The organism is Enterococcus sp. FSL R5-0957, assembly GCF_038008005.1.
Lineage (GTDB): Bacteria > Bacillota > Bacilli > Lactobacillales > Enterococcaceae > Enterococcus_B > Enterococcus_B faecium.
In genome coordinates this window covers 288358-346028 of the sequence record NZ_JBBOYG010000001.1, presented here as the reverse complement: position 1 = coordinate 346028, position 57671 = coordinate 288358, and the positions used below count along the sequence as shown (strand labels likewise).

At 35.9% G+C, this 57671-nt stretch carries 54 protein-coding genes and 1 pseudogene (2 of these 55 only partly in view); 8 read left to right on the top strand and 47 right to left on the bottom strand.

From position 1 onward, the window contains the following. Together MKX69_RS01690 and MKX69_RS01685 are read left to right on the top strand one after the other, a co-directional pair. Positions 1-204: the 3' portion of an alcohol dehydrogenase catalytic domain-containing protein gene (locus MKX69_RS01690; protein WP_002299903.1), read on the top strand. It extends 930 nt beyond the left edge of the window; 204 of the gene's 1134 nt are visible here — the last part of the coding sequence; its start codon lies beyond the left edge, outside the window; it ends in the stop codon at positions 202-204. Positions 205-234: 30 nt separating this feature from the next. Then, the gene (locus tag MKX69_RS01685; protein ID WP_002287574.1) at positions 235-555 is read left to right on the top strand and encodes a YrhK family protein; all 321 of its coding nucleotides are present in this window, start codon (positions 235-237) and stop codon (positions 553-555) included. Positions 556-583: 28 nt separating this feature from the next. Here the strand turns inward: MKX69_RS01685 and MKX69_RS01680 are convergent, their stop codons facing one another. From MKX69_RS01680 to MKX69_RS01630, 11 genes are all read right to left on the bottom strand, one after another. Next, positions 584-1048, bottom strand: coding sequence for a GNAT family N-acetyltransferase (locus MKX69_RS01680; RefSeq protein ID WP_002299899.1), 465 nt, complete (start codon positions 1046-1048; stop codon positions 584-586). A 130-nt stretch (positions 1049-1178) separates the two neighbouring features. Continuing rightward, positions 1179-2432, bottom strand: a complete 1254-nt coding sequence (locus MKX69_RS01675) for a PTS sugar transporter subunit IIC (protein ID WP_002287577.1) — start codon at positions 2430-2432, stop codon at positions 1179-1181. Between the two features lie 28 nt (positions 2433-2460). Next, positions 2461-2778 carry a PTS lactose/cellobiose transporter subunit IIA gene (locus MKX69_RS01670; RefSeq protein WP_002287579.1) on the bottom strand — a complete coding sequence of 106 codons (318 nt, stop codon included), beginning with the start codon at positions 2776-2778 and terminating at the stop codon, positions 2461-2463. Between the two features lie 25 nt (positions 2779-2803). Next, complete coding sequence (locus MKX69_RS01665; protein WP_002287582.1) at positions 2804-3124, bottom strand: PTS sugar transporter subunit IIB; 321 nt, start codon at positions 3122-3124, stop codon at positions 2804-2806. A gap of 463 nt (positions 3125-3587) precedes the next feature. After that, a complete protein-coding gene (locus tag MKX69_RS01660) occupies positions 3588-5003 on the bottom strand; it encodes a glycoside hydrolase family 1 protein (RefSeq protein ID WP_114635023.1) in 1416 nt (471 codons plus the stop codon). 16 nt (positions 5004-5019) lie between these two features. Beyond that, a complete protein-coding gene (locus MKX69_RS01655; protein WP_002307860.1) occupies positions 5020-6336 on the bottom strand; it encodes a PTS sugar transporter subunit IIC in 1317 nt (438 codons plus the stop codon). Between the two features lie 149 nt (positions 6337-6485). Then, a complete protein-coding gene (locus tag MKX69_RS01650; RefSeq protein WP_002287585.1) occupies positions 6486-7184 on the bottom strand; it encodes a FadR/GntR family transcriptional regulator in 699 nt (232 codons plus the stop codon). A gap of 288 nt (positions 7185-7472) precedes the next feature. Further along, positions 7473-8429 carry an aldo/keto reductase gene (locus tag MKX69_RS01645; protein WP_180812902.1) on the bottom strand — a complete coding sequence of 319 codons (957 nt, stop codon included), beginning with the start codon at positions 8427-8429 and terminating at the stop codon, positions 7473-7475. A 113-nt stretch (positions 8430-8542) separates the two neighbouring features. Continuing rightward, complete coding sequence (gene msrA / locus MKX69_RS01640) at positions 8543-9376, bottom strand: peptide-methionine (S)-S-oxide reductase MsrA (RefSeq protein ID WP_002338584.1); 834 nt, start codon at positions 9374-9376, stop codon at positions 8543-8545. A 174-nt stretch (positions 9377-9550) separates the two neighbouring features. Further along, the gene (locus MKX69_RS01635; RefSeq protein WP_341008534.1) at positions 9551-11185 is read right to left on the bottom strand and encodes a 6-pyruvoyl-tetrahydropterin synthase-related protein; all 1635 of its coding nucleotides are present in this window, start codon (positions 11183-11185) and stop codon (positions 9551-9553) included. Further along, the gene (locus tag MKX69_RS01630; protein ID WP_341008532.1) at positions 11172-12860 is read right to left on the bottom strand and encodes a hypothetical protein; all 1689 of its coding nucleotides are present in this window, start codon (positions 12858-12860) and stop codon (positions 11172-11174) included. Before MKX69_RS01630 ends, MKX69_RS01635 begins: the two co-directional genes overlap by 14 nt. 145 nt (positions 12861-13005) lie before the next feature. Between MKX69_RS01630 and MKX69_RS01625 the strand changes: the two genes are divergently transcribed. After that, the gene (locus MKX69_RS01625) at positions 13006-14643 is read left to right on the top strand and encodes a membrane protein (RefSeq protein ID WP_002297448.1); all 1638 of its coding nucleotides are present in this window, start codon (positions 13006-13008) and stop codon (positions 14641-14643) included. A 144-nt stretch (positions 14644-14787) separates the two neighbouring features. Here the strand turns inward: MKX69_RS01625 and truA are convergent, their stop codons facing one another. From truA to sstT, 3 genes are all read right to left on the bottom strand, one after another. After that, positions 14788-15528 carry a tRNA pseudouridine(38-40) synthase TruA gene (gene truA / locus MKX69_RS01620; protein ID WP_341008529.1) on the bottom strand — a complete coding sequence of 247 codons (741 nt, stop codon included), beginning with the start codon at positions 15526-15528 and terminating at the stop codon, positions 14788-14790. A gap of 191 nt (positions 15529-15719) precedes the next feature. Continuing rightward, on the bottom strand, positions 15720-16355 hold the full coding sequence (locus tag MKX69_RS01615; protein WP_341008528.1) for a DUF998 domain-containing protein: 636 nt from the start codon (positions 16353-16355) through the stop codon (positions 15720-15722). A gap of 151 nt (positions 16356-16506) precedes the next feature. Continuing rightward, positions 16507-17727: a serine/threonine transporter SstT gene (sstT, locus tag MKX69_RS01610; protein ID WP_341008526.1), complete on the bottom strand. Its 1221-nt coding sequence runs from the start codon at positions 17725-17727 to the stop codon at positions 16507-16509. A gap of 254 nt (positions 17728-17981) precedes the next feature. Here sstT and MKX69_RS01605 point away from each other — a divergent pair, with 254 nt between their 5' ends. Beyond that, on the top strand, positions 17982-20975 hold the full coding sequence (locus MKX69_RS01605) for an LTA synthase family protein (RefSeq protein ID WP_341008524.1): 2994 nt from the start codon (positions 17982-17984) through the stop codon (positions 20973-20975). Between the two features lie 59 nt (positions 20976-21034). Here MKX69_RS01605 and MKX69_RS01600 read toward each other — a convergent pair whose 3' ends face one another. From MKX69_RS01600 to MKX69_RS01575, 6 genes are all read right to left on the bottom strand, one after another. After that, the gene (locus tag MKX69_RS01600) at positions 21035-21745 is read right to left on the bottom strand and encodes a DUF4767 domain-containing protein (RefSeq protein WP_341008522.1); all 711 of its coding nucleotides are present in this window, start codon (positions 21743-21745) and stop codon (positions 21035-21037) included. A gap of 11 nt (positions 21746-21756) precedes the next feature. After that, positions 21757-22716, bottom strand: a complete 960-nt coding sequence (locus tag MKX69_RS01595) for an IS30 family transposase (RefSeq protein ID WP_000222573.1) — start codon at positions 22714-22716, stop codon at positions 21757-21759. A gap of 320 nt (positions 22717-23036) precedes the next feature. Then, the gene (locus MKX69_RS01590; RefSeq protein ID WP_002312676.1) at positions 23037-23579 is read right to left on the bottom strand and encodes a ferritin-like domain-containing protein; all 543 of its coding nucleotides are present in this window, start codon (positions 23577-23579) and stop codon (positions 23037-23039) included. Between the two features lie 4 nt (positions 23580-23583). Next, positions 23584-23811 (bottom strand): heavy-metal-associated domain-containing protein, encoded by a 228-nt coding sequence (locus tag MKX69_RS01585; RefSeq protein ID WP_002328330.1) that lies wholly within the window; start codon positions 23809-23811, stop codon positions 23584-23586. Positions 23812-23889: 78 nt separating this feature from the next. After that, positions 23890-25770, bottom strand: a complete 1881-nt coding sequence (locus MKX69_RS01580; RefSeq protein WP_341008518.1) for a heavy metal translocating P-type ATPase — start codon at positions 25768-25770, stop codon at positions 23890-23892. A gap of 189 nt (positions 25771-25959) precedes the next feature. After that, on the bottom strand, positions 25960-26574 hold the full coding sequence (locus MKX69_RS01575; RefSeq protein ID WP_341008516.1) for a GNAT family N-acetyltransferase: 615 nt from the start codon (positions 26572-26574) through the stop codon (positions 25960-25962). 141 nt (positions 26575-26715) lie between these two features. On the opposite strand from MKX69_RS01575, the gene MKX69_RS01570 reads away from it, so the two are divergent. Beyond that, positions 26716-27276 (top strand): TetR/AcrR family transcriptional regulator, encoded by a 561-nt coding sequence (locus MKX69_RS01570; protein WP_086319603.1) that lies wholly within the window; start codon positions 26716-26718, stop codon positions 27274-27276. 176 nt (positions 27277-27452) lie between these two features. Here MKX69_RS01570 and MKX69_RS01565 read toward each other — a convergent pair whose 3' ends face one another. From MKX69_RS01565 to licT, 5 genes are all read right to left on the bottom strand, one after another. Further along, positions 27453-29906 carry a family 78 glycoside hydrolase catalytic domain gene (locus tag MKX69_RS01565; protein ID WP_341008514.1) on the bottom strand — a complete coding sequence of 818 codons (2454 nt, stop codon included), beginning with the start codon at positions 29904-29906 and terminating at the stop codon, positions 27453-27455. Between the two features lie 44 nt (positions 29907-29950). Continuing rightward, the gene (locus MKX69_RS01560) at positions 29951-30076 is read right to left on the bottom strand and encodes a CAT RNA binding domain-containing protein (RefSeq protein ID WP_341008512.1); all 126 of its coding nucleotides are present in this window, start codon (positions 30074-30076) and stop codon (positions 29951-29953) included. Between the two features lie 184 nt (positions 30077-30260). Beyond that, positions 30261-31733 (bottom strand): glycoside hydrolase family 1 protein, encoded by a 1473-nt coding sequence (locus MKX69_RS01555; RefSeq protein WP_341008510.1) that lies wholly within the window; start codon positions 31731-31733, stop codon positions 30261-30263. Between the two features lie 21 nt (positions 31734-31754). Beyond that, complete coding sequence (locus MKX69_RS01550; RefSeq protein ID WP_086317318.1) at positions 31755-33590, bottom strand: PTS beta-glucoside transporter subunit IIBCA; 1836 nt, start codon at positions 33588-33590, stop codon at positions 31755-31757. Then, positions 33587-34444, bottom strand: a complete 858-nt coding sequence (gene licT / locus MKX69_RS01545; RefSeq protein ID WP_002337037.1) for a BglG family transcription antiterminator LicT — start codon at positions 34442-34444, stop codon at positions 33587-33589. The genes MKX69_RS01550 and licT overlap by 4 nt, the downstream gene beginning before the upstream one ends. 308 nt (positions 34445-34752) lie before the next feature. Here licT and MKX69_RS01540 point away from each other — a divergent pair, with 308 nt between their 5' ends. Continuing rightward, a complete protein-coding gene (locus MKX69_RS01540; protein ID WP_341008506.1) occupies positions 34753-35943 on the top strand; it encodes an IS256-like element ISLgar5 family transposase in 1191 nt (396 codons plus the stop codon). Positions 35944-36258: 315 nt separating this feature from the next. Here the strand turns inward: MKX69_RS01540 and fic are convergent. The 9 genes and pseudogenes from fic to MKX69_RS01495 all read right to left on the bottom strand — a co-directional run bounded on the left by fic (position 36259) and on the right by MKX69_RS01495 (position 42196). Beyond that, positions 36259-36866 (bottom strand): annotated as a pseudogene (gene fic / locus MKX69_RS01535) (protein adenylyltransferase Fic). Positions 36867-37466: 600 nt separating this feature from the next. Then, positions 37467-38387 carry a DUF4767 domain-containing protein gene (locus tag MKX69_RS01530; protein ID WP_341008504.1) on the bottom strand — a complete coding sequence of 307 codons (921 nt, stop codon included), beginning with the start codon at positions 38385-38387 and terminating at the stop codon, positions 37467-37469. Positions 38388-38461: 74 nt separating this feature from the next. Beyond that, complete coding sequence (locus tag MKX69_RS01525) at positions 38462-38758, bottom strand: peptidase (RefSeq protein WP_002304106.1); 297 nt, start codon at positions 38756-38758, stop codon at positions 38462-38464. Next, positions 38751-39044, bottom strand: coding sequence for a Mor transcription activator family protein (locus MKX69_RS01520; RefSeq protein WP_311818050.1), 294 nt, complete (start codon positions 39042-39044; stop codon positions 38751-38753). Before MKX69_RS01520 ends, MKX69_RS01525 begins: the two co-directional genes overlap by 8 nt. 145 nt (positions 39045-39189) lie before the next feature. Then, positions 39190-39741, bottom strand: coding sequence for a DUF1643 domain-containing protein (locus tag MKX69_RS01515; protein WP_002344691.1), 552 nt, complete (start codon positions 39739-39741; stop codon positions 39190-39192). Between the two features lie 173 nt (positions 39742-39914). Further along, positions 39915-40214 (bottom strand): 4'-phosphopantetheinyl transferase, encoded by a 300-nt coding sequence (locus MKX69_RS01510; protein ID WP_104681261.1) that lies wholly within the window; start codon positions 40212-40214, stop codon positions 39915-39917. A 26-nt stretch (positions 40215-40240) separates the two neighbouring features. After that, positions 40241-40549: a DUF960 domain-containing protein gene (locus MKX69_RS01505; RefSeq protein ID WP_002324315.1), complete on the bottom strand. Its 309-nt coding sequence runs from the start codon at positions 40547-40549 to the stop codon at positions 40241-40243. A 303-nt stretch (positions 40550-40852) separates the two neighbouring features. Next, positions 40853-41374 carry a hypothetical protein gene (locus MKX69_RS01500; RefSeq protein WP_169062656.1) on the bottom strand — a complete coding sequence of 174 codons (522 nt, stop codon included), beginning with the start codon at positions 41372-41374 and terminating at the stop codon, positions 40853-40855. Positions 41375-41812: 438 nt separating this feature from the next. Beyond that, positions 41813-42196, bottom strand: a complete 384-nt coding sequence (locus MKX69_RS01495) for a GntR family transcriptional regulator (protein ID WP_002331215.1) — start codon at positions 42194-42196, stop codon at positions 41813-41815. A 202-nt stretch (positions 42197-42398) separates the two neighbouring features. Between MKX69_RS01495 and MKX69_RS01490 the strand changes: the two genes are divergently transcribed. Beyond that, positions 42399-42959: a TetR/AcrR family transcriptional regulator gene (locus MKX69_RS01490; RefSeq protein WP_098049624.1), complete on the top strand. Its 561-nt coding sequence runs from the start codon at positions 42399-42401 to the stop codon at positions 42957-42959. A gap of 109 nt (positions 42960-43068) precedes the next feature. Here the strand turns inward: MKX69_RS01490 and lacD are convergent, their stop codons facing one another. From lacD to pfkB, 4 genes are read right to left on the bottom strand one after another with little or no spacing between them, the layout of a single operon-like run. Beyond that, positions 43069-44043, bottom strand: a complete 975-nt coding sequence (gene lacD, locus MKX69_RS01485; RefSeq protein WP_128251693.1) for a tagatose-bisphosphate aldolase — start codon at positions 44041-44043, stop codon at positions 43069-43071. Between the two features lie 18 nt (positions 44044-44061). After that, positions 44062-44517 carry a fructose PTS transporter subunit IIA gene (locus tag MKX69_RS01480; protein WP_002336650.1) on the bottom strand — a complete coding sequence of 152 codons (456 nt, stop codon included), beginning with the start codon at positions 44515-44517 and terminating at the stop codon, positions 44062-44064. A gap of 27 nt (positions 44518-44544) precedes the next feature. Beyond that, a complete protein-coding gene (locus tag MKX69_RS01475) occupies positions 44545-45990 on the bottom strand; it encodes a PTS fructose transporter subunit IIC (protein ID WP_002331210.1) in 1446 nt (481 codons plus the stop codon). Further along, positions 45987-46922, bottom strand: a complete 936-nt coding sequence (gene pfkB / locus MKX69_RS01470) for a 1-phosphofructokinase (protein WP_002331209.1) — start codon at positions 46920-46922, stop codon at positions 45987-45989. The genes MKX69_RS01475 and pfkB overlap by 4 nt, the downstream gene beginning before the upstream one ends. A gap of 167 nt (positions 46923-47089) precedes the next feature. Between pfkB and MKX69_RS01465 the strand changes: the two genes are divergently transcribed. Then, positions 47090-47842 (top strand): MurR/RpiR family transcriptional regulator, encoded by a 753-nt coding sequence (locus MKX69_RS01465; protein ID WP_128251691.1) that lies wholly within the window; start codon positions 47090-47092, stop codon positions 47840-47842. Positions 47843-48342: 500 nt separating this feature from the next. Here the strand turns inward: MKX69_RS01465 and MKX69_RS01460 are convergent, their stop codons facing one another. The 9 genes from MKX69_RS01460 to MKX69_RS01420 form a co-directional block, all read right to left on the bottom strand. Continuing rightward, entirely contained in the window at positions 48343-49542 is a 1200-nt protein-coding gene (locus tag MKX69_RS01460; protein WP_341008494.1) for an MFS transporter, read from the bottom strand. 442 nt (positions 49543-49984) lie between these two features. Then, positions 49985-50476 (bottom strand): hypothetical protein, encoded by a 492-nt coding sequence (locus MKX69_RS01455; protein WP_002331206.1) that lies wholly within the window; start codon positions 50474-50476, stop codon positions 49985-49987. Between the two features lie 26 nt (positions 50477-50502). Beyond that, the gene (gene dgoD / locus MKX69_RS01450) at positions 50503-51648 is read right to left on the bottom strand and encodes a galactonate dehydratase (protein ID WP_341008491.1); all 1146 of its coding nucleotides are present in this window, start codon (positions 51646-51648) and stop codon (positions 50503-50505) included. Positions 51649-51662: 14 nt separating this feature from the next. After that, positions 51663-53030, bottom strand: a complete 1368-nt coding sequence (locus MKX69_RS01445; RefSeq protein WP_002386123.1) for a PTS galactitol transporter subunit IIC — start codon at positions 53028-53030, stop codon at positions 51663-51665. A gap of 24 nt (positions 53031-53054) precedes the next feature. Next, entirely contained in the window at positions 53055-53333 is a 279-nt protein-coding gene (locus MKX69_RS01440; protein ID WP_002331203.1) for a PTS sugar transporter subunit IIB, read from the bottom strand. Positions 53334-53351: 18 nt separating this feature from the next. After that, positions 53352-53810, bottom strand: a complete 459-nt coding sequence (locus MKX69_RS01435) for a PTS sugar transporter subunit IIA (RefSeq protein WP_002326530.1) — start codon at positions 53808-53810, stop codon at positions 53352-53354. A gap of 11 nt (positions 53811-53821) precedes the next feature. Beyond that, positions 53822-54442 (bottom strand): bifunctional 4-hydroxy-2-oxoglutarate aldolase/2-dehydro-3-deoxy-phosphogluconate aldolase, encoded by a 621-nt coding sequence (locus MKX69_RS01430; RefSeq protein ID WP_002331202.1) that lies wholly within the window; start codon positions 54440-54442, stop codon positions 53822-53824. Positions 54443-54452: 10 nt separating this feature from the next. Beyond that, positions 54453-56495 (bottom strand): BglG family transcription antiterminator, encoded by a 2043-nt coding sequence (locus MKX69_RS01425; protein ID WP_341008486.1) that lies wholly within the window; start codon positions 56493-56495, stop codon positions 54453-54455. Between the two features lie 377 nt (positions 56496-56872). Then, positions 56873-57671, bottom strand: partial view of an IS256 family transposase gene (locus MKX69_RS01420; protein WP_341008484.1) — the 3' portion only. It continues 341 nt past the right edge of the window; only the last 799 of its 1140 coding nucleotides appear in the window; its start codon lies off the right edge, out of view; its stop codon occupies positions 56873-56875.

Genomic DNA, 57671 nt, shown 5'->3' with positions numbered 1-57671 from the left:
TTTTTTATGCGGGATATCGCTGTCAAGCATGGACAGGCACCAATTATCCATCTAATGCCAAAAATTTACGAAATGATTGCAGAAGGACTATTCGATCCTACACAAATCATTACTCATTCGCTGCCACTATCAGAAGCAGCACAAGCATATGAGATCTTTGACAAAAAAGAAGATAAAAATATAAAAGTTGTTTTGAAACCTTGAATTCAGTAAAAAATACAGGTGATTTTCTTTATGCCCAAAATCAAACGAAATACCCATGAGATCGAAATAGGAAAAGAAGAAGATATCGAAATACGAGGACGTCGCTTCCGCTTCTATTTCCAAAATCGTTACACATTGATCTCACTGGCTGTCGATTTATTAACCGGGATTTTCTATATTTTTGGAAGCCTTGCTTCCTTAACTAAAATCCCCGATCGATATGGCACCTATTTTTATTTGGCTGGTGCTATTTTCTTGACGATTCGTCCTATTCTCAGAATCGTAAGGAACATTTTTATTTACGACGAAAAAAAAGCAATGAAGAGAACAAGCAAAAAAAAAGAGGCATGAGAATTTTTCAAATCTCATGCCTCTTTTTTCACCCTATCGTATCACTTTGATACAGACGAGCGGTCGTCCCACTTTCTTCCTTGACCATTGTCAAAAATGTCCACTCGTATCGTTCATAAAACGTGGTATGATCTGTAATTAAGTAAAGTTTTTCGTACCCAAGTTGATGCATTTCTTTTCTGATTTCCGCTAATATCCGCTTGGCTATCCCCTGCTTACGCTTTTCCGGTTCAACAAACAGGGCACAAAGATTTGGTGTCAAATCAGGGCGGTTATGGAAGTCGTTTTCAATAACGCCCGCTCCTCCGACGATGGTTTCTTTTTCATCTAAGACCACATACCATTGAGGAATACTTTCCTTATTAGCGATTCCAGTACGAATACTTTCCTCATACACAACAGCAGGAACTCCCCATTTTGATGAAAACCACTTCGCACTTTGTTTTACTAATTCTGGGTGTTCTCTTAATTTGATCCAGTTATATGTAACCAATGTTTAAACCTCCGACTAAAATAAAACGTTTACAAAAATTATACAAGTCTTTATGAAAATTAGCAATGACAACAATAGTGATGTAAAAAAAAAACGGAAAACAATCACTTGTTCTCCGTTTTTTGATTAATCAAGCATCTAAAGCTTCTTTTCTTCTTTCTTGGATCGTAGCTACCTTGACGAACGGTAGATAGATCAAAATAGAAAGAACCAAATTGACAGCGGCTAGTACACCACCTGCAATACTTTTTGTTGCCAATACACCGCCAATAATTGGTGGAGTTACCCATGGAGGCATAACGGTAGCTGCTGGCACTAAACCTGTAGAAGTCGCAAAGTAAGCAACACTAACTAAGACCATTGGTGTCAAAATAAATGGAATGAACATGATCGGGTTCAACACGATAGGTAACCCAAACATCGTTGGTTCATTAATATTGAAGACACCTGGCGCAATCGACAAGTTTGTTACAACCATATATGGTTTGTTTTTACGTCCTACTAAATAAATAGCTAACAGTAAACCTAAAGTTGCACCTGTTCCTCCTAAGTTGACAAAGCTGTCAAAGAAAGGTTTGTTCACGATAAACGGTGCGCTATGTCCAGCTGCGATTGCATTAACATTTGCTTCAATGGCTGGCGCATTGATTGTTTGCATCAAAGGATCGACCATATTCGCTCCGTGTAAACCAAAGAACCATAAGAATGGTGTGATAAATGCAAGCAGTAAGGCAGATGGATAAGAGTTTGCAAGTCCCATAAATGGTTCTTGGACCACTGTATAGAAAGAACCTACGATATCATCAACACCGAATGCAGCAAAAATTGCAGCAACTAAAGCAAACGCAGAGATAGTGATCATTGCTGGTAGTAATGAAGCAAATGCTTTTGCAACTGCCGGTGGCACACCATCAGGCATTTTGATGATCAATTTTTCATTTCCGCTTAAACGTACAAAGATTTCTGTTGAAATAATCCCAACAATAATAGCAATAAACAAACCGTTTGAGCTCATACCTAATGCTCCGCCTAAAGCGAAGAAAGAGCCTAAAGAAATCACACCTGCGGAAACACCGTCTTTTCGGTAGCCGTTAGCTAAATGATAAGCAAGCAAGAAAGCAATCAAGACAGAAAGAATGGCAAATGTACCGTTCCAAGCAGCAGCCCCGAATCCTTTCCATGATTCACCACCAAAAATTGAGTTCATCAATTCTTGGAACCCGGGAATCGGTAAGTTATTGATCATTACTGCTAATGCTCCTAAGATCATTAACGGCATACTCACCATAAATGAGTCCCGAATCGCAACTAAATGCCGTTGTGCACCAATTTTTGATGCTACAGGTATAAAATGTTTCTCCATAAATGCAACAAATTTATCCATAAATCTTCCCTCTTTTCTTTACTGTAGATTACGCGTTCAATCGACGATACAGATCAATGATCTCTTTTGCTAAATCTGTAAAAGCTATGGATGTCATCAGATGATCTTGACTGTGGACCGTCAAAAGCGTGACTTCAACGTGATTTCCTTGTGCTTCTTGTGTCAGCATCTCTGTTTGAGAGTGATGTGCTTGGACTAAAGATTCCTCTGCATCTTTGATTTTTTCATCTGCTAAAGTGAAATCACCTTTTTTCGCAGCAGCAATCGCTTCCATTGCATCGCTTTTTGCATTTCCGCCAAACATGATCAGACCCATGATGGCTTCTAGATTTTTTTGATCTTCCATTTATTGTATCCTCCGATAATTTTTATTATTTGTTTATTAGTTTTTCTGCTTGGTCGAGTACTTTTTCACCATTCATCATGCCATAGTCAGCCATATTGATTACATCTAAAGGAATGCCTTTAGGTGCTAGCTTTTCAGCAAATTGATTTTGCATAAAGCGTACTTGCGGTCCTAAAAGTAAAACGTCTACATTTTTAGATTCTAGTTGATTATCCGCATCTGAAGCAGATACAGCAAAGATGTCTGCTTCCATTCCTTTTGCTTCTGCTGCCTTTTGCATTTTTGTGACTAGGAGACTTGTACTCATTCCAGCTGAACATACAAGCATGATTGTTTTCTTTTCCATTTTAAACACGTTCCTTTCTATACTTACACTTGTATATAAGCAAGTAGCGTGCCAACTTTAAAAGCGCTTTAAAAAGTTGATATCATCACATTTAAGGTCTATACCAAGTTGCATACACACTAAAAAAGAAAGCGCACACTAAACACACAAATTAATTTTTATTACCTTTTTTCTTTTAACGTGCACAAAAAAAGTTGTGACACAAAACTTGTCACAACTTTTTTCGAATAAACGGTATTCAAAAGCTTGCATCTGCGGTAATAAGTCCAACCAAGTTAAAAACATAAGATGTTGTTTTTACTTTGCTGTTCTTATTACTTGTTGCAGGACAGCTTTTTCACAACCTCTCAATAAACGGTGTTCAATCAGCTGACCCTGGGTATTAGCTCAAAACGCTGGATTCACAACCTCTTTTATTTCAAATAACCAGTAAATACAATGAACGTCTACAAAAAACTTCTATTTATTTATAGATTTCGTCAGGCAAATCCAATTCTCTCTTATCAATCAAAGTCTGATACCACGAAGCAGATTTTTTCAATGTTCTGCTTCGTTCATCGTTCAATTCGATTCGAACTAATCCATATCGATTCTTAAATGCATTCATTGGTGACACACAGTCAGTGAATGCCCATAACATATAGCCTTCGCAATTTGCGCCTTCTTCTGTTGCTTTGATCAAATAACGCAAATGCTGTCCGATAAATTCGATACGGTAATCATCTTGCACGATTTCTTTCTCATCCATATACCGTTCTTCATGTTCTCTTCCCATACCGTTTTCTGTTATCAGCCAAGGGATATTATGATAATTTTCTTTTAGATACATGGCTATATCATACATGATTTTCGGATAGATTTCCCATCCCCTGGAATTATTCATTTTCTTCCCAGGTAAATCAAAGACTTCATAATATCGTTCTGGATGGAAAGGTGTCTCTTCATTCCATTGATAACGAGGAGCGCGAACGCGTTTAGGATAATATTGATTGATTCCAAGGAAATCTACTGTATGATGCTGAATCGTTTCTAAATCCTCTGTTGCAGGATCGAAATAAATCGATTGTTTTTGACACAACTCCAGGAACTCTTCTGTGTAATACCCTTTTACCATCGGATCAAAAGATACTCGATTATAAAACAAATCATACATATAAGCAGCTTTTTGGTCTTCTGGAGAATTGGATCGAGCATAGACCATTTCAGGATTTAAAATACAGCCAATCCTTCCACCATAATTTCCGCTGCGGTAAATCTCTACTGCTTTAGCCGTTGCTAAAACTTTATGATAATTCCACATCATCCACTTTTTTGTGTTTTGTTCATGCGGCCAGCGAACAGCATCCAAATAGCAACGCGTTTGGGGAACGATTGGTTCGTTGAATGTAAACCAGTTTTTTACCCTATCACCGTAACGATCAAAGGCAATTTGAGCATACTTAGCATAAAAATCAACTACTTTTCTTGAAGACCAGCCATCATATTTTTCCAAAAGAAAAGCTGGGACTTCATAATGTTCCAAACAAATCATCGGTTCTACGTCTGCTTCGATCAAAGAGTCGATCATTTCACTTATATGCTGAGCATATTCTTCATCTACTATACAGTTCTCATAATCAGTAAAAAAACGAGCCCAATTGATAGAAGTCCGATAATGTGTCAGATGGATGGATTTCATCAGATCCACATCCTGCTGGTATTGTTCCATAAAATTAGTTGCTACGGCTGGGCCATACCCATTATGCCAAACAAAATGTTCATTTTTATACCAGCTATCTATAAACGAATCCTGTCCTTCTTTTTTTCCTTTCCAACCTTCCGTTTGCCAAGCAGAAGATGCAGCACCAAGAATAAAATTTTTTGGAATAGTAATTTTCATGATTTCCTCCTGTTTTTTAGACCCCATCATTTTCCACACGATTTGCTACTTTTACGAATGGCAGATAGATCAAAATAGAAACAATAATACAAACAAGTTGCGTAATAACTGCACCGATATTTCCTGCTGTTGCCAGATAAGCATTGACGATCGGCGGCATCGGCCAAGGGACCATTACAACTGCTTTCGCCGCAAATCCTAAAGCGGTTGCAAAATAACCAATCGTTCCGGTGATAAGAGGCGTTAAGATAAACGGAATAGCTAAAATTGGATTCAGCATGATCGGCATACCAAAAATAACTGGTTCATTGATGTTGAAGATCCCAGGAGCAAGGGATAACTTGGTGATTTGTTTCATATCTTCCCGTTTTCCAACTAACAATACTGCAATCAGTAAACCGATCGTGACTCCAGACCCGCCCATACTCATATACATATCCCAAAATGGCATAGTAATAATGTTAGGTACTTCTTTTCCAGCTTCAAAAGCTTCCGTATTTACAGCAATTGCCGCTAAAAGCAACGGTTCCCGTATCGGCTTCACCATTTGATTTCCATGGATACCAATCACCCAAAAGACTTGCGCAATAAACATCAATAGCAAAATACCCGGTAACCCTTGTACGACACCTTCTAATGGGCGTTGTACGACATTGTAAATGATATCATAAAGGTACATTCCTGTAAGTTCTTTGATGATAAATCCCGCAGCCGCGATACCCGATACAGTCAGAATCGTCGGGAATAAAGCAGAAAAACTAGCAGAAACATTCGTTGGCACGGTATCAGGCATTCTCAGCTGTAGTTTCTTCTGTTTCCTCAACCAGCAATAAAGTTCAATAGAAAGGATGGAGACCAACATTCCCAAAAATAACCCTTTCGTGTCTGTATATTGTTTAGCCAATACGTTTTCTACTATAACAGTCTGATTTTCATTCACTAATTCATAAACAGTTGGATTAACAGATAAATAAGACATCACTGCGATGATACCAGGGAATACACCATCCACTTTATTCAGCTTGGCTAATTCGATCCCTATCAGAAAAACAGCATAGATGGTCAAGAAACTTAGTGTGACATAGCTGATGGCAGATGCGATAGGCTTTAATTCTTCTAAAAAACGCAAGAAACTTATCTGTGCTAAGCCATTTTCCGAGTCAAAGACCATTGCTGAAAACAATGTGCCAAAAGCACCCGTAATAATTACCGGAATCAATGCAGCAAATGCGTTTTTTATCACCATGATATACCTTAAATTATTGATTCTCGTTGCCACGTTCCCTAAAACATTGGCTAATTTATCCATAAAACTCATTCCAGATCCCCTCATTCCTGCTTCTTCTCCTTGACGTCATCTCTTTTTGACTATTAGTCAGCGTTTACATTTCGATGAACAGAAACTATTTACTCCTCTTTTTTACCAAATATAAAACAAAAATTCATCTGATGTATTTATCATAAAATACATCAGATGAACTGTCAATTAGTTTCTTTTTCTCCTATTATTTTCTGTAATTCTCTCCGATTTATTGCCATATGGACAGTCATTGCGTCAAACGCAGCAAGTGCGTTCCGCCTTTCGATGGCCTGAACGATCTCTGTATGAATATCGATCGTCTCGATTTTCAGATGCTGGATATCATAATTTTTATTAAACAAAGCAATTGATTCATTAATGATTGGGATAATATGCAGCAAGGCTACGTTTCCGCTAGCTTCTGCAATCATCGTATGAAAATCGATGTCTAATTGAACATGTTCTTGTGTGCCTTCTCGAAAAGAAGTTTCAATCTTTTGCGTTAATTTTTTCATTTGGACGATTTGATTCTTCGTTGCATATTCCGCTGCCAAACCTGCCATCTTAGGCTCCAATAAATATCTCAGTTCAAATAAGTCTCGTATCATCCGATCCTGGTCTTCAATCAAAGAAAAACCGAGTGGGTCATTGGCAATCCCTCGCTTATCACTGACAAATGTCCCCGCTCCTTGCCGAACTTCAAGGATATTCCTGGAAGCTAGAGCCCGCACAGCTTCTCGCACCGTGCTTCGCCCCACCTCTAAATAATCGGACAATTCATATTCATTCGGCAGTTTATCTCCTACTTGCAACTGCATTTCCTTTAAATATCTAAGGATCTTGTCAGTAGTTACTTCTACTAGGGTTTTATTTTCTTCCAAACCACATACCTCCTTTTCATCTGATGTATTTTTTCGTAATTATTATAACACGTTTGAATCATCTGATGATTTTTTGTATACAAAATTGATTAATCCGTTCATAGACATACAAACGAAGAAGATATTTACCATAAAAAAGACTAGGATAAAATTCACTCCTAGCCTTCGATCATTTTTATTTTGAACGACAAAAAATATGATGTTCAATAACAGACGATCTTCATTCGATTCTTGATGTCATCTTTTGTTTTTTTTAATATATGGATAAAAAGTTTGATTACATCGTTTCTATTCTAGAATTTGGTCGATTCTCAATTCTTCTTCTGGTGAGAAATCTAAATTATCCATCATTCGAACACTTTCTTGTAACTGACTTAACCGACTTGCTCCGACCAGTACACTTGTAACAGATTTTTGTCGCAAATTCCATGCAAGGGCCATTTGCGCTAATGATTGTCCTCGTGATACGGCGATTGTTTGCAGTGCTTTGATTTTTTCCAGAGTTGATCCAACTTGTTCTTCTGAAAGGAATGGTATTTCCTTACGATGTGCTCTAGAATCTTCAGGAATACCATGTAGATAACGATTTGTCAGCAACCCTTGAGCAAGCGGACTGAACGTGATTGCCCCTAGCCCTTCTTCTTCTAATACTGGAGATAGATCGTCTTCTAGTAGTGCACGAGAAAACATATTGTAGCGCATCTGATGAATAATGAACGGTGCTTCCTTTCTTTTTAAAATTTCAGTCATTTTTTTTGTATCTTCTCCATTATAGTTGGATATACCAATATATAATGCTTTTCCTTGTCTTACAAGTTGCATCAAAGCTTCTGCTGTTTCTTCCAAAGGTGTATCAGGGTCTGGGCGATGATGATAGAAGATGTCAACATAATCTAGCCCCATTCTTTGGAGACTTTGGTCACAACTTGAAATGATGGATTTACGAGAGCCCCATTCCCCATATGGCCCTTCCCACATATGATAACCTGCTTTGCTAGAAATAATCAGTTCATCACGGTAGGCTTGAAAATCTTCTCTAAAAATACGCCCAAAGTTTTTCTCTGCAGCTCCAGCAGAGCCTCCATAATTATTCGCAAGGTCGAAATGGGTAATTCCCATGTCGAATGCGCCTCTTAAAATCTCTCTTTGATTATGGATAGGATCATAATCACCAAAATTTTGCCATAATCCGAGAGATAAAATCGGTAATTTCAAACCTGAATGACCGGATTTACGATATTCCATTTTTTCATAACGTGCACTATCTGCAATATACAATTTTTCTCCTCCTCATCAAATCTTTTTAAAACGCTTTCTTGTTTTCTATTTTTAGTTTACTACATTTTAAAGAAAAGGAGTTACTCAAAATGATTTTTTCGTATATTTTTTTGCCATTTGTTTTTTACTCGTTGATAGATCAGAAATTGATTACGTGCTTGCTGGATTTTTTTATAACGTTTCGGTTGTTTTTTGTAAAATTGCTGATGATAGTTTTCTGCTGGCCAAAACGTACCGGCTGGTTCGATTTTTGTGACGATTGGTTGGTGGAAAGTTCCTGAACTGTCTAGTTTCTGTTTTGATTGTTCCGCTAATTCTTTTTGTCGTTCGTCTTGATAAAAAATCACTGGACGATATTGCTTCCCTCTATCTTGAAATTGTCCAAATGTATCTGTGGGATCAGTAATTTGCCAATAGATTGTCAGCAACTCGCTATAACTTATTTCTCTTGTGTCATAAATGATCTCCACAGCTTCCACATGACCTGTGTAACCACCACTTACTTGATCATAATTTGGTTTTTCAACATGTCCGCCCGTGTATCCTGACAAAACAGATAGGATCCCTTTTTTCGATTCAAACGGCTCGACCATACACCAGAAACATCCCCCTGCAAATACTGCACGTTCTTGATAGTCAGCATCTTGCATGGCATGCTTGGAAAAGTCATATTTTTGCTCCTTATCAAATCCTTCCGTAATCAATAAATAAAAGTCCATTACATCAGGCGTCAGATTCATTCGGATAGCTAATGGACGTAGTGTTGCTTCTAGTTTTGATAACTGTTCTTTAACGGATATATTTTCTCTTGTGTCATTCTTTGTCTGAATCAATACTTTTCGTTCCCAATCTCGTGTATTCGGATTCAAAATCAGATTATAAAGTGTTTGAATGAATATTTGTTCCTCATCCATAGATTCTCCTCCTTTCCGAAGAAGACAAGCTAGTGACTTTAGCTGTAATTTATCATAAAGTGAGGAAATAAGCGATTACTTCATCCCCCTACAGATTTTTCGTATAAAAAAGAGAGAATCCTTATCGACAGATTCTCCTTTTTAATCAATTTATTTTATAAATGAAAAGTTAATTTACCTTTTATGGAAAACTATTTTAAAAAATAAACATAAATATGCAGTTAATGTAACAAGATAAGAAATAATAGTCGTTACTGTATAATTTGTGCTTACTTTAATATCAGCAACTCCTTTGACTCCGCTTATTTGTACCAATCCATTAGCATTCACCTGCTCCTTTACAGGTTGATGATTTATTTCTACATTCGTTCCTAAATAAGCATATACAGGAAGTGTGATTACTTGGCTCTTCTCATTAGTTACTCTATATATGATAGAACTACCAGTTGTTTTATAAGGAAGGTTTACCCATTGACTGCCAATCTTTGCTTCGTGTTTTATTATATGCTCCTTATTCTCCAATGAAGCGATAGGAGAATAATCATATAAAAAATAATCCATTCCTTTAGTGGTATACGTCTCTACTGTTTCTTTGTTTACAACAATATGTCCCGGCTGAGAAATTATTTTTTGATTGAAATTTTTTTTACTAGAAACAGTTAAAGTGATTAATAACAAAACAGTCATAAATAAATAAAATAGTTCTCTTGTCTTATTGTATCTTCTATTTTTGAAAAATATCATCGTTAATATCAGAGAAGAGAATATTATTTGCAAGCTTAAGATCCGCCAAGGAAATTGTAACAATTTGGCTGGCGTATTTTGCAGAAGATACCATGGCACCAAACTAGTTGTAGCTAGCCAAGTCAAACACGTACCATAATAAATCTTTTTTTCTATGTTTGTTAATTTTTTAAATAAAATCAGGGGAATACATAAAGATAACAGACCAACTAGTCCCATTGAGTAAGTAGTTAAGTCGTTGTTCATAGCTTCAGTCAGACTATCGAACACATTAGATGCATGAGCATATAAATTTGTCACGCTAGGTTTGTTGATTTTTTGGTAGAGCATTTGTTCAAACATCGGATACCAAAAAGCACTCGTCAGAACCAATGTCATTCCTGCCGCACTAAATAATTTTTTAAATATAGCAATAAAATCTGCATTCTTGAAACCTTTAGAAACCAAACGAATAAAAATAAAAATGATAATTAATGCTGTACTCATTAATGTTGATAGTACATGGCTGTACACTAGCAAACTCATACTCAATGCTAGCTTTACAGACGGATACTTTTCTTCTTTTCCAGAGATGATTTGATAAGCATAAAATAATACAGGGATAACAAGTGTTATTGCGATAGCTTCGGCAATTGCGGAACGATAGTAGATGTCTACTGTCCGATAAGCAGAGAAAATATAGAGACAACTAAATAAAAATGCCGCTTTTTTTTGTTTTAAAAACCGCTCGCCATAATGATAAGCTACGAGTGTTGTACACAAGTTCAATAACCAAACGTAAATAATATAGCTTACAATCAAATTTTTTGTCATCCAATATAACATTACAGCTGGAAAAAAAGTCAGAAAGGGATAAAAATAATTTACACCATATCCAGTATAATTGAATGTCTCATAATTAATCGGACTGGTAAAAATAGTCGATAACCCCTTGATTCGAGATAAGTGAAAAGAAAGATCTCCAGTGGTATAAATACTCTGTGTATTTTTGAAAAAGATGAAAGAATATATACTACTAACTATAATTAATCCACTCAATATTACTACTTTTTTATTTATTTTCATTCTTCTTGTTTATCTCCTTTTTAGTCACATATCGAGAATCTTTCAACTTATTAGGTGCAAATCGTTTAAAACTTGAATACACCACTAAACAATAAGTCAGAATACTGATCCATAAAGCCATGAGAGCAGTTGGAGTATATTTTGTTGTAATTTCTATCTTATTTTCTCCAGCATTTACATCCACATTCACTAAGCCATGTTTTTTATAAGAGTCATTTACGACTTTACCGTTTACTTTTACCTGTGTACCTAAATAAGCATATACTGGTACTGTCACTTTTTGCTTTTTGTTGCTTGCCACTGTGTAAGTAATGTTATTATCTGCAGCTTTATACTTCCCTTTTTCCCACGATTCTCCTACTTTTACTTCATGTTTTTCTAAGTGAGACCTTTCTTTTATCGCTTCTGTTGGGGCGTAATCGTATAATCCTCCCATATCTGATGTTGTATAACGTGGGAGTGTTTCTTCATTGATAACAATATGACCGTGTTTTGATTGGATAACTTTTGCGTAATTTTCTTTTGCTGCTATAGACGTGACGAGTAGAAACACCACAGTAGCGCCAATGATTAACCATGAATATTTTTTATTCATAGTCTTTTTCATAAAAACAAGCGTTATGATCATTGAAGAAAAAAAGATTTGGATACCTAAGATACGCCAAGGAAACTGGAGCAAGCTTATCGGTGTTTTTTGAAACAAAAACCATGGAAATAAATTAGTTACGCATACCCATGTAGAAACTACGCCAACATAGATGATTTTTTCTTTTTTCTCCATTTCTTTCAGTATGAATAAAGGAAAAATCAACGCAACCAATCCTAATAACCCCATAGTGTATGTTGTAATATCGTTATTTAACGCTTGAATGATACTATCTGAAATAGAAAGTGCTTCTAGCTGCAAATCTGTTTTGAAGGGACTGTGTATTTCTTGATAATTCATCTGCTGCAACATAGGATACCAAAAATAGCTAGTTAATGCACAAGTCAAAAAAACAGCCTTTACTAAATTCACGACCACAAATTTTATATCGTTTTTTATTTGCTTGCTTAAAAACAAACGAACTATAATCATACAAGCAATCAATGCACTACACAATAGTGTAGTTAAGACATGAGTATACACAAGTAGACTTATACTGACAGATAAAGCGATGACTTTTTTTTCTCTATTGAATATCAATCCATAAGCATAATATAAAACAGCTGGGATAATCGTAAGAGCGATTGCTTCTGCAATTGCGGATCGATAATAGATATCAACTGTTCGATAAGTTGCAAAAGTATATAAACAACTAAATAAAAAAGCAGCATCTATCTTTTTAAAAAACTTTTCTCCATAATAAAAACTAATCAGAATCGTACAAATATTTAATAACCAAATATATAGAACATAACTTAATATTAAGTTATTTGAAATTCCATAAAAAACGACTGCAGGAATTATTGTAAGAAAAGGATAAAAATAGTTCAGTCCATCTCCATAATTGTTAAATGTTGTATAGTTGATTGGCCCTTCAAAAATAGAAGATAACCCTTTGATTCGTGAAAGATGAAAAGATAAATCACCAGTTGTATAAATTTCTTGAGCATTTCTCATAAAATTTACTGAATATAAAGTACTAAGTAAGATAAGAACTACTAAAAGAAATGCTTTTTTACTTATTTTCATAGATTTGTTGTTCTCCTTTTTTAATTCTATTTTAAGTATACTAGAATTGTCTTTTTTTAATAAGCTTTGCGTTAAATTTTTCATAGCACTAGTATGATATACTAGAAAAGAATCAATTTTTATTACTTTTAAATAGGAGAAAAAAATGAAAAAAAACAAAAACCAAATAATAGATATCATTTTTATGTTATTTCTAAGTTTTGCTTACGTCATCCCTCTATTCATGTCTAAGGGAATCTATCATAGTGTCAATCAGGATACTTACTTTCATTTATCTCGAATCATAGGACTAGATAATGTATGGAGTTCTCCAGTAAACTTCAATAACTTCGATCATCATGGAACAATGATGAATATTTTTTATCCATGGCTTACTCTTTATCCAGCTTTTTTATTTTATAAAATGATGGGAAATCTTGTTTTAGGTTATAATATCTACTATTTTTTTATCACTTTTTTAACAATGGTCGTTTCTTATTTTTCTATGAAACAAATAAAAAACAATCGTTATATTTCGCTGTTATTTTCGATTATTTATACATTTTCCGCCTATCGTGCCATTGACATATTCCATCGTGCTTCATTGGGAGAAGCTGTCGCTTTAACATTTTTGCCTTTGATACTAATGGGGTGTTACGAAATTTATATTAGAGATTACCAAAAATGGTACTGGTTGTCTATTGGCATGACGCTAGTAGTGTATACTCATTTACTTTCTGTCGCTATGGTTTCTGTATTTATTGGAGGAACGTTGTTTCTTTCTTTTTATTTTTGGGACCAAAAAATCGCTAGACTCTTAAGTCTTTTAAAAGCTACCGCCCTCACCTTTTTTTTAAGTGCGGGATTCTTAATTCCTTTTATTCAACAATCTAGAGCACAAGAATTAAAAGTCCCACTGGGAAAAGAATTAAGTGGTATGGCTCCTAGTGATATGCTGACACATATTTTAAATAATAACTATAACAACTATACTATTGGATTATTCTTATTTCTCGGATTGATTGGTGCTTTTATTTTTATAAAAAAATTAACTGCTGATGATTTATTTATTTTCTTTCTTGGTGTATTTGTTCTTTTTTGTTCAACCAATTTATTTCCTTGGCAACTTTTTAACCATACACCAGTTAAGAGTCTACAATTTGTCTGGCGGTTAAATGGTTTTTCTTCTTTATTTATAGCCTATACGATGAGTATAGTGATCTATTATATTTTTTCTACTAAAAATAATTCATGGAAAATAATGGTCTTTACGTTTCTTGCACTAATATTGCATCTCTCAGGAGTAAGTAATTCTATCCATGCTAACAAAGATTCATTAACACTTATAGCACCTGAAGACGCTGTTGCTATAGCTGAAAATTACAATCATACTGATTATGCAAACAAAGAGTCAATCTATCATCCTGATATGATTAATAATGATCAATATTTACTAGGTAACCAGGAAATAAATCCAACAACTCATTTTATGAGTAACAAACTTACAATTGAATTAGATAATTCGAATAATAAAAATACTGTCTTGACGACACCTATTTATCGTTATAAAGGGCAAGTGGCTTCTATTAATGGCAAACTAGTACAAACAAAATTATCTAAGTTTGGCACAACTGAATTAACTATTCCTCCAGGTATAAATAAAGTCGTTATTACTTATCAGTACACAAAACTAGCAATTGCTTCAAGATATTTATCTATCGTTACTTTGATTTTATTTTTACTTTATCGATTTACTTTTTCTAAACAAAAACAACCGAGAAGAGAAGTACAACATTCTCACTAGATTTTTATTTAAGAAAGACTTTTTAGCTGTACACATAAACAGGCTAAAAAGTCTTTTTTTATATTTCTTTAATTTGCTTCATACATTATTTAACATCGATATTTATACTGTGAAACATGCGTTTCATCCATTATCAAAGTATTTTTATCGATAATAAACTTCATCCAAAAACAGACCTTGTGCAGGGACGGTTTCTCCTGCATGTTGCCGCACTTTGCTTTCAAATATTTCATCGATTGTTTCTATCGGCATGGCACCTGTGCCGATTTCTAGTAATGTCCCCATGATAATCCGCACCATTTTATATAAGAATCCGTCTCCGACAAAAGTAAAATGAAGCATTTCTCCCTTTCGTTCGATAGATAATTCATCAATCGTACGCACTGTGGATTTTTTTGATTTTTTCAATGCAGAAAAACCAATGAAATCATGTGTACCCACTAATTTTTCGCAAGCTGCATTCAGCTTGTCCATATCCAACTCTTGAGGGAAATAAAAGTTGTGGTTTCGCTCAAATGCTGAAGGAATCACGTTGTTCCAAACATAATAGCTGTATTTTTTGCCCACCGCATTATATCTTGAATGGAAGCGCTCAGGCATTTCTTCGATTCTTTTGATGACAATATCCCGCGGAAGGTAACGATTCATAAAGTCGATCATTTCTGCCAGTCCAATTTCTGTGTTTGTTTTGAAATTTGCTACTTGTCCTCGCGCATGGGTGCCAGCATCTGTTCTTCCTGATCCAATAATTTCTATCTCTTCATTTGTCATCTGATGCAATACTTTTTCGATTTTTCCTTGAATGGTTTTATCGTCATCTCCAAGTCTTTGCCAGCCTGAATATCTTTTTCCGTCATATTCGATTGTCAACTTGATGTTTCTCATATTTTAGTGGCTCCTCTGTCTTCCATTTGGTCTTCTCACTACCTTTTTAAGATTGTAGCATAAAATATAGCTCCTTGCTTCTCTAAGACAGAAGCTATACAAGAAAACTGTGGAAATATATATTTCAGAAAAACAAAAAAACAGCCACCGGATGAAGTATCCGCTGACTGTTCAATTTGACGGCTCAAGTTTTACTGTTTGAGATGCAAGATACTCAACCAGGCAATGGGCACATAATTAAAGAAAAAACTGATTCTTTGGCAAAATCCTATTTTATTCAGTAATGGCCAAGAATTTATAGAAGGAATTCTTGCCAGACCATAAATCGCCGCAAAAAGCAAACTGATCACAGACAGTCCAAGGTATATGTGGCTTACGTCCATTTGCCCATTTTTTCGATAGATCAATAAAAGAAGAACTGGAAACAATAAAAAACCACTGTAACCTAAACCTGATCCGATATTATGGACCCATGTCGAGACATTCCACGAAGATTCATGGGTATTGATACTGAACAAACCTGTAAAGATACAATCACCTATACCATAGAACGCGATGGCTGCTGTAACTAGGGTAGCTAACACACGAGATGTACTTACAAATGCAGCATACAATGCAGGCAATGACAGGATGAAAAAGATCCCTGAAACCACAGACCAAATAAGAAACGCTTTTCTTACAGGACTGGAAACCTCTCCAAATACACTGATCACGCTCTTCATTTGATCTAATTCAGGATAATACAATCCTAATACGTACGGAGTCAAAAAATCACTCAGCACGCCTAATAATAAAAAGAAAAAACCAAATTTACGTAAAAAATCCATGATACGCCTCCAATAACAATTACCTATGCTTTTAATTGTTATTATAAACGACTTTATCTTGATTTAACAGAAACCTCTATTCTACAGGAACATCTATATAACTCATTAAAAACTTGAAGCGTCTTAAGGTTCATCCCTAAATATCTAATGTTCAACGTTCATTTAATCCGTCTAATCGGTCTTTCAATTTGATTTTTTCTCCACTTCTTTTACGCGCGCCTAGCTCTCCTATTGCAGTAAACAACAGATCACTTGACGAATTTAAGGCAGTTTCCATTGAATCCTGGATAACACCGATAATAAATCCAATACCGACGATTTGCATCGCGACATCATTAGAGATACCAAACAAACTACAAGCTAATGGAATCAATAACAGTGAACCGCCCGCAACGCCTGAAGCTCCACAAGCAGCTAAAGCAGACAAAATACATAAAAGGACTTTCAAAACAAATGGTGCTTCAATCCCTAAAGAATGTACAGCAGTCAACGTCATCAAGGAAATGGTAATCGCGGCACCGCCCATATTGATCGTAGCACCTAACGGGATCGATATGGAATAAGACTCTTTTGTCAATTTCAATCTTTCAGCCAACATCATGTTTATCGGGATATTTGCGGCAGAACTTCGGGTAAAGAAAGCGGGAAGTGCGCTTTCTTTCAAACAAAAGAAAATCAATGGATAGGGATTTTCTTTAATAAACAAAAACGTGAGGAATGGGTACACAACTAATGCGACAAACAGCATCGTACCGATCAAAACAAGTAAAAGCTGCAGATACTCTGCCAATCCAGCGATTCCAGTCGTAGCAATTGATTGATAAACCAATCCTAAAATCCCTATCGGAGCAAATGCAATAATCACTTGTACGACTTGTGACAACGCTATAGATATCTGATCCACCAACTCTTTTGTCGATTCTGAACGTGCTCGAAAAGCTAGTCCCAACAATACAGCCCAGAATAAGACGCCAAGGTAATTCGCATCAATAAGAGATTGAACAGGATTTTGTGTGACATTCGTCAACATAGTAGATAAAACACTTTCCAAACTTTGCGGTGCTTTTTCAGATACTGTTTCTTGTAAAGTAATAGGAACAGTAAAAATTGAACTTACAATAACTGCTACAAGTGCAGAAAGCAATGTTCCCACTAAATATAAGATCAAAATAGGCTTCACGAATGTCTTATTCCCAATTTTGTGCTTGGCAATTGACGCCATCGTCAAGAAAAAAACCAGAATAGGTGCGATTGCCTTCAAGCAACTGACAAACAACGTTCCCAATATTGAAATAAATGTCCATGTGGGGAAAAAGATACCAAACAATATTCCGACTAAAATACCAACAACAATACGTTGAACTAACGACATATTCAAAAACTTCTCTAACAAATGACCACCCTTTCACAATTTTAACAATCATTGTATCATTTTATGCAAAGAAACTAAAGATATAATTTTCTAAAAATTCTAACAATACAAACAACCATTACTTGCTAATTTTGCACTTTTTCTGTCTACACGTTGTTTTTTGAGATATTCTAAGTTAGGATGTTATTAATGGGCAACTTATCAGGAAACGTTTTCTTATGTTTTTGTTCAATTTTTTTGTGAGGTGTTTATTCTTGAAAAAAATAAAGAAGGAGAGTTATGGCTTCCTGACAATCTTTGTCGCTTGTATAATGATGGTTTTACAGCGTATATTGATTTCAGCAGTCACTATTCCTACATATGCAACAAACCCTGGTCGATTCTACATCTATACATTTTTACAAACTTCCGTTGTTATTGGTACAAATTTGATCCCACTTTACATGGGTTACCAATATCAAAAAATCGCCCGTTTAAAAGTTTTACATTATTTAAGTCGTTTTGCCTTTATATTCCTAATAGCCACACTAGTTTGCAATATCTTTTTTTACGTACAAGCTGGCAGCTTGAATATTCGTGATTATTGGCTTATCCTAACACCTATCAGTCAGAACTACTTTACTTATGCTGTTTCTTGTACTTTGCTTTTTTGTAGTATTCCTTATACAGTTGGATTTTTAAATAAATTATCGAAAACAACAATTAAATATCTACTATTATTTTTAACAATTGGATTAGTTGGCTGCTCTACTCTATTTAATAAAGACCCGTTTGCATTACAGAATGGACAGAGTATTTTATGGATTTTTTATTTATTTTTAATGGGTTATGGTTTGAAAGAATGGAACTGGAAAGAAAAGGTCCGCTATAAGCTTCCTCAAGTATTTATCAGCTTGATTGTTTTATTCGGTTTGATTATTTTGATGACACAAATTTCACTCATCATCAGAGGAAATACAGATACAGCGCTGAGGTTTTCTAAACCATATTCTCTCTTCGCAATGTATTATACTTTCTCTTCGTTTTTATTTTTAGAAATGCTATCTGATAAATTAGGTATAAAAGGAAGAGGAAATTTTCTTGCTGTATTTTTGATTGTCACTCAAGTTATATGTAATTTCCCTTTAGTTTCTTATCGCGTATCTACATTTATGAAACGTGAATTTCCAAACTCAGGGAAGGCATGGCTGATAAATATCGGGCAGTTTTTTATTTACTATTTATTAGCAGTGTCCCTCCTAGTTATCTTTTTATTTTATATACAAAAAATCCGTTTCATTCATCGTTTCATCGAATACTTCGCTTTTGATTCGATTGAACAATTAACACAACGTTGGAAAAAAAGAATTCATTGGCTTTTTGTTCATAAAAGTTATTTTTTAGTTGCAGCATTTTTTTACTGCTTTACCTTCGTGCAGATTTTCGTTTTAGAACCAAAAGAAGGTTGGAAAGAAACTATCCAGGTTGCCTTAAAAATATTTACTCAGCGACAAGCACCCATGATCCTGACAATCATCATTATTATGGGATTTTTCTTCTTACTATTGTTGATTTCCAATCGTTTTTGGTACGCCTTGACTGCTACCTTGATCATTAACTTACTGCTCACTATTTCGACAGTAATCAAAATGGAAATGCGGGAAGAGCCTGTCTTTCCTTCAGATTTAAAAATGCTGACCGGATTGTCAGAACTATTATCGATGGTTAGCCCAGTCTTATTAATCGTGGGCGGATTGATCCTTCTCCTATTATTGATTACTAGTATTATTGTACAACGTAGACTACAAAAACAGTATTCCTTGAAGATTCATTGGAAACGTCGATTTATCAGTATCGCTGTATTATTAGGATGTTTTTCGGGTGTCTTTTTCATTAATCACAAAAATTCACCTTCTTTCTTGCTGTTTAATTTATTTAAAGTAAACAAGACTTTCTTTAACCAGCAAGGCGCCGTAAAAGATAACGGACCAGTCATTCAATTCCTAAACAATATCGACATTAAAATCATGGAAGAACCTGCTGGCTATTCGAAAGAAAAAATTAATGGAATAATGAAAAAGTACAACACAAAGGCAGATGAAATCAACCAAACAAGAAGTGACTGGTTAAACAATCAGACGATCGTTCTCAATTTAAGTGAAAGCTTCAGTGATCCTGCACGTGTCCCTAATCTGACAGTACCTACAGACCCTATTCCTTACATCAAAAGCATTATAACAGAAGGAACAGGAGGATTGATGTTATCCGTCGGTTATGGTGGCGGAACAGCTAACATGGAATGGGAAGGACTGACAGGCTTGAGTATCAGTAACCTGTCTGCTTCGTTAGTTACACCTTATACCCAGCTAGTGGAGCGTCAGAAAATAAGTCCAAATATTACCGATCTATTCGATGAAAAAATAGCCATCCATCCTTTTACAGCTGCTCTTTATCGCAGAAAACAAGTGTTTGATAAATTTGGTTTTGACAGGTTCTATTATTTAGACAGTCCGAATAAATTAACTTATACGGATAAAATAGAACAAAGCCCACGCATATCGGATGATTCAGCATACAAAGAAACCTTGAAAGCTTTACAAAGCAATACAGAAACGTCGCAATTCATCCAATTATCCACTATGCAAAACCATATGCCTTATGATGATTACTATAGTGAATTGAACTACACTGCTGAAGGAACTGCTGTCATTCCTAATAGAAGAAAAGAATTACAAACTTATATGCAAGGCCTTCACTATACCGATACAGCAGTAAAAAAATTCATCCAAGAAATCGACAAAATCGATAAACCGATTACCTTTGTTTTTTATGGTGACCATTTACCCGCAATCTATAGTGGGAATGATTCGAAAAAATATGGATTAGAACAGCACCAGACAGATTATTTCATTTATAACAACAAGTATAGTCGTGAACAAGCAGCTACGTTAAATAAAGAAGTTGTTGCTCCTAATAACTTTGGTGCTATGGCTCTTGAGCATGCGAATATCAAAGTAACTCCTTACTATGCGTTGTTGACAGAAGTATCTAATCATCTACCTGCATTAACAATTGATCCTACAGAAAGCTTGTCTAATCGTTTTAATGGAAAACAGGTCTTTGTTACAGAGAATAGTCAAATTATCCAAGAAAAAAATTTAACTGAGAAACAAAAAGAAATTCTAGAAGATTATCGTCTGATACAATATGATCTTGTTGCAGGTAACCAGTACAGTGCAACATGGGCGACACAAAAAATAAAAGACTAACAAATAAACTGAGCAAGGGGTTGTGATAAAAGACATGTCACAACCCCTTGTTTATCTCATTAATTTGCTTGTCCATAAACGATTTGATTAAAACCATTTTTCAATTCATTATTCGCTGTCTCGTTAAAATAAAGATAATTATCGGGATTCCCCTGATTTTGTTGTGTCACCAATACTTTTGGCTGATTTTGCTGAAACCCGAATAGATAGACGTGCTTTTTCAGATATGGTTCTGTCTCTGCATCGGAATAGACGGCTGTGATTTGATAGTCTGCTTGACCTGTCCCACTTTCTGACCATTCTGCAGAAACAGGCACTCCACCAATAGCCATCTTCCACTCCCCGTTCAAAATAGCTTGAGGGACTTTAAGACCATATAAGTCCACACTCATTTGATTCGTATAGCTTTTGTATTGTTGTCCCATTGTTTGGCCCCATGTAGCCATAAATGCCTCTAATTGTGCGGATTTGTCTGCATTCCACAGTGTTTGTTCGACTTGTTCGCTGCTTTCTGAAGATGAAGCCTCTACAGAAAAACTTGAAGTAGATGTTTGAGTTGTTTCAGTCGTTTTGGAAGACTCTGACGAAGTAGAGGTATCTGCTGTTTCCGTACTTGCTGCAGTTGGCTTGCTCTCTGTGCTAGTTGTTGTAGTAGTTGCAATTGTTGCTTTTGATGTTTCTTTTGTTGATTCTTTTTTCGATTCATTCCCGTTGGTACAACCAGCTAACAAAAAAGCTAGACCAATTGTTACTAAAATCCTTTTTTTCAATTTCTTAATTGTCAAATTAAGTTAGACAAATCATCAATACTTACGTAACTCAAAAATACTTCCAAAGGTGTTCGATAATTCAGTGATTTTCTAGGAATATTATTTCGTTTCGATGCGACAGATTGAATAAAAGATTCATCTACTGAATTGAAATCCATAGATTTCAATAAACCATCTCTACGTAACAATCCGTTAGAATTCTCGTTTAGGCCTCTTTGAGACGGCGTTCCTGGATCAGCGAAATAAATGGCAATATCATTGGCATTACTGATCTGTTTCCAATTTGAAAATTCCTTTCCACAATCAAAAGTGATGGATTTGAATAGATTTTTCGGTACAGATTCAAACCAATGATTTAATTTGTTTTCAATATCAATCGCTTGTCTACCACACGGTTTCAATGTGATGATAACTTTTGATAATCGCTCAACTAAGGTAATTACAGCACTTTTATGTTTCAAACCTACGATAGTGTCACCTTCAAGGTGACCAAACTCATTTGAGAATTGGCTATAATCTTTTTCACGTTCATGAATAGAGCGACGGAAAGCTTGTTTTCCACGTCTTTCTTGATGTCCATTTGGTTTACGCTTGCCTTTCATCGGTAAGTCAGAAGGATTAAATAGCCCCTTTTTGAACATACGATAAATGGTACGAGCAGAACAACGAATAGGAAACGCTGCACGACCAACAATCACATCGGGTGTCCATCCTTGAACAACCTTTCTTTGAATATATTCTGATTGTTCCTCAGGTAAAACAAGCGGGCGTCTACCACAGTTTGATTTGTTTTTCTTATACTGTTGATAGTACTCTAAGGCTGATTTTCCTTGCTTGAAGAACAGGTATACTTTATGGATCGTTTGTCTTGAACGATTCAAGCAATGCGCAGTTTTCGCAACAGATTGATTTATTTTGAAATAAGACTCTATCATTACAAGTTCATCCGTTGTAAGATGGGTATAGGTCATTTGTACTCACTCCTTATAATTCTTTGGACGGAACTATTTTGAGTGTAGCACAAATGACTTTTTTAGTTGTCTAGCTTAATTTTACAATCGGCGATTAAAAAACTCCTTTCGATTACTCCCACTTCTTTATTCTATCAAATAAGCAATGTGATTTTATTGATTTTTTGTATTTTCTCATCCATCTTTTAAACCTTTTAAAAACTAAGAAGCACCCGCTGATGTTGTCTGTAATACATCAGCGGGTGCTTCTTTTATTTTAATCTTCGTGATTTTCCAATTTACCTCACGCTTTATATTTGTATTTGAAGAAACATAGACTTTTAGTCATCATCGTCTTCCTCATCCAAATCTTGTCGGACAGTTTTTCCTTGGAGTCTTTGTACTTGGTAGATGATTTCTTTATTGAAACTTAAAAGTTCAACAAGCAATTGTTGCAAGCCATATTTTTCTTCTTTTTCAGCTAATTTGATTGCCCGTGTGATAAAGACATTTTGGAAATCAAAATCTTTTGCAAAGTTTTCCAACATTGTTGAGGCTGGTAAATATTTGTTTTGACCATGTTCATAAATTTTTCCATAACGCATGACTTCTTCTAAAGTAGACGGAACGATTTCATTTTCAATCACTAACTCATGAGAGATTTTATTGAACCATCTCGCTTCTTGATCAGCATATTCTGAAAAAAGGGTACTTAATTCTTGCGAAGATGTACCCAAAACATACAATTGTGCTTGGATCAATTTCATTTCTTCTAATTTAAAATTTGCCAATACATGCCCCACCATGGCGCCAGCAGTTGGTTTATGATGATCGATATCTGCTTGTTTTGTTTCTTGAGCAAATTTTTCTTCCACTATATTCACTGATTTACGCCTCTTTTACTTTTGTTGATTGGACTTCATAACCTAATTTTTCCACAACTGCAGCTAATTGTTCAGGGTGGACTTCATCTGGATCAAAGTTTGCTTTGATTTTGCTCGCATTAAACAAAACTTTCGTATTGCTTACCCCAGGCTGTTGAGAAACCGCATGTTCGATTTTTTGCATACAGCTTGGACAAGCTAGTGTATCTAATTGCATAATAATTTTTTTCATCGTAGTTCTTCCTTCCTTTTTCTTGATAGTCTTATTCTAGATTACAGCTTCCATAAAAAAATTGATTCTTATCAAGTTTTACGATTTTTCTTCTTTGCTTTCGTATCCAAAATACAATAAACGCATCGCGTTAAAGATAACGATCAAGATACTAGCTTCGTGAACGAACATCCCACTAGCCATGTAAATAAACCCGGCAAATAAGCCGATGAGTAAAAATAAGACGACACCAATGGCAATCACTACATTTTCACGGGTATTTAAAACAGTTTTCTTAGCCAAGCGGTAGGCATGAACCAACGATCCAAAACTAGATTGCATCAAGACAACGTCACTCGTTTCGATAGCAACATCCGTTCCTGATCCCATAGCAATCCCGATATCAGCCGCAGCCAAAGAGGGAGAATCATTGATTCCATCTCCAATGAAAGCAACGCGCAATCCTTGTTCTTGGTATTTTTTCACAAATTGAACCTTTTCGTCTGGTAATAATTCAGCATGGACTTCATCAATGCCTAACATATAAGCTACATAATCAGCAGTCATCTGATTATCACCTGTCAGCATCACTAACTGTTTTGCTCCTGCTTGTTTCAACTTAGCTAATTGTTCAGCGACTTCTGGTCGAATCACATCTGACACACCTATGATTTGAGTGATTTTTTTGTCGATTGCTACAATAATGACCGAGCTGCCTGTTTGTTGTAATTGATGTAAATCTTGTACTTGCTTTGGTGTGAGAGAAAGTTTGTGAGCGGCAATCAATTTGGTGTTGCCCGCACAAACTGTATGACCATCAATCTCAGCTGTGATTCCTTGTCCCTTGATCGTCTGATTATCTTTGACTACTAATTGTTGAAAATCAATGTCTTTCTCCTGAGCATAATGGATCACGGCGTGCCCCAGAGGATGATCGGATAACGTTTCTAATCGAGCCACTAAAGCTAAGCTGTCCCCTTCATCCTCTGTATAGTTCTTGATAGTGGATACAGCAGTAGTTCCTTTGGTCAATGTACCGGTTTTATCAAAGACAAAAGTATCGATTTTGGAAAAAGTATCCATTGCTTCACCGCCTTTGACTAAGATGCCCCGTTTCGCTCCATTACCGATTCCTGCTACATTCGAAACAGGCGCACCAATGACTAAAGCGCCAGGACAACCAAGAACCAAAACAGTGATTGCTAAACGAAAATCACGACTGATCAGACCAACAAGCAACGCAATAAGTAAAACGGTTGGAGTATAATACTGAGAAAATCGATCAATGAATTTTTCCGCATGTGATTTGGTATCTTGTGCTTCTTCTACTAATTCGATAATTTTGGCAAAGGTCGTATCATCTCCGACCTTAGTTGCTTCAATCGTCACGTAGCCATCTGCTAAAATCGTTCCAGAAAATACGTCATCTCCACTGATTTTGACGACTTGTCGTGATTCACCCGTCACTGTGGCTTCATCCGCATACCCTTTCCCGTCAATGACTCGTCCGTCCACAGGAATAGCTCCACCAGTTTTTACTAAGACGATATCGCCTTCTTCCACGTCATCGATTTCCACTTCTTCAGTCGTTCCATCTTCTTGGACAACACTAGCAGTCGATGGGGCCATCTCGGTCAAAGCCTTGATTGATTCCCGCGTTTTGGTCAATGTTTTTTGTTCCAGATAACTACCAAACAAAAACAAGAATGTAACGATAGCTGACTCCTTGTATTCTCCGATCATAAAGGCACCAAGCACAGCAATAGTAACGAGTAAATCAATTGAGATAACTTTGACTTTTACTGCCTGATACGCGTGGATCATAATAGGTATGACCGCAATAACAGAAGCTATGGCTAGAACAATGTTATAGAACAAGACAAATCCAGTAAATTTTCCGATAAAACCAAAAATAATCAACACAGCTGATAAGGCGGTGATATGATTTCGGTGCTCTTGGATCCACTTTTGAAATTTCATCTTTCTCCCTCTTTTCCTTTTCGTTCTTACGAGACTAAGTATAGAGACTTATCCATCATAAAAAATTGACCACTATCAAGTTTAGTCAAAAAGGCGGTTTTCTTTTGGTAGAATACACTACAAAAAATAGTTAGCAAGAAGACTCACTAAAAGTGATCTTGCCAACTATTGTCGTTTCTATCGAAATTTTCATTGAATGATTTTCCTGTACAGCATACATCGGAGATCTATTTCTTTATCTAAGATTTTTATCTTGCTAATTTTTTCCTTTAGTCTTTCAAATCCACGTCGTTCATAGAATTGATACGTACAGCCACTATCTGTAAAAAGGAATATTTCTTTTCCTTTCTCTCTTTTTTCAAATTCTGTTAGCAACTTGGTACCGATGCCTTTTATTTTCAAATCAGGATTTGCAGCTAAAAAAATGATCTCTCCATCTGGCGAATGCTTCTTTAAATATGCTGCAAGCATTTGGTCATTTGCTGTCTCGTAAGCTCCTTTACTTTCTTTAGCAAATATATTTTGTAAAAAATCGAATATCTTAACATATATTTGCTGTCCAAAAGAACGATGTTTCTTTTTTTCTCCTTTTATCTCCGCCAGCAAAACACCTGCCAACTCGTCCTCTGCATACAAAGCAAGAATTTGAGTAGCTCGATTCAACTCCATATACAAAAAATATCTTCCGTAAAGATTCAGCAGAAGTTCATTTCCCATATATCTCTCAAAGTTCATTCCTTCAACAGCAAAATAGATAGCTTTTTTGTAATCTTTCTTTTCTAAGGGTTTAAAAGTTAGTTTCATCATTTCGCCTCCTCAACTTCAATGATTGTGTTATACTTACATTATAATAGACACAGTGTCTACTATCTATAATCAATCATCTATAAGATTGTCGATTAAGCGACAGCTTTGCTTTGATATGTCGGATAAGGAGATAGGTAAATGAAAAAGACAGACAGACGCGTCAAAAAAACAGAAAAAGCTTTGGCTGAAGCACTATCCACATTATTAGTAAATAAAAAGATTCAATCAATCACTATACGCGAGCTAACAGAAACGGCAGATGTACATCGTTCGACTTTTTACACACATTATAAGGATATCTATGATCTATATGATCAATTAGAAAGCAACTTTTTTCGGGATCTAAATGAAATTCTCTCTTATGATCCAGCCCATAGCTATGAGGAACTATACACTCGCTTGATTGACTATGTTTACGCAAATACTTTTTTATATCGCTTATTTATCCTCAACCATGGTGATATTTCGTTTCAGAAGAAAGTTAAACAAGTTATTGAAGAAAACTATCTGAACATATGGCTATATGAAGACAAGAAAACGATTATCACAGAAGAAATGAGATTCTTCACTACGTACCACGTCCAAGGTTGTCTATCTGTTCTCAATCGATGGGTAGAAAGCAATTACAAGTACTCCAAAAAAGAATTATTAGAACTCTTACAGAAACTGAATGATCACATAGAGAAAATCATGCCTTGAATAAAAAAGGCTGTGACAAAAAACTTGTCGCAGCCACTTTTTCCGGTAAAAATAGATGAAAAAGTTCTTGAAAAACTATGCTGTTTTTCGAATTTTTTTATAGGAGTGAAATATATTTAGTTGCTTCCACCATACAAATTTTGTAACAAAAATAATGATTGTACACTATTACTTAATTATCTTTTGATGGCTTCAATGAACCAACTGCCATCGATGATTGTTTTCGAGTTTACTTTAAATTCTTTTGAGAATCTATAATTGATAGTTGAAGGGATCTGGGCTTTTATCATCGTTTTTTCTTGCGTTTTTTTCCATCCTATTCCAATTTCTCCATGAATCGTTCTTAAAGTCCCTTCTGCAAATTCTATATCGTCAGGAATATAAGGATCAATTAATAAATCAGTAGACTCTTGTGTCTCTTGATCAAATTTGATTCCCAATAAAGCAGAGATAAACCATTGACTGTATGATGTGAACATAGCATGATTTAAAGAAGATCCATCCATTTTTTTAAAATACTCGCCCAACGCTCCACTATTATTAGATACCATAGAATAAAAACTTGGATAACTTTTCCTTGTGAGCCATTGATAAATTAAATCTTGATCATCTAGAATTTCATATGACCACGCCATGCCAAAAATCCCCATCTTAAAGACACCATCATCTTCCCTAATTTGGTTTTTGAATTTTTGTAATAATTCTGGGAATTCTTTATCTAATCCAGCTTTGAGAGAAAAAATATAGCTTGATTGGCTGCCACCTTGAAAATAACCTTTAGAATTGTAATATTCCTTTATTAGTTTTTCTTTTACATACCTAATTTTTTCTTCTAACTTTTCTGTTTCAAAGCTCATTCCTTTAGTAAACACAGCTAATTTTTGATAGCTTTGCAATACTATTAAATACATTGCTGCTGAACAAAATTCTTTATCTGGCGGTGTTTCTTTGTTATTAATAAGAACAGTATCTACAGAACCCCAATCACCCAAACAACAATACTTAATGTACTCATAATCAAATTTCAAAAGATAATTCAGATGTCTATTCAAAGATACTGAAATTCTTTTGTCCTCAATAATGGACATTCCATAATATTTCATATATTTTAAGACAATGACTGGAAGCACTAATTGCCATCCTAACGAACCAGCGTTATTACTAGGTCCAAACGTCTGGATACCCATAAATGGAGCAGTTTGTGTTATTCCTCCTTCAAGGGTTTGATCGAAAATAAAATCAAGCAACACTTTTTTCAATAATTGTTCCGAATCAAATGAATAAATTTGAGATTCTATTAATGCGACAATATCTCCACCATATCCTAGTCTTTCACGAGCACAATCTTCATAATATGAACGGATATTATTTCTTTTGGTTTGAATCGCAATACGTTGAAGATCATTCAACAACTGATTAGAAGTATTGAATTCACTTGTTATTGTAAGATCAGCATAAGTATCAAATGCATGTAAATCATTGATATCAAAAATAGCGCATTCTCCCTCAACTTTCATATATCGAAATGAGTGATAAACATACATGTTTTCAAATGTCGTTTTACCGTCCCCACATAGAAACTGATCTTCCTGTATGACTGTATCTGATTCATTAATCCCCTGTTCCGGATCATTGATTCCATATATGCTTGTAGTTGTGGTAGAATAGTCCAATTCGGTTTGCGAATCATTGAGGCTCTCAGCATAATTAATTTTTATATTTTGTTTTTTTGAAGAAATAGTTAAAGAAATCTGCCCTGAAATAATTTTTCCAAAATCATTCAAATAACCATATTTCGTTTTCTTTATTACATTTGGTTTTCTTTTTTTCAATCTTTTCGTTTTTGGTATAGTACTTGGCACAAGTTTTCCAGCTGGACCAACGATTTCCGTTATCCTCATATTTACTCGAGTAGATGAATCAGGATTACTTTCCTCATTTTCAACAAACGAAACTCTTTCGCCAATATAAATATTGTCGAATAGAATTTCCCCTCCTTCAGCTAACCAATCATGATTACTCTCAACAATATTTCTTTGTTTGCCATTCGCCAATTCGCTGATTGAACAAATGAGCATTGGCTTACCAATAGAAAGGCGATGTCTCATGTTGTATTTCCCTAATAATTTCAACGGGGCAGGATTGTACCCGCCATTTGCCAATTCTACTATAATTTCATTTGAACCTTCTTCCACAAAAGGATTAAGCTTATAAGTATCATAATACACTTGTTTACCATAGTTTGTTACATCTGAATTCAAATAGTAATCGTCTATTCTTTTCCCATTGATATAAGTTGTATAGTATCCTAATCCACAAATATCTAAAAATAAATCTTTCTCTAGTCTCTCAACTATAAATGATTTTTTTAGAATAATAGAAGGTCGATCTCTGTAATACATATTTTCTTTCTCAATAGGATTATCTTGTCTTGTAATCCAATGTGCGTTCTTCAAATTAGGGTTTGCGGAATAAAACGTTGTATGAAATTCCTGTATACTTTCTTCCCCTTCTATAATGATATGAAGTAAGTACTTTTTTCTTTGATCAGAAATAGTTGGAAATTTCACGTTGCTATATTTTTTATTTCCTATCTCTTGTTTGAGAACGATATCTTGATCTTCGTTCATAATATATAACTGGGCTTTTTTTTGAGCTATGTACAAGAAGCATTTTATTCTAGCTTAATTTGACAAATCATATTTTGAAAACCTATACCTAAACCTGCTACAATAATATCTTCGCCATCTTTGTTCTTAGAAAATACAAGATTATTATTTAAAACTTTATTTATCTTCATTATTTCACCTCCTTACTTTAAAAACGACAAAAAAAGACAAGACCTAAACAAAGCCACTAAAATAGTCGCTTGGCTTAGGTCTTGCCTTCATTGAAGTCACAATCCTAACTCTGATAGGAATATAACACCAATGAAAGCGTTTGTCAATTTTCTATATAAAAATGCATGTAGAAGATATTATTTATCAAAAAAAGTTTTCTGGGATCTCCGTATCAAAATCAAGTAACTTTTGGTACCAGAAATAACTGTCTTTTTTATAGCGCTTGAAGGTTCCATTGCCAAAGTCATCTAAATCAACATAGAGAAAGCCATATCTTTTAGACATTTGATTCGTAGATGCTGAGATCATATCCATTGCTCCCCAAGTACAATAACCTAAAAGCTCAATTCCGTCTTCTTTTACAGAGCGCAAAACTTCCTGAATGTGCTGCCGTAAATAATCAATACGATAAGTATCGTGAACTCGTCCTTCTTTTGTCAGTTGATCAGCGGCTCCTAAGCCATTTTCGACAATAAATAGTGGTTTATTGTAGCGGTCATACAGCTCTACTAGAGAAATACGTATGCCGACTGGATCAATTTGCCAGCCCCAATCAGTCTGTTGCAGATATTTATTGTACACACCTTTAGTCGTATTGGCCAAACTGACCTTCAATCCAGTAGTATCGGCTGCTGTACATACAGAAGAATAATAGCTGAACGCAATAAAATCAGCAGTATTTTCTGCTAAAAAGGTTGGATCGCCTTCAGAAAAAGACAAAGAGATATGCTCATTTTCTAATTTTTTCAATAGATAGGCTGGATATTCTCCACGTACTTGTATATCGCTGAATGCATACACTTCCCGCATCTGTAACATACTTTGCAGGATATTTTCAGGATGACTGTCGTAAGGGTAAATCGTTGTTTTCGTGATCATACTCCCGACCTGCATTTTAGGATAGTTCTTATGACAGTAATCAACTACGAGAGCAGAAGCGATAAATTGATGATGCATAGATTGATAGATTACTTCTTCAAAGTTTTTTCCTGTGAATCGATCTTTGACTAATCCTGCAGAAGCAAAAGGATGTCGAATGATACTGTCGATTTCATTAAACGGAATCCAATAATTCACATATTCGCTTAAGTAGTCAATCACGGTCGTTGCAAATTTTTCATATAAGGCAATCGTTTGACGATCATACCAAGAATCAGAATTTAAAACGATCGCCAAAGGCATATCATAATGAGAGAGCGTCACGATTGGTTCAATTTGATATTTTCTCAATTCCTTTACTAACTCCAAGTAATAGTCTAAGCCCATTTGATTGGGTTGGTCTTCGGTTCCCTCTGGAAAGATTCTTGTCCAGCCGATAGAAAAACGAAAGGCTTTTATCCCCATTTCTGCTAATTGCGCAATATCTTCTTTATAGTAATGGTAAAAATCTACTCCATAGCGTTTCGCCCAATTTTTATCATTCGTATCTGACAAGGCTTGTTCAATTTCTTCTGTATCCACTTCATTTACCTTTTTATAATCTTTTACATCAATCGCTGGTCGAAAACGTAAGCAGTCCGCTATAGACATCCCTTTTCCGTCTTCTTTCCAAGCACCTTCAATTTGACTGGCTGAAGTTGCAACACCCCATAAAAAATCATCGTTTACTTTATACAATCATCTTCCCTACTTTCTTTTTTAAGCAATCAGTAATAAATCAGAAGTATTTTCCACCTGATTTTCTTCCACTGGTAGAACTTCTAAAAAGTCATTGCTATTTGTCACAATGATCATTACAACCGGATCGTATCCTAACTCTTTGATCGCTTCTAGATCAAATTCCACCAATAAGTCTCCTGTTTTCACTTCTTGGTCTTTTTTAACTTTTCCAAAGAAATGTTCGCCATTTAAAGAAACGGTATCAATACCGATGTGGATCAATAATTCCACATCGTTGTCTAATTGCAGACCAATGGCATGTCCGGTATTAAACATCGCCGTGACTACAGCATTTCCTGGAGCAAATACTTTGCCTTCTGTCGGATCGACTGCCACTCCTTTGCCCATGATTCCACTCGCAAACGTTTCATCGTTTACTTCAGTTAATGGCTGAACATTCCCTTTGACCGGACTTTTTACCATATATTTTTCTGAGAGATTTATTTTTTCTTTTGAAGGTGTATCAGCAAATTCAGAATCATCAAATCCTAAAATCCATGTAGCAATAAAGGTAGCTACCGTCGCAATCACCATTGTTAAAATAGCAAACCAGATATAATTTTCTTCTTTAGAGATCCACATAGGAAGACTCAAAATCCCTGGTGTGACATAGATAAATGCCTTTAATTTTAATAGGCCTGCGACCAATCCGGCAACTGCGCCACCAATCATACTTGCATACATCGGTCTTTTCAGTTTTAAGTTTACGCCGTACATGGCCGGCTCAGTAATTCCTCCAAGAAAAGCGGTAATACTAGAAGAGAAAGCTAAAGATCTTAACTTGCTGTTTTTTGTTTTTAAAGAAACACTCAAGGATGCTGCCGCTTGGGACATATTGGCACATAAGGCAACCACACGGATAATTGGATCAAATCCTTGTTCTGCTACTAATGCGATACTGATTGGACTTAATGCCTTGTGAATTCCGATAGAAACTAACCATGGATAGGCAGCTGCAAGAATAGGAATAGCAATAAACCCACCATGATTGAACAAGAACATGCTGGCATTTGCAACGCCTTGCGAAATAAAATCACCGATTGGACCAATCACAATGAATGTTAACGGTGTAGCAATCAGCATGACCAACATAGGTTCTGCAAATACTTTGATCATTTCTGGCACCACTTTACGAACACCTTTTTCAATGTAAGACATAATCCATACGGAAAGAATCGCTGGGACTAAAGTAGAAGAATATTTCACCAATTCCATGCCTATTCCTAAAAATTGAAAAGGTTCTCCTGCCGAAACCAGCTCCACCCAAGTTGGATGCACGGTTACTAATCCAATAAATGCGCCTAAATATTGATTGGCACCAAATATTTTTGCTGCTGAAAATCCCACATAGACAGGCATAAAATAAAAACCAGTATCAAAAATCATATTTAAAAAGACATAGGTTTGAGACTCATCGGATAGTATCCCCGTCAAGGTCAATACGAGGAGCAAGACTTTCCCCATCCCTGCGCCAGCTAGCAAAGGGATGACTGGGGAAATCGATCCCGTTATAGAACCGATGATCTTGTCAAAAAGTGAACGGTTATCTTTTTCATTTCTTTCATTGGAAATATTCAATTTTTTAGTTAATTCGTTATATACCTGATCAACATTATTGCCGATCACCAACTGATATTGTCCAGCCTTTTTTACCAGCGAAAGAATTCCCGGAATATTTTTAACTGCTTCGTCATCCGCTATTGATTCATCTTTTAACACAAAGCGTAGACGGGTTGCACAATGGACAACAGACTGAATATTTTTTTCGCCGCCGACATTTTCAATAATTTGTTCGCACGTTTCTGGATAATTCATGTTTTTTCCCCCTCATTCAAATGTTTGGTTATACGTGAGATATGGATAGTTAAGTATAAAATTTCTTCATTGTCTAACTGATAGAGATACTTTTCCTCAATAAATGTTTTGATTTTCAGTGCACATAGATAAGCCTGAACACTCTTATTTTTGATGATCTCTAAAATCTCATTTTCTAAGTTGCCCATAGAGTTTCCTTTATCATGAGTGATTCGATAATAAAAGAGCTTTAAGTGCGTAACAAAGCGAAAGTAATCTATAGAATCTTCATCAAATTCTATAGAAAAATAGTATTTGACAATGTTTGACATCTGCTGGATAAAGGCTGTCATTTCATAAAAATCATCCATCCCTTTCCCAACTTCACAGCTGACAATATGCATACCGATAAAGCCTGCTTCGTCCTTGCCTAATTGAATACCGCATTCTTTTTCAATAATTTCTAATCCTTTTTCTCCAATCATAAATTCATTTGGATAAAAATGTTTGATTTCCCATAAAAATTTATTTTTCAAGAACACGCCTTGTTCGTACCTTTCAATACTTGAAGAAATATGATCTGTAAGAGACAAATAAATACTTTCATTTAGCACCAATTTGTATTCTCTTCGTGCATAAGAAATAATCTTTTCGGAAATTTCAATGTATTGGACAGGAATTTGCTGAACCATATCTGAAATCCGCTTTTTGTCTCCCTTGTTTTCAGGAACAAAAATTTTATAAATCTTCTTTTTTTCGACCAAACTATTGATTGTCTTCCCATAAGCAATCCCTTTTCCTACGACGATTATTTCTTGGTTTTGTTCATTTTTAGTAATAATTGCATTATTATTTAGTTTCTTTTTGATTTTCATTTCAGTTCACCTCCTAAAAAAAAAGAAAAAACTATCAGACCCATTCTCTCTAAAAAATGGGTCTGATAGGTTTTGTGTAGTGCTGAATCATACTATAACAATCCTAATCGGTTCTATTCACTTAACAAAAAAATGATAGCGCTTATTTTTGTATTTGTCAAATGTATTTTTTATATTATTTGAATAAAGCTTAGAAACATAAAGTCACTCGGACGAGAGTGTAAAATATTTTGTGTAAATAGAAAAAAGGAAATCCCTTCTGTAGAATAGAGTTACCACAACACATTCACAGAAGAGAGGACTTCCCTATGAACGATTTTACTACAGAAATTCTAAAGACTCTAGCGAACAAAGGCGATTTGAATGAATTATTCCGTGTCCATTTGGAGAAAGCAGTCAATACGCTTCTCAAAACGGAGTTAACGGCTTTCCTAGATTACGAAAAGTATGATCGCATTGGTTTTAACACGGGTAATTCTCGTAACGGCTCCTATGACCGTACGGTCAAGACCGAGTATGGGGAACTTCATCTCCAGATTCCGCGCGACCGCAATGGCGAGTTCAAGCAACAGACTGTTCCTGCTTATAGACGGACGAATGACACGTTAGAGGAGACCGTCATTCACCTCTTCCGAAAAGGTATTACCATGTCGGAAATCGCAGACTTGATTGAGAAAATGTATGGGCATCACTACACGCCCCAAACCATGTCCAATATAACAAAATCATTTACAGAAGAGGTAACGGCGTTTAAAGGGCGAGAGCTTCATGACCGTTATGCTGCTATTTATATGGACGCAACGTATATTCCGTTAAAGCGGAAAACCGTCGCCAAGGAAGCTATTCATATCGCAGTTTGCATTCGCCCGGACGGATCAAAGGAAGTATTGAGCTATGCGATTGCACCGACTGAATCCATCACGATTTGGGAGGAAATTTTATTGGACCTTCAAGAGCGCGGTTTGAAAAATGTCCTCCTGTTCATCACGGATGGCTTAAAGGGGATGGTAGGAGCGATTAGTCGGTTCTATCCCAAAGCTCGTTTTCAACATTGTTGTGTACACGTTTCCCGTAATATCAGTCACAAAGTGCGTGTCAATAATCGTAAGGAAGTCTGTGATGATTTTAAAATGGTGTATCAAGCCTCATCTAAAGAGGTGGCGTTGGAAGCACGTGGTGCTTTTGCGAAAAAATGGAAAACCAGCTATCCAAAAGTGGTTGAATCGATTCTTTCGAACGATCACTTGCTCACTTTCTATGATTTCCCCTTGGCCATACGCAAGAGTATTTATTCTACGAACTTGATTGAATCCTTTAATAAGCAAATCAAGAAATACAGCCACCGCAAGGAACAGTTCCAAAACGAAGAGTCGATGGAACGTTTCTTAGTCTCGTCTTTTGATACTTACAACCAAAAATTCCTAGGTCGCAGTCATAAAGGCTTTCAACAGGCCGAAGGCGAACTTGAACAAATGCTAAGCCAACTGATTGAGAATTAGAAACAATCTGCAGTAGGGAAGAATCATTTACACAAAATTATTGACGCTCCCTACCAAAGTACCTAAAGTGACAATTTTTTATTTCACTTTACTTTTCTCACTCATTTTTTTATCAACTATATTTTGGTCACTTTGGGTACTTTAGGTACTACATATTTTTATCATAAAACAAAAAAAGAATTCATATGTTATTTATCTACCTATTTGAAAAACAAAGACTCCTAGAAAGTCCTTCATACTTTCTATGAGTCTCTATGTTAGCTCTTTTCTTATTGTAAGAATGATTGTATAGAAATACATTAAACCTAAACAGATTTATAGATCATCAATCGTATACTCTGAATACCCCTCATAAAAATAACTTACGTCAATTCCTTTCATAAATAGTTGACGATCATGGATTTGTTCTGTTAGTGCTTGAGAAAGTAAATGACTAATTTCTAAATTGTTGATTGGACTACGTTCCATAGCAGATAAATAGTCTTCCTTATCTACTAAATTCCAATCAATTACCTTTTGCAGTTCTTTCTTTAACATAAGATCCAACCAAATCCGCATACTTCTACCATTTCCTTCTCGAAAAGGATGGGCAATATTCATTTCAACATATTTCTCAATAATTTCTTTGTACGTGCTTTGAGGCATTTTATCAATATATACTGTAAAGAAGTTTCTAAGTACATTAATGGGGCAAAACGAAAATTTTCCTTCGCTAAATTCACTGTTCGAATTTCTCCTGCAAAATTATAAATATCTGAAAACAAATAAAAATGAATCGTTGCTAAGCCCTTAAATGTTCCAACCTCTATTTCATTTATTTTTCCACTATCATATAAATGTTTTGCTTTTTGTTTACTTATTCGTTCCTCTGCCTTCGCAAGAGCTATTTGATTGGTTATTCCTAATTTATTTTCCAATACCAAGAGAATCACCTCATTCATATATTAAGTCACTAAATCATTGACGCTCAAATTCTTTCTACAGTGCATAGTGCATAAACTCTATTTTCTAAAATATTCTCTTGAATACTTTCTTAACTATTCTATTATATCAAAAAGTCAAGTAAAACAGGGTATCATAGAAAGTATGACAAACTTTCTATGATTCCTGCATTAATTTCGTTTTATATACTTTAGTGAAACAAATAGACAAAAACAAGCCTTTCTTAGTACCAAAGTACCTAAAGTGACAATTTTTTATTTCATTTTACTTTTCTCACTCATTGTTTATCAACTATCTTTTGGGCACTTTGGGTACTTCTAGTACTGTATTGGTTTTCAATTAAATATCTCATTCAAAAGAATGCTTGTGCTCTTTCAATTCTCATTCCTATTATTGTTTTTATGTATATTAGTTAAAAAGTCATTTAATACATTCTTTCTCCCTCTTTATAGATAAAACTGATTCTTAAAAAGCACCATAAGCTTTTTAAGAATCAGTTATTACTTGATGATGTATAACTCTAATTATTGAACCATGTTAGAATGATGAATCATCCTAAAAGATCCGTCCATTTGTAACTCTTATTTCAAATTAGGGTATTTTTCTAATAGATTCGTTGTACTTTGTGCAAGTTGTGCATTCGTAGCATTACCTACAAAAGAATCAACAATTTCTTGATCTGGGATTGAATTTAAAATATCTTCATTAAGCCCTTGACTAGCATATAACCCTCTAATTGTTTCTGCTCTTTCATATAGATCAACACTATAAGCAGAAGGAGAATCCGAAGATACTATTGATTCTTCTGTAGTTGTTGCTTGTTGAGTAGATTCTTCTACTACTGGAGTTTGAGGAGTTTGTCCATTCACAATATCAATGAAACCTTGTTTTAACTGTTGATTTTGAGTTTCGTTAAAGTATAGATAATTATTTTCATTACCCTGATTTTGTTGCGTTAAATAAACTTTAGGTTGTCTATTTTGAAAACCAAAGAAATATACATGCTGCCCTAAATATTCCCCAGTTTCTACATCAGAATAAACTGCTACTAAATTGAAATCTGCATGACCAGTTCCATCTTCTGACCATTGTACGGTAACTGGTGCTTCATTGATTGCCATTTTCCAATTGCCATTAATCACGGCTTGTGGTAAAGGAGTGCCATACAGACTTACATTATTCTGAAGATTGTAGCTTTTATATTCTTGCCCTAATGTCTTTCCCCATTGTGTGATAAAAGTTGCTAGTTGGGTAGATTTCTCACTATCCCACAAAGTATTCTTAACCTCTTCAGAAGAAGATTCAGTGATTGAACTTTCACTTGTACTTGCTTCCACAGATTGCTTCATTTCTGTTGTAGTTTGTTCAGTTGATTGCGTTTTACTTTTATTAGTCTCAATTGTTGTATCAGTTTCTACAGTCGCTTTAGTCCTCGTATTCTCAGATGTACAACCAGTGAATAAAATTCCCATTCCAATTAGTAATAACAGCCATTTTTTCATTATATTTCCCCCTTTCAATTTCTCCCTCACGTATTTATTCTATCAGACAATTAATTGATCTAAAAGGTAATCTTTTAATCGATTCTTTCCCAATAATGTCGATAGCCCGTATGGCAGCGGTCTCTTCCTTGAGGACTCTCAGATGGATTAAAACTAGTAGAAATTTCCCTTCCACATCCTCTACAGCGATAAGTTCTCATTATTTTTGGGCTATTAGTATTATTTTTCTTAGTTAGAGCTATGAGTCCAACTATGATTACCCCAACTGTCTTAATTACTTTTCCTTTATCTATATTCGGATGTGCAAGCATATATTTATATAACCAATATCCACCGTAAATTAAACCACCTAATACAATCAGCTTAGCCATGTACTCGTCTCCTTTCTTTTTGTTTAATTACTTTTTGAATCCATCTTGCAGAGAAACCATAAACTTCTGTCAATTGACGGATATCTACCGTTTTTTCCTGTTCTATCATGTTTTCGATTCTTTTTCTTACTAACTCGCGATCGTACATTTTCATCGGAAAAGAAATCTGTTGCCCTCGAAAAGCAAGATAAAATTGATAGAGCAATTCTGAATCCAGTTCCATTTCCTCAAAAAAGTCATTCATCCTTTTATAAGAGTTACTCAAACAAGTTTTATCAATCTCCATCTACACACCCCCTGTTATTTTTTACATAATGAAAATAGCATATTACTGGGTACATTGATAATTCATATAACATGTATCATCACATGTATTTTTAAAGTCAAAAAGCATGTAAAACTACTTATAAGTAACATGAGAAAATAAAACGTTATTTTTCTTGAAATAATAATTGACTATCTGCCAATTGCCATTCATTACGAACATGAATACTTAATGGATGGGACAACTTGCCTTCTGCATTTATCAATACTTTGGTCATCTTTTTTTGTTTCGCACTCAATTGATCGTAAATGGTCTTCGCTTGTTCATAAGCCACTTGACTCGTCGCTGTAATCGAACCACAAGCAAAAATAATGGTGTTGATTTTCTTTTCTGTGAAAACAGTTGTTAATATTTCCAAAGATTGTTCATCATTTCCACGAGGAAATACCCGAGGACTTTTCGCTTTTGTATACGAAAAAAGATTCACAGCAATAAAACCAGTAAATCCTAATTGTCGGATATTCTTTTCGATTAATAACATACTCAAGTCATTCGTAAATGGTTCTGTATCTGTTGGACGAATAGTAATGACTACCGCTAATTTCTCTTCCGCTTCTTTTCCTTTGATCGCCCATTGTCGTTTGAAAACATAGCGATGGGTTTGATGAGGATCTCGCCAAACTTCTGTTTGTGTGGTCACTAATTCTTTTTCAATCATCTCTTTTTCTCCTATGCTAATTTTTGTTCAAGCAATTCAATCACCATTGCCGTTATAAGTGTCAATACTAGTTGAAAATATTTCATATTCTTTCTCCTTTTTTCTTCAGAATTTGATGAATCGCGGTAAGGATATTTTCTAAACATTTCGCAATCATTCTCAAATAATCGATCTTATTCATTCGTTCCTCCAATCTGACTCCAAACTAATCGTCCTTCTACCAGTAACCCACGAACAAATTCTCGCTGGCTGGTAATATCTGTAATGAAATAAACTACATAGTCTTTTCCATCTTCTGGTGCGCAATAAATATAAAGATGTGTCATCACTAAACGTGGTAGATGAACATCTTTAGGAAGCGTACCTATTTCAATTTCCTCTCTTTCCATCGTAACGGATTCATAGCCCCACTCTTCAGGAGTAGTGACTAGTTGTGCACACTTTTCCAGTACTTCGATAGCCGTTTCTAACAAGTCCTTTCGTTCCTTTCTTTTAGATACTAGTATTCTTCTGGTAATAACATCGTTTGATACTCACCCGAATCAATGACCCATATTTTTTGAGACACTGATTTCAAACGAAGCTTAGGTGAAATCAGATACTCTTTTCTTTCTTCCGGTTCTTCTTGACGATGAACCAACTTTTGATTTCCTTTTTCCGTAGAAAATTCAAAAATTTGAAGATAGTCTAAAGGAAGTTGCTTTTGACTGTTTTGATCGATTAGATTCCAACATAAAGCTTGTAATTCCACTGGTAAACTGTCCATTACTCCCTTTGTGACATAACGTTGTCCTTTATTTTGAAACATTTCTTTTCCCTCCTTTGTCATAAAAAATAGCCCAATCTTCTATAAAGAAGATTGGACTTCATGGATATAATATATATCTATCTTTTTGATTAATACTAGCTGAGAATATAACCTAGAATAAGCTGGCTTCACTTTTTTAATAAATACAGTCATTTTCATACAATCAGAATTGCCACTGAGTGTCTAAAAAAATCATCAATAATAGAACATGTAGTTTATCTTTGAGTCTATTACTTATTGTCTAGCAAATATTCCATGGTTTTACATTCTAAATCGCTATTCAAGTATTCATAACAAAGTCGTCTATATTTTGTCGTATCCCGGATTTGGCAAACCAAGCTTAAAAAGTTTCTCCTTATAACCTTTCATCCGAAATAGTTTATTACTTGGCGTTTTAAGCCATTGTCTACCGTTACCATCCGTAAATAAAATAACTACATCTGGAGATTTACTCATACCTGACCCGCTTGTAGCTACCCAAAATGATTTTTCTGTCTCAATTAATTTTCTAATATATTTGTAATGTTTCAAGCTAATTGCATAGCTAAAATCATTTATTCCTTTAAAACTGTAATGATAGTCTTCAACAGGTATTACAAACACATCACTAAACGCAGTATTAGAAAAATTCTTCAATACAACTGGTAATGGTACTGAATGTTTATCATTTCTATCAGGTGATTTTTTATTATTGCTATCTATAGCTGCTACTATTTGTGTTGCTTGTTTAGTTATCCGTTCTTTTCTAATACTCAAAAAATTGATAAATGACACAACTAATGAGCTTGCAGATACAACTATTGGAATGACACTTATAAAATTCATTTTATCCCTCCCTTACTATTATTACAGTTTGAAATTTTTTTAGATTTTGTTCTCAGAGGATTTTTCTTATACTATAAGATAAACAAATATATCATCACTTATAGTAGGTACTCATCTAACACAAGAAAATGTTATCCTTTAACTGTTCAAAAAAACGCATTATTTATGATACGGAGCTGGGTATCATGAGTGAATGATATTTATAAATCACTGGATATTGAAGTATATTCTGTTTTCTCAACTTATTTAGTCAGATTTTTTAATGAAGATTTTTTGAGTAACATTTCTATAATTCCTACTTATTGAAAAGTAGTTTGTAGTGCTGCTTCTACCTCTCTCATCTGTTCTACAAATTCCAAATAACTTGACGCAGCTTGCGGAATGAAAAAATGATATGTGAATATTTCTCCTCCTAGCCCGCTTAATATGCCTATTTTTTTATACCCATGATTTGCAGGAAGGGGATCGGAAGTAGGTTGCAGAAAGCCGCCTTTCATAATCTGTCGGAAACCGGACATCAAAACGGATTATTTTACTTGTCACATTTGTATTTTCTTGTGATGAAGTGCCAAATACATTATTTACTTGAGTGACATTCTCATTGTCCTGTCTGATATTGCTTCGTATAAAAGTACCAGATCCACGTCTCGTATATAACAAACCTTCATCAATAAGGAGTTGTATAGCTTTGCGGATAGTAACACGGCTTGTTTTAAACTCTCTAGCCAGACTTTCTTGCTCAGGTAATTTAGAACCTTCCTGATATTTTCCCTCAACGATCCTCTCTTTTAGAGCCAAGGCTATTTCTTTATATTTTGGCATATTTTCCCCTCATTTCATTGATCCTACAAAAAAATTAGTATATATACAAATTTTTGTAAAGTATATATACTAATAAATACAAACCCGTGGTGCTATACTTATATTATAATAGACAAGGTGTCGGTTATCTATGTTCAGATAGCGGTGAAATTGTCGGATAACCGACACAATTCCTTGATTATGTTGATTAGGAGGCTGCAAAATGAAAAAAGAGGATCGCCGCGTCAAAAAAACAGAAAAAGCGTTAGCAGAAGCATTATCAAAATTATTAGTAGATAAAAAAATTCAAAACATCACTATCCGTGAACTGACCGAAACTGCTGATCTTCACCGTTCGACATTTTATAAACATTATACGGATATCTATGATCTTTATGAAAAGCTAGAAAATAGCTTTTTCCAAGACTTGGATGAAATCATTTCCTATGACACGACACACAGCTACGAGGATCTATACGCTCATTTGATCGACTATGTCTATACAAATACGTTCGTGTACAAGTTATTCGTTATCAACCACGGAGATATCCAATTCCAAAAGAGATTAAATAATCTGATCGAAGAAAATTATTTAAAAATCTGGCTACAAGAAGACAAAAAAACCGTGATCACAGAAGAAATGCGTTACTTCACCATTTACCATATCCAAGGGTGCCTCTCCGTTTTAAATCATTGGGTAGAAAGCAATTTTGCATACTCTAAGAAAAAAATGCTGACCTTCTTGCGGTTATTGAACGACAACATCGAACCCATCATGCCTTAAGACAAACGAAAATGGAAGCGTCGGGACGCTTCCAATTCTTTATTTAAAAGCTCAAATTGATTATTAAAAATCATTAGGTTACAAACTTAAGGTTATAGTTAAAGCTTTCTTACAATTTAATAGCTGTTGCTGTTTCTTTCAAAACATTATTCAGCTCTTCGATGTTCTTGCGTCCTTGTGTCTGCATCCATTCTTTGGCAGCATATTCACCTTTAGTAACGAATGGTTCTACACCATTCGCCCAAGTTGCGCGCCCACAGAGTACCCCATTGAATGTAGAGCCAGCCTCTTTTGCAAATTTCAAGGTTTCTTGGAACAATTCAGCAGTTACTCCTGCGCTCAAGAAAATAAATGGCAGGTTGGTAGTCTCGGATTGTTCTTTGAAATAAGCAGCAGCTTCTTCTTTGGTATAAGCAACTTCATTTTTAGTGTAACCATCCACATAGTTCATATTAACAGGAACTTCCACTTTCAAAACGTCAACTCCATAGCGAGGCTTAGAAAATTCCTTCATCATTTCATTTACTTTATGCGGTTTTTTCAAGGCATATTCCTTCGAAGAAGTACCAGGATCGTTGGCATCATAAGAAACCAATTCTAAGAAAAATGGCAAATCTTCAGCAACACATTCAGAACCAATCCGCTCCATAAACGCCTTCTTTTGGTCATTGATGTCATCAGATTCATCTACATCGTAGTATAACAAGAACTTACAAGCATCGGCCCCTTGCTCCTTTAGACGTTTTACAGACCAAATAGATAAAATATCCGGTAAACGTCCTGGAGTTGAAGCATCGTAACCAGTTTTTTCATAGGCCAACAACAGACCAGCATTTTTATCGCGAACTTCGGCTGCCGGCAACCCATATTCTGGATCTAATAAGATTGCTGAAGCATATGGAGTCAATTCAGAAGAAATGATTTTTTTGAAATTGATGATTTGTTCATCGGTTGCTGATTGATTTTGAAATTTACCGATCATTTTTTTCAAGGCACCACGTTGATCGATTGCTAACGCACTGATGATGCCACTTTCATTACTTAGTTGACGAATATAAGTTTTCTTTTTTTCTGTTAAAGGCATGATTTCACTACTTCCTTTTTAGTTTTCTTCTAATTTTTGGTTTAAAAGTTCAGCTATTTCTTCAGCAGACTGGGCTTGTTTCAGACCTTCTGTCACATCTTTGTGCATCAAAAGTCTGGCTACCTGAGATAAAAATTTTAGATGGGTTGTTCCAGCCTCTGAATCTGGAATAAACAGAGCGATTACAAAATCCGTTCCTTCTCCATCTAAACTTTTCCAATCGACCTTACCGTTTAACCGAACAATCACAATATCGGCATCCTTGATACTAGCATCTTTGGCATGAGGGATGGCAAAACCATCCATCATACCAGTCGTGCTTTCTTCTTCTCTTTCCATCAATTTCTCGTAAACTGCATCTCGGTCTTCACTAATGCTCAAGACAATTGACTGATCTGCAAGGAAGTTCATTACCTCATCTTGCGTCGTAAAATTTTTATTCATAAAAACTTTATTTGTTTTGATCAAAGTCATTTGAAATCCTTCTTTCTAGAATAACCTTTAGTTGTTGGTTGCTTCTTTCATTTCAACAGTAGCTGCTTCTGCTTCACGTTTTTCTACACTACGTTTTTGGATCAACCCTAAAATTACTCCGCCAACGATTGAACCAAGTAAAATCGACCCTACCCATGCAACCTTACCAGTAACAACAGGTAATACTAGAAAACCTCCATGAGGTGCGGGAACTTGGACACCAAACATATATGTCAGTACAGCAGCAATTGATGAACCTAGCATCATAGTTGGCAGAACACGCAGCGGATCTTTAGCCGCAAATGGAATTGCTCCTTCGGTAATGTGCGTTGAGCCCAAGATAAAGTTGACTAAACCAGCGTTGCGATCATTCGTGTCGAAATATTTTCCAAAAAACAGTGCGGCAAATCCAGTAATCAATGGGGGCGCGATACAAGCTGCCGAAACCCCTGCCATAAATGTATGGTTACCTTGTGCCAACAACGCAGTCCCTGTAACATAAGCCGCTTTATTGACTGGACCTCCCATATCAAATGCTGACATACAGCCAACGATAATCCCTAAAATTAATGGATTAGAATTTTGGAATCCTGCCAAGAAATTCATCATTCCTTGGTTGACTGCTTCCATTGGATTTGCTAATAAAGACATGACTACACCAACAAACAAGACACCGATCACCGGATATAAGAAGATCGCCTTCAGACCATCCAATTGTTTAGGCAAGCCTTTCATGACCTTTTGCAATAGTAAGATAAAGTAGCCTGCTAAGAACCCTGCAAAAATTCCGCCTAAGAAACCGGCTCCGCCAGAATTGGCTAACAGTCCGCCAACAAACCCAACAACCAAACCAGGACGTTTAGCGATTCCTTCAGCTATATAAGCTGCTAAAATAGGAACCATCATTCCCATTGCCGCATCACCAACACCCTTTAACATAGCGGCAGTCGGATTGTAAGTAGGATCATTGGGATCAAAAGAGTACACACCCCAGATGGCAAACGAAATTGCAATAATTACCCCACCTGCCACTACAAACGGCAGCATATGAGAAACACCGTTCATGAGATTTTTATAAATACTGTGACCAATGCCTGCTGCAACCCCCATCTCCGCTTTCTCACCAGCAGCGTCAACTGTTTTGTTTTCTGCAGTGATTGAACCTTTACCAGCCAACGCATCTTCGATCAATTGGTCAGCATCTTTAATCCCCTTGCTGACAGGCACATCGATTACACGCTTACCTGCGAAACGTTCTGCTTGAACATCTTTGTCAGCTGCAATGATTACAGCGTCAGCGTTTTTTATTTCTTCTGGTGTTAATTCATTCTCTATCCCTACTTGACCATGGGTTTCAACTTTGATAGATACCCCTTTGCGCTTAGCTGCCTGCTCCAATGCTTCTTGAGCCATATAAGTGTGGGCAATTCCTGTTGGACATCCTGTTGCGGCAACAATTTTGTAAGTTGTCATTTTTTACTCGCTCCCTCTTTGATTTCGATTTGTTTTTCCAACTCTGCAACATCCGAAAAATCTGTTAATCCTTTACGAAAAGCGGTTGAACTTCCAGCTGCTAAACTTTTCTTCAAATTAATATCTACCTGTTCACCTTTTAAATATCCTGCAAGAAATGTTCCCAACAAAGTGTCACCAGCACACGCTGTATTGACTACTTTACCTTTAGGAGAATTCCCAGAATAAACGATATCCTTATTTAAAAATATTCCTCCCTCTCCTCCTAGAGAAAGGAGAACATTTTTCGCTCCATCGGCAATCAAGCGTTCAGCATAATGAATATATCCTTCACGATCACTAAGCTCGACATTATACCAAGATTGCAATTCCTCCTCGTTTGGTTTTAATAAGAACGGCTGATACGGCAGACAATCAATTATTTCCGGATAGCTTGAATCAATAATCAGATGGACCTTATTTTCAAAACAAATACGACTGATATCAATAAGAATTTCGGGTGAGACCCCTCGCGGCAAACTGCCAGAAACACACAAATAATCGTCAGCTTGCAGCTTTTGTATTTGATTTAGAAAAGTTTTGATTTGTTCCTGAGGAATCTCAGGTCCTTTATTAACCAATTTGAATTCTTCATTGGTTTTATTAACTTGTGTAAAAACGTTGATTCTAGTCATTCCCGGTACGCTAATAAAATCAGTGCTAATATCTTTTTGATGCAAATAATCCTCAATATAATTCCCGGTAAAACCTGCTTTAAATCCTAAAGCTGTACTATCGATACCTAATTGCTTCATGATCAATGAAACATTCACCCCTTTTCCATTAGCTTGTATATCATCATCGTTTGTTCGATTGACTTGGGATGGTTTCATTTCATCTGTTTCGATAAAAAGGTCGATTGCCAAGTTTAAAGTACATGTATAAACTGACATTTACGCTCCTCCTTTCTTACATATTCATTATGTATCAAGATCGAATGTAAATGTTTTCATAAATGACTAAATTCATTGAAAACTTTTACAAAATATATTAAATAAACTTGAAGTAAAGGAAACTCCCGCTTTACAATAGAATTATCCTAACTAATCGGAGGCAAAATATGGATACAAAATTAAGTGAATCGGAGAAATATCTCTGGGATTTTATTCAAAGTCACATACTCGAAATCCCCTCCTATTCCATTGTAAAACTAAGTGAATATGCCAACGTTTCAACAGCAACCGTCGTTCGTACTATGAAGAAAAAAGGATATGAGGGGTTTACGTCTTTTAAACATTCGTTAAAAGAAAAAGAAAATACAAATATCAATTTTGCCGCTCTTGATAAAGTTGATGAAGGAATAAAGACTGCTATTCTTAAAAATGAGCAAGAGGTAATCCGCACCATCAATATGGTAGAAAGCGGGAATATTGAAGATGCTATTCAACGAATCAAGGCTGCTAGAAGAATCATGATTTTTGCCCGAGGTTTTTCAGAATTGATTGCTCAGGAAATGATGGTCAAATTTCAACTTACCGGTAAATATTGTGAGATGCATACTGATCCCAATATCATAAAAAACATTAGTAGAAAATTATCCAAAGATGACATCGTGATCTTTGTTTCACTAAACGGTGAAACAAAGGAATTGATTACCGCAGCTGAAAACTGTTATAAAGCTGAGATCGGGACAATTTTGCTTACTGCTAATCGTCATTCAAGTTTGATGGAACATATCGAGATTCCTTTTGTTGGCTTTAAATCAGAAGGCTCCTTCTTCCCAGATTATGAGGTACGCTCCAGACTTCCACTTTCTATACTGGCTAGAATCTTACTTGACTCCTATGCACTGCGAACATCAGGATTCACATAGCACTAACTCTATATCTGTAAGACTGTACCTAAAATATATCTGTGTGAATTAACTAAGGTTGTCTAGAAAAATATTTAATCGCTATTTGTATTCTCGTGTTTTCTATCATTGCTCCTTCTATAACTTCTTAGTTTCAAGATAGAATAGTGCATTGAGACTACCAGGACTACTTACGCAAATATATAATAATAAGAATGTGATAAGCAGTTCGAAGTTCCTGTCTAATATTTCTTGTTAATTATTATCAATTTCCAACAATTCTAGAATTATAATACGCAAAAAAAGGAGACCATCTAACCGTCTCCTTATAGTTTATTATTCAGCTTACAATCAGTTATCTAAAATGTTACAGAAGTTTTATTAGGGATATTTTCTTATCTTTTTAGATGAGGTTTCTCAATTATTTAGAAATGCTTACTTAAGTTATTCTCGTTTTTTGTAATTACACCAATAATCACTATATGTTATTTATATAAAACTAGTATCTAAGTATTTTTATGCTACTCAACAAGAGAATCACTATCGTTTCCTGTCTTCGGTATTTTTCGAATGCCCAAAATAGTTAATAAAGCACCTAGCACCGCAAAACCAGTACCGAAAATCAGCATCTCCCATACACCGAAATGCTGCAGCAGACTGCCGCCCAAGACATTTCCTATCACCCCACCAAGAGTTGTGGCGATAATGATCATCGTTTGTCCAAATACACGGTCGTCATCCGCCAGAAATTGATTGAATAAATAAGCTGAAGCTGGAATAAACAAAGCAAAACTAAAGGCTTGCAGGAGATGCGTCATTTCCATCATCAAGATCGAACCGGCCAGCAGCATCATGAATCCTCTGACAGCAAATGAAATACTGGCAATAGACAGCCAAAATTTGCTGGATTTCTTTTTGACAAGCTGTTCAAAAAAGATCATTCCCGGTAATTCGCATAAAGCGGCGATCATCAATGCGATGCCGACTTCTCTACTGCCACCGTGGATGTTTTCAAAGATCTGTGCCAAAAAACTGTTGATCATGGTGTGGAAAGTAAAAAGAAAACTGAAACCTAAAAACAACAAAATCAGGAAAGGATATTTTTTTCTCAAAGAAACTGGGCGATCCTGTTCTTTTGTCATAGGAAAAACTTCTTGATTTTTTACATCCGGCAGCAGATGCAAAATAACGAAAAATATCACTGCTTCAACTATAACCAAGATCGGCAAAATCGCGGCAGAATAAATCACTAACAGCTGTCCCAGTAAAAAAGAAGTTACAGCATAAGAAAATGAACCACCAGCTCTTGAAAAGCCAAAGTTGATCCTGTAGCCGGTATTTGAATACTCAAATGCCAGCGCATTGAGAAATGATTGCATGGAAACTACTAAAATCCCACCCAAGATATAAGTAATGATCGGCAAATTCGGAAGCAATACCCCAGCTAAGAGAATCACTCCTAATCCTGCTATCATCGTCTTCAGCACGGTGATCAGTGGGATCTTTCTTTTCTTGATGATCACTTGACTGATAAAAGGCTGAAGCACCGTTGAAACAATATTGACCAATGCTAAGATCCCTCCGATTTTAGCTGGATCAATCTTGAAATAAATCAAAAACAATGTCGCAAACCCATAGACAGAACAAAACATCATCCAATAGAGAAATTGCAAACTTGTATAATAAAAACGAATCATTTTTCCGCTTGTTTGATCGCGCATACATCTCCCACCTTATTGGTTTTTCTTTAGCAATTTACTATAGCATACTTGTAGGGGTTTTACTATTTTTAAAAGTGGTGAAGAACTATGGAAATTAGGGTAGATTACAATATGCGTTGATCAATTAAAACATCTGTTAATAAAGACGGAAAAAAGATCATAGAAGCATCGTACTTTTTTAGCATACTAGCTTGGTCATTTTTTTCTGGAATTGAAGAAAATATATATATTCTAAAAACTATCCATCATCTCTTAGATTACGAGCTTTTTTTGCTGCAAAGGAAGTTAAAAAAAGCAGGGATCGAGTAATCGATTCCTGCTATATCTTGTACCAATCTATTTCTTTCCAAAACTTAATATACATTGTATACTTCAATCAATATGATTCATTAAAACAAGTTTCATTATTCGTGATAAAGAAATCATAATTTCGGTAGTAGAATCATTCATTATCTTTTTTTACAACTGCTCTTTTTTCTTCCGAACTTTGATCTAAAGTAATTTTGGAATGGATATCAAGTTCTTGAAAGACATCCATCATTTCAGTTTGATCTTTATCAAAAATCATTGAAAAAGAATTATTCTTGCTTTTGTAAAATGAAATAAATGATTTATCGTCACCTAGTTTTTCTACTTGGACTTGAGGATATCGATTAAAGTTACCGTTCAATACTCCAAATCTAACAACAGAATCTTTTGCTAGACCCTCCTTCAAAAAACCATTGATCAAAATGACAGAAGCAAAAGCAACCAGTTTAATCTGATCAGTCAGATGTTCCGGCCAGAAAATCAACAGGATGGCGACTGTCAGTAAAATACTCAAACTCTTCCTTACAGGACTACTCTGAGCAAACACGATAATTTTCTTTTGATCGATTATTTGCAAAATAATCAGCAGTCCTAAAAAAACTGTGATCATAAGTGCTTCTGCCATCTTTCATCATCCTTTATTTTCATTTATCACCACTCAGCGATCGTACCGTCATAATTTTTCCATTGCGGATTGGTCCAAATCAAACCTTCTTGTGCAATTTCTTTGATTTTGTCTTCATCCATTTCCAAGCCCAGACCTGGTTTTGAAGGTAGATCTACGTAGCCGTCTTTATATTGGAAAACTTCTTTGTTCTTCACAAAATCTAACAGATCAAAACCTTTGTTATAGTGGATCCCTAAGCTTTGTTCTTGGATAAAGACGTTTGGCGTACATGAGTCTACTTGCAGAGTTGCTGCTAGTGCAACAGGACCATATGGCGCATGAGGCGCAACAGCCATGTCGTAAGCTTCCGCCATCGCTGCGATTTTACGGGTTTCCAAGATTCCCCCACAAAGAGCCACATCTGGTTGGATAATATCAACAGTACCTTGTTTAAAGAGGTTCTTGAATTGCCAACGAGTGTACAAGCGTTCACCAGTAGCTAATGGTACAGCCACAGAATTAGCTACTTCTTTAAAGTGTTCTTCATTTTCAGGTAAAACGACTTCTTCCAAAAACATTGGATGGAATGGCTCCAAAGCTTTTGCTAGCACTTTTGCCATCGGTTTATGGACCCGTCCATGAAAATCAACACCAATATCCATTGCATCACCAAAACGTTCGCGAATAGACGCAACTCGTTCCACCACTTCATCAACTTTTTGGAAGGAATCGATATAATGCAGCTCTTCTGTCGCGTTCATCTTGACGGCCGTAAAGCCCCGATCAAACCGATCTTGTGCTTGTTCTGCAACTTCACTTGGTCGATCTCCACCAATCCAAGAATAAACCTTGATTTTATCACGTGCTGCACCGCCCAACAATTCATAAACCGGAACATTAAACGCTTTTCCTTTGATATCCCACAGAGCCATTTCTAAACCCGAAACGATGGTTCCATTAATAGGACCGCCTCGGAAGAAAGATCGATGCATTTCTTGGAAGAGGCGCTCGATTTCAAACGGATTACGTCCAATCAGCCGGTTTCCTATCTCATAAGCTCCAGCAACAACCGTTTCTGTTTTAGTTCCTGAGATCATTTCTCCCCAGCCTTCGATTCCATCGTCAGTCGAGATCTTAACAAAAATCCATCTTGGTTTTACTTTATACACTGTGACATCTGAAATTTTCAATTTAAACCCTCCTACTATTGTGCCTTCAATGGTTCATCCATTTCATGATTAACTTTTTTGATACCATCGAAGTAATACCATGCGCCCGCAAAGGCTAATAACAACACTGGAATACCGATGATTGGTTTGTAAGCAAATGCGATAAATACCAAATAACTTTGGATCATGGAAGTCGCAGCAAATGATGAGATTAACATTGAAGAAGTTCCTAAGTTAATACCAACCGATTTGGCAATTGCTGTCAGCATTGGCGCAGTAGCTGACCCACACCATAGCAATGAAGCTGTCACAACTAAGCCAATAATGATATTTTTTAATAAATTACCACGAGTCAAGGCAACGACCATTGCCACGCGGAAAGGAACAACCGCTAAATCTGCGAATGGTAACACACGGTTTCCTGGCAATACTAAAGCTAATGCAATCGTTAGTGGAATAATGATCAATGCTGTTGTGATAACATCTGGATTACCTACAACAACTGCAGCATCCAATCCGATAAATAAACGTGTACCTTTGAATTTTTTTTGTGACCATTTTTGTGCAGCATCTGAAATTGGCATCAATCCTTCCATAAATAATGAAGTCATCTTAGGAATCAAAACCAAAACAGCTGACATGCTGACACCTAATTGTAAAACCGCTTTGATATCATAGCCGGCTAAAACACCAATCACCATCCCGATAACTAACCCCATGATCATAGAATCACCAAAAAATCCCAAATATTTTTGTGCATCTTTGATGGTGAATTTTGATTTTCTGAATAACGGGATACGATCCAGCAGCCAATTTAACGGCCAAGCAATAACCAGTGATGAAAGCGCAGAAACAGTTGGTAAAGAAACACCAGGGATTCCGAAGAAACTTTCTACCATCGGTTGCGACCAGTCTGAAATCTTAAAAGTCGCAATTGCCATCACTACTGATGCACCTACACCTAAGAAGACATTCTTAGTCACAAAATACACCATAACACCAACGATTGCCATATGGTGATAGTTCCAGATATCAACATCCAGCGTATGTGTACGTTTCAAAATCAGCAAAACGATATTGACCAATAGAATGGCAAAAATCAAGATTGGAATGATTGGCGATGCCCAAGTAACAGCCGCAATCGAACCCCAGCCAACATCCAAAGCATCTAGTTTAACACCAGTTCGATCAACCATCGCCTTGGCAGCTGGTCCAACATTGGTCGTCATAAAGTCCAATATCAACTTGATCCCGGCAAAACCGATACCTAATGTCAAACCTGATTTAAAAGCACGAGAAATCTTTAACCCAAAAATCAAACCAATAATCGTGATGATGACTGGCAACATAACTGTTGGTCCAGCATCAATAAAGAAGTTAAAGACGTTCATAATGATTTTCATTTTTTCAGCTCCTTTGATCAGCTATTATTTCAGTAAGTTCAAAATCTCTTCCATTGTCTGATCGGCACCGATACCTGTTAAAATCGGCATCCCTTTGATTACTGGTACACCACCTGTTTGACCATCAAATTGACCAGTCGTCACCAATAGATCATAGTCTTGAACTTTTCCTGGAACTTCCATCAATTTTGTTTGAGTCGTTGAAACATCAATGCCATGTTGTTGCAAATACTCTCTAACTTTTGTTGCTACTACTGTTGAAGTGGCGATACCATTTCCGCATGCTACTAAAATTCGTTTCATTATGGTTTCCTCCTTATATTAAAAAACCGCTTTCTTTAATAGTTCTAATAATTCAGTATCATTGCCTGCTCTGATCATTTCTTGCCGCAGTGGCTCATCTTGTATGATTCCAACAATTTTTTGTAACATTTCAACTTGCCCATGTGGTTCCCCAATCGCCATCATGATCACAATTTGGATTGGTAACTGCTCATTATTATTTTCCATATTATGAAATAGGACCGGATCTTTAAGAGTCGCAATTGCTAAAGTTGTTTTATTGACCATTTCATAGTTTGCATGGGGAATTGCGATTCCTGGTGGTGTTGATGGTAATCCAGTAGGGTATTCTTTTTCCCGTTCTTGGATTGCTTGAATATATTCCTCCTTCACGTAGTTTTTTTTGTACATCTCGCTTGCCAAAAACGCTAAGACTTCACTATCTGTTTTTGCTTGAACATTTCGAAAAACGAGTTCCTCATTCAAATAAAGTTCCAAAGTCCTCACTCCTATTTAATAACCTCAATTAATTCTTTCATCGAACGTGCTAAGTTTTTAACATTTAGCTCTTCGATGTCTTGCTTGTTGAACATACCGGAACCAAGACCTAAATAGCTAGCACCTTGTTCAAAAAACTCTTTCGCATTCTCCTTACTGATTCCACCAACCCCCATTAGTGGTAACTTACCTAAAGGTGCTTGAATATCCTTGAAAAAACGCGGAGTAACAACCGCTGCAGGAAATACTTTTACAATATCAGCTCCTTCTTTAAACATACGGTCGACTTCTGAAGGAGTCATTGCGGCAGGTACCGCCAATAATCCTTTCTTATTGGCGTAAGACAACATTTCTTTTGTGAACATATGTGGTCCTAATAAAAATTTTGCACCAGCCTCATAGCAGGCTTGGGCTTGTTCTAATGTCCTTACCGTCCCAGCGCCGATATAAGTCGTGTCACCATAACGTTGATTTAGTTCATGTATATTTTCAAGAGCTCCTTTTGTGTTCATTGTCATCTCTACGGCAAATTGATGGTCAAATTCCTGCATTGCTTGTAAAATAGCATCTGCCTGATCAAAAGTATAACCACGCATGATCACTGTCAATTTAGGATAATCTGCTAGTCTCATGTTTTCCTCCTTAAGATCTTTGTCTTAATAGTTGATAAACTGTCTTTTCGTCATCAGCAATCAATAACTGCTCAATCAATAAATCATCTTTGGCGATATCAGCGATTTGATTGATGGCTCGCAGATGCTTCGTTAAATCAAAAAATGAAAGCGGCAAAATCAAGCTGACATCTTCACCATTAGGAAATCGTATCGGCTTTTTACAAACTAAAATGCTGACACCGTCACTGATTACACCTTTATCGACCGTTGTATGGGGAATGCAAGTCTTCATTCCCAAGTAACCTGCATATCCCGGTTGTCTGATTTGATCCAAGCAATCAGCGATAAAACGCGAGTCAATGATTTGATGTTCCAATAACGGTCGGCAAGCCACCTCCACTGCTCGTTCCCAAGACATCTCTTCTTCAACGATTTGTACATAACTCGGCCGCAAGTAATAAGTCAATGAAGGCAATACCTTGAAGTTGTCCAGCGGCGTGCTTCCATCTTCCTTGATCAAAAAGTACTGCAGTTCTTCTCGCAACGAAACTGGATTGGTGATATTTGCATATTTCCTAATGATTGTTAACAATTCATCCATTGCTCGATCAACCTTAGTAATTCCTAAATCACTCAAAACTCGATATCGTAAACTGATTTGTTGCTGATATGTCATGATTGGCTCGATCATAAACTGCAGCATAGAACTTTTTAGTGGCGTCGTAGTAAAGACCAGATCATAATCAGCTTCAAATTTGTAGAAATCACGCACAGATAGGGAAGCTAAAAAATGGATCTCTGGAAAAAGTTTTTCCATATTGGCTCGTACTAACTTTGAGACCATGACACCATTAGTACAAACAACTACAGCCCTTTGTCGTTGCTTATTCAATTTATTATGATTACTTAATTGATAGCCAAAGTAATAGGATAAAAGATCTAATTCATCATTTGGAAAGGCCTTATTTAGCCAATTCTCAATAGGAATAATCAATTCTTTCATCAAATCAATCAAAATCGCATGATTACTATCCTTGATCAGACTATCTATTGAATAAACTCCTAAACTCAAGTTATAGCGTATTCGAAAACAGGCTGGACGCAGATGACTCAGTATCCTACGTTCAAAGTCTTCTCGGTCATCGATCAAAATCAACGTTTGATTTTGGAAATTTTCAACCATTTGGCTGATCAATTTTCGCAATTCTTGATCCGAATCATAATTTTGAGTAGTTTTGCTCTCAAAAATATTGGAAGTTAAAAATAATAACGTGAACCACTCCATATAACTTTTGGATAGACTCCAACCTGTTTCATGTACCAAGATCATCAGCATTCGGAATTCAGGAGTATCCGTCACATCATCGGGAAAAAACGCGTGCTTATCTGACATCTTGATCCCACGGCTTACTAAAAATCTCGCTGATGTCTGCAAATAGTCTACCGACTCATCAGAATAACTAAGATGCAACATTTGTTCCATGTTATGGATCAAATGGACGATTTCTTCTTCAGAAACATCTTGTGCCAATTTTCTGCGAATCATTTCTCGGCGAAAAATCGGATACCGTTTTACTAGATCCGATAACAGCTGTAAGATACGGTGTTCCGAACCAACCAATTGGTAACCATTCATCCGATTATATCGAATTGTAAGACTATAATTTCTGATGAACGGTTCCGTTCGTTTGATATCTTCCATAACAGTCGTCTTACTAACATCAACCGCATCTACCAAATGATCCAGACTGATGTAATCGATATTAGCGATCAGAGTCATCACTATCAATGCTTGTCTTTCACTATCAGTGAGAACGACAAGTTCCTGATCATCACCTATGTCGTAATCAGGCTGTGATATCATTTGGATAACCTCGATTGGTACCGTAATATTTCCAGAATGACTTCTCTGAATTAACGGAATGTTCCTTATTTTCAATTCTTCATTAAATTGATTGATCGCGTAATTGATTTGACGACGTGTCAAATCAAGTTCACTTGTTAAAGTGGAAAGTTTCATTTCAGGGTTTTTAATAATCAGTTTGAGTATTTCACGAATTCGTTTATTCATTTTGACTATCCTCCTGACAAAATCATTATATACTTGTTCACATACGTTTCCGGAAAGCTTTCATCACGTTTTTTGTCACACTTGGTTTAATGTTTTGTCACACTAACAGCTATTTTTAAAATGAACGCTGTTATATCAAATGTAACATGGTATGACAATTATTTTAGGGCTAATGTGAATATTAAATATTCGGTAGAATATTGGATGCTTTAGTAAATAAACACGGGACGTTGCTTCTTCAACACATTAAAGTATCTATTCCGTAACTAAATCAAGTCAGTCTAATTGAAAAAGAATAATATTAAACTGCTAAAAACAATGCTTTTGGGAGCGTCAATAATTTTGTGTAAATGGTTCTTCCCTACTGTAGATTGTTTCTAATTCTCCATCGGTTGACTCAGCATTTGTTCGAGCTCGCCTTCGGCCTGTTGGAAACCTTTATGACTGCGACCTAGGAATTTTTGGTTGTAAGTATCAAAAGACGAGACTAAGAAACGTTCCATCGACTCTTTATTTTGGAACTGTTCCTTGCGGTGGCTGTATTTCTTGATTTGCTTATTAAAGGATTCAATCAAGTTCGTAGAGTAAATAGTCTTGCGTATGGCTAATGGGAAATCATAGAAAGTGAGCAGGTAATCGTTCGAAAGGATCGATTCCACCATTTTTGGATAACTGGTTTTCCATTTTTCCGCAAAAGCACCACGTGCTTCCAATGCCGCCTTTTTAGATGACGCTTGATACACCATTTTAAAATCATCACAGACTTCCTTACGATCATCGACACGCACTTTGTGACTGATATTACGGGAAACGTGCACACAGCAATGTTGAAAACGGGCTTTGGGGTAGAACCGCTGCACGGCCCCTGCCATCCCCTTTAAGCCATCCGTGATGAAAAGGAGGACGTTTTTCACGCCACGTTCCTGGAGGTCTATTAAAATCTCTTCCCAAATCGTGATAGATTCAGTTGGTGCAATCGCATAGCTCAACACTTCCTTTGAACCGTCCGGGCGAATGCCAACTGCGATATGAATGGCTTCCTTGGCGACGGTTTTCCGCTTTAAAGGGATATAGGTTGCGTCCATATAAATAGCGGCATAACGGTCATGAAGCTCACGTTCCTTAAATGAAGTGACTTCTTCCGTAAATGATTTAGTCATATTGGACATGGTTTGG

Coding starts and splice junctions, on each gene's coding strand:
- MKX69_RS01540 (WP_341008506.1), top strand. CDS start 34,753: ATGAACGATTTTACTACAGAAATTCTAAAGACTCTAGCGAACAAAGGC.
- lacD (WP_128251693.1), bottom strand. CDS start 44,043: ATGCCTTTAACAGAAAAAAAGAAAACTTATATTCGTCAACTAAGTAAT.
- MKX69_RS01660 (WP_114635023.1), bottom strand. CDS start 5,003: ATGAAAATTACTATTCCAAAAAATTTTATTCTTGGTGCTGCATCTTCT.
- MKX69_RS01675 (WP_002287577.1), bottom strand. CDS start 2,432: ATGGATAAATTTGTTGCATTTATGGAGAAACATTTTATACCTGTAGCA.
- MKX69_RS01585 (WP_002328330.1), bottom strand. CDS start 23,811: ATGAAAAAAATTATTATGCAATTAGATACACTAGCTTGTCCAAGCTGT.
- MKX69_RS01455 (WP_002331206.1), bottom strand. CDS start 50,476: ATGGCAGAAGCACTTATGATCACAGTTTTTTTAGGACTGCTGATTATT.
- MKX69_RS01505 (WP_002324315.1), bottom strand. CDS start 40,549: ATGTTTCAAAATAAAGGACAACGTTATGTCACAAAGGGAGTAATGGAC.
- MKX69_RS01475 (WP_002331210.1), bottom strand. CDS start 45,990: ATGACAACTTACAAAATTGTTGCCGCAACAGGATGTCCAACAGGAATT.
- MKX69_RS01645 (WP_180812902.1), bottom strand. CDS start 8,429: ATGGAATATCGTAAATCCGGTCATTCAGGTTTGAAATTACCGATTTTA.
- MKX69_RS01655 (WP_002307860.1), bottom strand. CDS start 6,336: ATGAGGGGATCTGGAATGAGTTTTATGGATAAATTAGCCAATGTTTTA.
- MKX69_RS01430 (WP_002331202.1), bottom strand. CDS start 54,442: ATGAGACTAGCAGATTATCCTAAATTGACAGTGATCATGCGTGGTTAT.
- MKX69_RS01685 (WP_002287574.1), top strand. CDS start 235: ATGCCCAAAATCAAACGAAATACCCATGAGATCGAAATAGGAAAAGAA.
- MKX69_RS01460 (WP_341008494.1), bottom strand. CDS start 49,542: ATGCGCGATCAAACAAGCGGAAAAATGATTCGTTTTTATTATACAAGT.
- MKX69_RS01565 (WP_341008514.1), bottom strand. CDS start 29,906: ATGAACGAAGATCAAGATATCGTTCTCAAACAAGAGATAGGAAATAAA.
- MKX69_RS01440 (WP_002331203.1), bottom strand. CDS start 53,333: ATGAAACGAATTTTAGTAGCATGCGGAAATGGTATCGCCACTTCAACA.
- sstT (WP_341008526.1), bottom strand. CDS start 17,727: ATGTCGTTAGTTCAACGTATTGTTGTTGGTATTTTAGTCGGAATATTG.
- MKX69_RS01515 (WP_002344691.1), bottom strand. CDS start 39,741: ATGATTGAAAAAGAATTAGTGACCACACAAACAGAAGTTTGGCGAGAT.
- MKX69_RS01445 (WP_002386123.1), bottom strand. CDS start 53,030: ATGAAAATCATTATGAACGTCTTTAACTTCTTTATTGATGCTGGACCA.
- MKX69_RS01630 (WP_341008532.1), bottom strand. CDS start 12,860: ATGAAAATAAGTAAAAAAGCATTTCTTTTAGTAGTTCTTATCTTACTT.
- MKX69_RS01490 (WP_098049624.1), top strand. CDS start 42,399: ATGAAAAAAGAGGATCGCCGCGTCAAAAAAACAGAAAAAGCGTTAGCA.
- MKX69_RS01525 (WP_002304106.1), bottom strand. CDS start 38,758: ATGGCTAAGCTGATTGTATTAGGTGGTTTAATTTACGGTGGATATTGG.
- msrA (WP_002338584.1), bottom strand. CDS start 9,376: ATGGATGAGGAACAAATATTCATTCAAACACTTTATAATCTGATTTTG.
- MKX69_RS01495 (WP_002331215.1), bottom strand. CDS start 42,196: ATGCCAAAATATAAAGAAATAGCCTTGGCTCTAAAAGAGAGGATCGTT.
- MKX69_RS01465 (WP_128251691.1), top strand. CDS start 47,090: ATGGATACAAAATTAAGTGAATCGGAGAAATATCTCTGGGATTTTATT.
- MKX69_RS01550 (WP_086317318.1), bottom strand. CDS start 33,590: ATGAATTATCCAGAAACGTGCGAACAAATTATTGAAAATGTCGGCGGC.
- MKX69_RS01520 (WP_311818050.1), bottom strand. CDS start 39,044: ATGGAGATTGATAAAACTTGTTTGAGTAACTCTTATAAAAGGATGAAT.
- MKX69_RS01575 (WP_341008516.1), bottom strand. CDS start 26,574: ATGAAACTAACTTTTAAACCCTTAGAAAAGAAAGATTACAAAAAAGCT.
- MKX69_RS01665 (WP_002287582.1), bottom strand. CDS start 3,124: ATGGAAAAGAAAACAATCATGCTTGTATGTTCAGCTGGAATGAGTACA.
- MKX69_RS01530 (WP_341008504.1), bottom strand. CDS start 38,387: ATGAAAAAATGGCTGTTATTACTAATTGGAATGGGAATTTTATTCACT.
- pfkB (WP_002331209.1), bottom strand. CDS start 46,922: ATGTCAGTTTATACATGTACTTTAAACTTGGCAATCGACCTTTTTATC.
- MKX69_RS01480 (WP_002336650.1), bottom strand. CDS start 44,517: ATGACTTTGATCAAAACAAATAAAGTTTTTATGAATAAAAATTTTACG.
- truA (WP_341008529.1), bottom strand. CDS start 15,528: ATGAGAAACATCAAGTTGACAATCGAATATGACGGAAAAAGATATTCA.
- MKX69_RS01425 (WP_341008486.1), bottom strand. CDS start 56,495: ATGAATAAACGAATTCGTGAAATACTCAAACTGATTATTAAAAACCCT.
- MKX69_RS01570 (WP_086319603.1), top strand. CDS start 26,716: ATGAAAAAGACAGACAGACGCGTCAAAAAAACAGAAAAAGCTTTGGCT.
- MKX69_RS01670 (WP_002287579.1), bottom strand. CDS start 2,778: ATGGAAGATCAAAAAAATCTAGAAGCCATCATGGGTCTGATCATGTTT.
- MKX69_RS01635 (WP_341008534.1), bottom strand. CDS start 11,185: ATGAAAATAAATAAAAAAGTAGTAATATTGAGTGGATTAATTATAGTT.
- MKX69_RS01595 (WP_000222573.1), bottom strand. CDS start 22,716: ATGACCTATACCCATCTTACAACGGATGAACTTGTAATGATAGAGTCT.
- MKX69_RS01625 (WP_002297448.1), top strand. CDS start 13,006: ATGAAAAAAAACAAAAACCAAATAATAGATATCATTTTTATGTTATTT.
- MKX69_RS01560 (WP_341008512.1), bottom strand. CDS start 30,076: ATGAAGATAAATAAAGTTTTAAATAATAATCTTGTATTTTCTAAGAAC.
- MKX69_RS01580 (WP_341008518.1), bottom strand. CDS start 25,770: ATGAAATTTCAAAAGTGGATCCAAGAGCACCGAAATCATATCACCGCC.
- MKX69_RS01500 (WP_169062656.1), bottom strand. CDS start 41,374: ATGAATTTTATAAGTGTCATTCCAATAGTTGTATCTGCAAGCTCATTA.
- licT (WP_002337037.1), bottom strand. CDS start 34,444: ATGAAAATCAAAAAGAAACTAAATAATAATGCAATTATTACTAAAAAT.
- MKX69_RS01615 (WP_341008528.1), bottom strand. CDS start 16,355: ATGGATTTTTTACGTAAATTTGGTTTTTTCTTTTTATTATTAGGCGTG.